The 57,671-nt window shown below is 31.2% G+C and carries 49 protein-coding genes, 3 tRNA genes and 3 rRNA genes (2 of these 55 only partly in view); 13 read left to right on the top strand and 42 right to left on the bottom strand.

Translation table 11 applies throughout. The annotated features are described in order from the left end of the window. A protein-coding gene (locus tag F1564_RS02465) for a hypothetical protein (protein ID WP_018451510.1) crosses the window boundary here: on the bottom strand, positions 1–1,151 show its 5' portion. It extends 355 nt beyond the left edge of the window; 1,151 of the gene's 1,506 nt are visible here — the first part of the coding sequence; its start codon is at positions 1,149–1,151; its stop codon lies off the left edge, out of view. Positions 1,152–1,493: 342 nt separating this feature from the next. Here F1564_RS02465 and F1564_RS02460 point away from each other — a divergent pair, with 342 nt between their 5' ends. The 3 genes from F1564_RS02460 to F1564_RS02450 are packed head-to-tail and all read left to right on the top strand — an operon-like array spanning position 1,494 to position 3,705. Continuing rightward, positions 1,494–2,183, top strand: a complete 690-nt coding sequence (locus F1564_RS02460) for a response regulator transcription factor (RefSeq protein ID WP_018451509.1) — start codon at positions 1,494–1,496, stop codon at positions 2,181–2,183. Positions 2,184–2,228: 45 nt separating this feature from the next. Then, a complete protein-coding gene (locus tag F1564_RS02455; protein WP_018451508.1) occupies positions 2,229–2,918 on the top strand; it encodes a YoaK family protein in 690 nt (229 codons plus the stop codon). A gap of 22 nt (positions 2,919–2,940) precedes the next feature. Then, positions 2,941–3,705, top strand: coding sequence for a class I SAM-dependent methyltransferase (locus F1564_RS02450; protein ID WP_018451507.1), 765 nt, complete (start codon positions 2,941–2,943; stop codon positions 3,703–3,705). A 186-nt stretch (positions 3,706–3,891) separates the two neighbouring features. On the opposite strand, the gene F1564_RS02445 is transcribed toward F1564_RS02450, so the two are convergent. From F1564_RS02445 to F1564_RS02290, 32 genes are all read right to left on the bottom strand, one after another. Beyond that, positions 3,892–4,908 carry an ATP-binding cassette domain-containing protein gene (locus tag F1564_RS02445; RefSeq protein ID WP_018451506.1) on the bottom strand — a complete coding sequence of 339 codons (1,017 nt, stop codon included), beginning with the start codon at positions 4,906–4,908 and terminating at the stop codon, positions 3,892–3,894. A gap of 34 nt (positions 4,909–4,942) precedes the next feature. After that, on the bottom strand, positions 4,943–5,635 hold the full coding sequence (locus tag F1564_RS02440) for a GTP-binding protein (RefSeq protein WP_018451505.1): 693 nt from the start codon (positions 5,633–5,635) through the stop codon (positions 4,943–4,945). Positions 5,636–5,662: 27 nt separating this feature from the next. Continuing rightward, positions 5,663–6,889: an ABC transporter substrate-binding protein gene (locus F1564_RS02435; RefSeq protein WP_018451504.1), complete on the bottom strand. Its 1,227-nt coding sequence runs from the start codon at positions 6,887–6,889 to the stop codon at positions 5,663–5,665. 217 nt (positions 6,890–7,106) lie between these two features. Next, a tRNA-Asn gene (locus tag F1564_RS02430) sits at positions 7,107–7,183 on the bottom strand. Positions 7,184–7,199: 16 nt separating this feature from the next. Then, positions 7,200–7,312, bottom strand: a 5S ribosomal RNA gene (rrf, locus tag F1564_RS02425). A 58-nt stretch (positions 7,313–7,370) separates the two neighbouring features. Then, positions 7,371–10,257 (bottom strand): 23S ribosomal RNA (locus F1564_RS02420). A 75-nt stretch (positions 10,258–10,332) separates the two neighbouring features. Continuing rightward, a tRNA-Ala gene (locus F1564_RS02415) sits at positions 10,333–10,408 on the bottom strand. Between the two features lie 11 nt (positions 10,409–10,419). Next, a tRNA-Ile gene (locus tag F1564_RS02410) sits at positions 10,420–10,496 on the bottom strand. Between the two features lie 38 nt (positions 10,497–10,534). Continuing rightward, positions 10,535–12,045: ribosomal RNA gene (locus F1564_RS02405) — 16S ribosomal RNA — on the bottom strand. Together the 16S, 23S and 5S rRNA genes with 3 tRNA genes alongside form the textbook arrangement of a ribosomal RNA operon. Positions 12,046–12,332: 287 nt before the next feature. Further along, positions 12,333–13,409 (bottom strand): multifunctional transcriptional regulator/nicotinamide-nucleotide adenylyltransferase/ribosylnicotinamide kinase NadR, encoded by a 1,077-nt coding sequence (nadR, locus tag F1564_RS02400; RefSeq protein ID WP_018450767.1) that lies wholly within the window; start codon positions 13,407–13,409, stop codon positions 12,333–12,335. Between the two features lie 558 nt (positions 13,410–13,967). Further along, positions 13,968–15,347: a DNA recombination protein RmuC gene (locus F1564_RS02395; RefSeq protein WP_018450769.1), complete on the bottom strand. Its 1,380-nt coding sequence runs from the start codon at positions 15,345–15,347 to the stop codon at positions 13,968–13,970. A 36-nt stretch (positions 15,348–15,383) separates the two neighbouring features. Beyond that, positions 15,384–16,985, bottom strand: coding sequence for a YihY/virulence factor BrkB family protein (locus F1564_RS02390; protein ID WP_018450770.1), 1,602 nt, complete (start codon positions 16,983–16,985; stop codon positions 15,384–15,386). A gap of 150 nt (positions 16,986–17,135) precedes the next feature. Beyond that, the gene (thiI, locus tag F1564_RS02385; protein ID WP_018450771.1) at positions 17,136–18,326 is read right to left on the bottom strand and encodes a tRNA uracil 4-sulfurtransferase ThiI; all 1,191 of its coding nucleotides are present in this window, start codon (positions 18,324–18,326) and stop codon (positions 17,136–17,138) included. 27 nt (positions 18,327–18,353) lie between these two features. Then, positions 18,354–19,502, bottom strand: coding sequence for a cysteine desulfurase family protein (locus F1564_RS02380; RefSeq protein ID WP_018450772.1), 1,149 nt, complete (start codon positions 19,500–19,502; stop codon positions 18,354–18,356). A 431-nt stretch (positions 19,503–19,933) separates the two neighbouring features. Next, positions 19,934–20,746, bottom strand: a complete 813-nt coding sequence (gene thiD / locus F1564_RS02375) for a bifunctional hydroxymethylpyrimidine kinase/phosphomethylpyrimidine kinase (protein WP_018450773.1) — start codon at positions 20,744–20,746, stop codon at positions 19,934–19,936. A 57-nt stretch (positions 20,747–20,803) separates the two neighbouring features. Next, positions 20,804–21,679 (bottom strand): methylenetetrahydrofolate reductase [NAD(P)H], encoded by an 876-nt coding sequence (gene metF / locus F1564_RS02370; protein ID WP_018450774.1) that lies wholly within the window; start codon positions 21,677–21,679, stop codon positions 20,804–20,806. A 424-nt stretch (positions 21,680–22,103) separates the two neighbouring features. Continuing rightward, positions 22,104–23,306 carry an argininosuccinate synthase gene (locus F1564_RS02365; RefSeq protein ID WP_018450775.1) on the bottom strand — a complete coding sequence of 401 codons (1,203 nt, stop codon included), beginning with the start codon at positions 23,304–23,306 and terminating at the stop codon, positions 22,104–22,106. Positions 23,307–23,339: 33 nt separating this feature from the next. Further along, entirely contained in the window at positions 23,340–23,939 is a 600-nt protein-coding gene (locus F1564_RS02360; protein ID WP_018450776.1) for a peptidylprolyl isomerase, read from the bottom strand. 65 nt (positions 23,940–24,004) lie between these two features. Beyond that, a complete protein-coding gene (locus tag F1564_RS02355; protein ID WP_018450777.1) occupies positions 24,005–24,406 on the bottom strand; it encodes a hypothetical protein in 402 nt (133 codons plus the stop codon). A 350-nt stretch (positions 24,407–24,756) separates the two neighbouring features. Then, on the bottom strand, positions 24,757–25,491 hold the full coding sequence (dapB, locus tag F1564_RS02350; RefSeq protein WP_018450778.1) for a 4-hydroxy-tetrahydrodipicolinate reductase: 735 nt from the start codon (positions 25,489–25,491) through the stop codon (positions 24,757–24,759). Positions 25,492–25,607: 116 nt separating this feature from the next. Next, entirely contained in the window at positions 25,608–25,991 is a 384-nt protein-coding gene (gene gloA / locus F1564_RS02345) for a lactoylglutathione lyase (protein ID WP_018450779.1), read from the bottom strand. A 42-nt stretch (positions 25,992–26,033) separates the two neighbouring features. Beyond that, complete coding sequence (locus tag F1564_RS02340) at positions 26,034–27,032, bottom strand: DUF4912 domain-containing protein (protein ID WP_018450780.1); 999 nt, start codon at positions 27,030–27,032, stop codon at positions 26,034–26,036. A gap of 164 nt (positions 27,033–27,196) precedes the next feature. Beyond that, positions 27,197–27,586, bottom strand: a complete 390-nt coding sequence (gene atpC, locus F1564_RS02335; protein ID WP_018450781.1) for an ATP synthase F1 subunit epsilon — start codon at positions 27,584–27,586, stop codon at positions 27,197–27,199. 105 nt (positions 27,587–27,691) lie between these two features. Beyond that, positions 27,692–29,089: a F0F1 ATP synthase subunit beta gene (gene atpD / locus F1564_RS02330; protein WP_018450782.1), complete on the bottom strand. Its 1,398-nt coding sequence runs from the start codon at positions 29,087–29,089 to the stop codon at positions 27,692–27,694. Between the two features lie 70 nt (positions 29,090–29,159). Next, on the bottom strand, positions 29,160–30,020 hold the full coding sequence (atpG, locus tag F1564_RS02325) for an ATP synthase F1 subunit gamma (protein WP_018450783.1): 861 nt from the start codon (positions 30,018–30,020) through the stop codon (positions 29,160–29,162). Between the two features lie 15 nt (positions 30,021–30,035). Further along, complete coding sequence (gene atpA / locus F1564_RS02320; protein WP_018450784.1) at positions 30,036–31,541, bottom strand: F0F1 ATP synthase subunit alpha; 1,506 nt, start codon at positions 31,539–31,541, stop codon at positions 30,036–30,038. An 18-nt stretch (positions 31,542–31,559) separates the two neighbouring features. Continuing rightward, the gene (atpH, locus tag F1564_RS02315) at positions 31,560–32,087 is read right to left on the bottom strand and encodes an ATP synthase F1 subunit delta (RefSeq protein WP_018450785.1); all 528 of its coding nucleotides are present in this window, start codon (positions 32,085–32,087) and stop codon (positions 31,560–31,562) included. 1 nt (position 32,088) lies between these two features. Beyond that, complete coding sequence (atpF, locus tag F1564_RS02310) at positions 32,089–32,577, bottom strand: F0F1 ATP synthase subunit B (protein WP_147004122.1); 489 nt, start codon at positions 32,575–32,577, stop codon at positions 32,089–32,091. Between the two features lie 176 nt (positions 32,578–32,753). Next, positions 32,754–32,996: an ATP synthase F0 subunit C gene (gene atpE / locus F1564_RS02305; protein WP_018450788.1), complete on the bottom strand. Its 243-nt coding sequence runs from the start codon at positions 32,994–32,996 to the stop codon at positions 32,754–32,756. Between the two features lie 123 nt (positions 32,997–33,119). Further along, complete coding sequence (gene atpB, locus F1564_RS02300; RefSeq protein ID WP_018450789.1) at positions 33,120–34,016, bottom strand: F0F1 ATP synthase subunit A; 897 nt, start codon at positions 34,014–34,016, stop codon at positions 33,120–33,122. A gap of 371 nt (positions 34,017–34,387) precedes the next feature. After that, on the bottom strand, positions 34,388–35,629 hold the full coding sequence (gltS, locus tag F1564_RS02295; protein ID WP_018450790.1) for a sodium/glutamate symporter: 1,242 nt from the start codon (positions 35,627–35,629) through the stop codon (positions 34,388–34,390). 369 nt (positions 35,630–35,998) lie between these two features. After that, entirely contained in the window at positions 35,999–37,243 is a 1,245-nt protein-coding gene (locus F1564_RS02290; protein ID WP_232053388.1) for a glycoside hydrolase family 10 protein, read from the bottom strand. A gap of 257 nt (positions 37,244–37,500) precedes the next feature. On the opposite strand from F1564_RS02290, the gene F1564_RS10250 reads away from it, so the two are divergent. From F1564_RS10250 to F1564_RS02260, 6 genes are all read left to right on the top strand, one after another. Next, positions 37,501–38,745 (top strand): YARHG domain-containing protein, encoded by a 1,245-nt coding sequence (locus F1564_RS10250; protein WP_018450792.1) that lies wholly within the window; start codon positions 37,501–37,503, stop codon positions 38,743–38,745. Positions 38,746–38,770: 25 nt separating this feature from the next. Further along, entirely contained in the window at positions 38,771–39,985 is a 1,215-nt protein-coding gene (locus F1564_RS02280) for a hypothetical protein (protein WP_149201883.1), read from the top strand. A 53-nt stretch (positions 39,986–40,038) separates the two neighbouring features. Further along, positions 40,039–41,037, top strand: coding sequence for a hypothetical protein (locus F1564_RS02275; RefSeq protein WP_018450795.1), 999 nt, complete (start codon positions 40,039–40,041; stop codon positions 41,035–41,037). A 405-nt stretch (positions 41,038–41,442) separates the two neighbouring features. After that, the gene (locus F1564_RS02270) at positions 41,443–42,159 is read left to right on the top strand and encodes a YjjG family noncanonical pyrimidine nucleotidase (RefSeq protein ID WP_018450796.1); all 717 of its coding nucleotides are present in this window, start codon (positions 41,443–41,445) and stop codon (positions 42,157–42,159) included. A 39-nt stretch (positions 42,160–42,198) separates the two neighbouring features. After that, positions 42,199–44,550, top strand: coding sequence for a patatin-like phospholipase family protein (locus F1564_RS02265; RefSeq protein ID WP_018450797.1), 2,352 nt, complete (start codon positions 42,199–42,201; stop codon positions 44,548–44,550). Positions 44,551–44,646: 96 nt separating this feature from the next. Further along, a complete protein-coding gene (locus tag F1564_RS02260) occupies positions 44,647–45,012 on the top strand; it encodes a Rid family detoxifying hydrolase (RefSeq protein ID WP_018450798.1) in 366 nt (121 codons plus the stop codon). A 110-nt stretch (positions 45,013–45,122) separates the two neighbouring features. Here F1564_RS02260 and F1564_RS02255 read toward each other — a convergent pair whose 3' ends face one another. Continuing rightward, positions 45,123–46,835 (bottom strand): proline--tRNA ligase, encoded by a 1,713-nt coding sequence (locus F1564_RS02255; RefSeq protein ID WP_018450799.1) that lies wholly within the window; start codon positions 46,833–46,835, stop codon positions 45,123–45,125. Between the two features lie 246 nt (positions 46,836–47,081). On the opposite strand from F1564_RS02255, the gene F1564_RS02250 reads away from it, so the two are divergent. The 4 genes from F1564_RS02250 (at position 47,082) to F1564_RS02235 (ending at position 49,317) form a co-directional block, all read left to right on the top strand. Next, entirely contained in the window at positions 47,082–47,516 is a 435-nt protein-coding gene (locus F1564_RS02250; RefSeq protein WP_018450800.1) for a hypothetical protein, read from the top strand. Positions 47,517–47,730: 214 nt separating this feature from the next. Beyond that, on the top strand, positions 47,731–48,504 hold the full coding sequence (locus tag F1564_RS02245) for a class I SAM-dependent methyltransferase (RefSeq protein WP_018450801.1): 774 nt from the start codon (positions 47,731–47,733) through the stop codon (positions 48,502–48,504). Between the two features lie 21 nt (positions 48,505–48,525). After that, positions 48,526–48,870, top strand: coding sequence for an AtpZ/AtpI family protein (locus F1564_RS02240; protein WP_018450802.1), 345 nt, complete (start codon positions 48,526–48,528; stop codon positions 48,868–48,870). Positions 48,871–48,912: 42 nt separating this feature from the next. Then, a complete protein-coding gene (locus tag F1564_RS02235) occupies positions 48,913–49,317 on the top strand; it encodes a hypothetical protein (protein WP_018450803.1) in 405 nt (134 codons plus the stop codon). A gap of 75 nt (positions 49,318–49,392) precedes the next feature. Here F1564_RS02235 and F1564_RS02230 read toward each other — a convergent pair whose 3' ends face one another. The 8 genes from F1564_RS02230 to F1564_RS02195 all read right to left on the bottom strand — a co-directional run. After that, the gene (locus F1564_RS02230) at positions 49,393–50,340 is read right to left on the bottom strand and encodes an acetyl-CoA carboxylase carboxyltransferase subunit alpha (protein ID WP_018450804.1); all 948 of its coding nucleotides are present in this window, start codon (positions 50,338–50,340) and stop codon (positions 49,393–49,395) included. Positions 50,341–50,373: 33 nt separating this feature from the next. Continuing rightward, on the bottom strand, positions 50,374–51,225 hold the full coding sequence (accD, locus tag F1564_RS02225) for an acetyl-CoA carboxylase, carboxyltransferase subunit beta (RefSeq protein ID WP_018450805.1): 852 nt from the start codon (positions 51,223–51,225) through the stop codon (positions 50,374–50,376). A 268-nt stretch (positions 51,226–51,493) separates the two neighbouring features. Further along, on the bottom strand, positions 51,494–52,465 hold the full coding sequence (locus tag F1564_RS02220; protein WP_018450806.1) for an RluA family pseudouridine synthase: 972 nt from the start codon (positions 52,463–52,465) through the stop codon (positions 51,494–51,496). A 21-nt stretch (positions 52,466–52,486) separates the two neighbouring features. Then, positions 52,487–53,593, bottom strand: coding sequence for a rod shape-determining protein RodA (gene rodA, locus F1564_RS02215; RefSeq protein ID WP_018450807.1), 1,107 nt, complete (start codon positions 53,591–53,593; stop codon positions 52,487–52,489). Positions 53,594–53,636: 43 nt separating this feature from the next. Beyond that, positions 53,637–54,869: a M16 family metallopeptidase gene (locus F1564_RS02210; protein ID WP_018450808.1), complete on the bottom strand. Its 1,233-nt coding sequence runs from the start codon at positions 54,867–54,869 to the stop codon at positions 53,637–53,639. Positions 54,870–55,047: 178 nt separating this feature from the next. Next, complete coding sequence (locus F1564_RS02205) at positions 55,048–56,124, bottom strand: LptF/LptG family permease (RefSeq protein ID WP_018450809.1); 1,077 nt, start codon at positions 56,122–56,124, stop codon at positions 55,048–55,050. Between the two features lie 13 nt (positions 56,125–56,137). After that, entirely contained in the window at positions 56,138–57,235 is a 1,098-nt protein-coding gene (locus F1564_RS02200; RefSeq protein WP_018450810.1) for an LptF/LptG family permease, read from the bottom strand. 64 nt (positions 57,236–57,299) lie between these two features. After that, positions 57,300–57,671 carry the 3' portion of a CvpA family protein gene (locus F1564_RS02195; protein WP_018450811.1) on the bottom strand. 210 nt of this gene lie beyond the right edge of the window, so the window shows 372 of its 582 coding nt (coding positions 211–582); the start codon falls outside the window, past its right edge; the stop codon is at positions 57,300–57,302.

Below are 57,671 nucleotides of genomic sequence, written 5' to 3'. Positions count from 1 at the left end.
TCTTTTGTGATAAATTCCAAGTCAAAATATCTATCTTTTAAAGTCAAAAGTAACATAAAAATTACAGAAATTAAAAACATCACATAATTAATCTGCTTTTTAGTTTTCAATTTTTTATCCACAATAAAAATTTCTTTTCCTTTCTTTTTCTGATAATATCGGTAACTACTATTTAGTGGTAAATAAATTCCATTTGATAATTTTATAAGTCTTCCTGAAACAATATTTCCGCTGTAAATTTTATTTTTTGAAAAAATTTTCACAACATTATTTTTTAAATCAATATATTCGCCCTTTTGAGATTTCAAATTTCCATTTTCTTCTTCAAAATTATTTTTATTTTTTTCATAATAAAGCATAAGACTGCTATTTTCCTTGATTAACAAATTTTCAACTCTATAATTTCCTTCTATTTTATTTCTCGAATCAATAATTTTCCCATTTTTATCAACCGACCATTTAAAGTGATAATTTTCGTTCAAAATTTCAATAGTTGAATTTTTTAATAAATTCGTATCATCCACATCATCGCTTTCCAAAATTAAAAAACTCTGATTTTTTTCCAAAAGTTTTTTTGTATAATTCTGAAAAGTAAGATTTGCTAAACCCAACAAAATTATTCCAACTATTATTTTGTTCCATTTTATATGCAAATAAAAAGCTCCAATATAAAATTTTTTCGTCATTTGCACAAAAAATAAACTTGCCCATCTTATGAAAACCAAACTTATCCAAACTATGACAAATGTTATCCAACTCACAAAAATTAATAAATAAATATGATAATTCAAAACCTTAATTTGCCAAGCAATATTTAAAGAAGTCAATATTAACATTGTATAAACTGCAATTTCAAAAAAGAATTGGGAAAAATCCATTATTTTAATTTGATTATTTTTTATTTTCAAATATTTTTTTCGCTTATGATAAAGATTTTTTAAATTTTTTTTAGTCTTATTTTTTTCACATTCCTTTTTCAAATCTTTTATTTGTTCTTCCAATTTTTTTAACATTTCAAACTTAAACTTTTTCAAATGAATATCATTTTGCAGATACTTATTTCCATTACGCATAAGTTTAACTTTTGTAGAAATAATATAAGAAACTATGACTTTATATAAAATTTTTAAAACTTTTATAATTTCTTTCATTCTTTTCTTCTTTTCTCCTTTTTTAGTTTTATCATCTTTCCTTTTTTATTTTTTATATTATATAAAAAAGACTGGTTCAAGTCTAGTCCAAATACTGAAATATTTTATTCAATTATTTTTTTAACTTAATTTTTAAAGAAATTGAATATTTAAACATACACTTGAACCCATTCAAAATTAAACTATTAAAGATTATCCAAACTTAAGATTTAAGTAAAATAGTCATAGTCTTTGAGTTCAGTTTTGAATCAGTTTTACTATAACATAAAAATTAATGTTTATATTTTAAGAAATTTATGATAAAATTTTATTATATTAATTTTGAAAAGAAGCGAGGAAAATATGTATAAAGTACTGATTGCAGATGATAATAAGCAAATTGTATCAATACTTTCAGAATACTGCAAAAAAAATAATTTTACTGTAAGTGCTGTTTTTGATGGAGAAGCAGCATTAAAAGAAATTGAGGAAAATAAATTTGATATAATTTTGCTGGATGTGATGATGCCAAAAAAAGATGGATTTGATGTATGCCGTGAAACGAGAAAATTTTCAAATGTTCCAATTATAATGATTACAGCACGTGGAGAAGATTATGAAAAAATAATGGGGCTTGAAATTGGGGCAGATGACTATATTGTAAAACCATTCTCGCCAGGAGAAATAATTGCCAGAATAAATGCAATTTTACGTAGAATAATGCCTAAAAATGATGAAAGTGAAAAAATCTTTACTTTTGACAATCTTGAAATTGATTTAAACAATTTTACCGTAAAAGTAAATGATGAGATAATTTCACTGACTAAAAAAGAAATTGAAATTTTATGGACTCTTTCAACAAATCAAAATAAAGTTTTTACAAGAGAAAATTTATTAGACTTAATTTGGGGATTTGACTATTTTGGAGAAAGCCGTACTGTTGATACGCATATAAAGAGGCTTCGTGCAAAGTTGGATAACTACGAGCATAAAAAATGGAATATTAAGACAATTTGGGGCGTTGGATATAAATTTGATATTTTAGAAAAATAATAATTAATTTGAAGAAGAAAAAGAAAAGAAAGGATTAGTTTTTTAATGAGTAAAAAAATAAAAAAAATTTTATTTAATGGAGAAGAATATCCTCCAGAAACATTTCGATTAGGAATGATGCTGTGCATGGTCGGAGGATTTATGGATGCATACACATTTATTACACGTGGAAAAGTGCTTGCTAATGCACAAACTGGAAATATTGTCTATCTTGCAATAAATTTAGGAAAAAGAGAATGGGCGAAATCCTTTAATTACTTTATGCCAATTTTATTTTTTGCACTTGGAATATTATTCACTGAACTTATCAAAACAAGATTTGAAAAACATAAAATTTTTAGATGGCAGCAAATTGTAATAATCTACCAAATTATAATAATGTTTTTTATTTCTTTTGTTCCAAGTGGAAACTGGAATATCATAATAAATATAATCATGTCCTTCATTGCCGCAATTCAATATCAAGGCTTCAGAAAAATTAGAGGTCTCGCAGGAGCTACTACAATGTGTACAGGAAATCTGCGAAGCGGAATGGACAATTTAGTTAAATACATCAAAACTAAAGACCGATCACATTTACAAAGTTTTTGGATATATTTAGGTTTAGACGGATTTTTCCTTATTGGATCATTACTTTGTGTAATTTTAGTAAATATTTATGGGATAATTTCTCTATTAATTTGTTGTATTTTACTAATTTTTGTATTTATAATAATGTTTAAGGAAACTATTTAGGAAAGCCATTGAAAGGATATTTATGGATAAAAAGAAATTAAAAAAAGAGTGGCTGAAAGAAGAAAAAATGGCACACATACAAGGCTGGGATTTTTCTCATATTTATGGACGTTATTCAGAAGAAGAAAATTTACCTTGGGATTTTAGAACAGTCATAAACAAGTATTTAAAAAATGACATGAAATTGCTGGATATGGAAACAGGTGGTGGAGAATTTTTACTTTCATTAAACCATCCAAAACATAATACATCCGCAACTGAAGGTTATCAGCCAAATGTTGAACTATGTAAAAAAGTATTGCTGCCACTGGGAATAGATTTTAAAAAAGCGGATGGAGATGAAAAACTCCCTTTTGAAAATGAATATTTTGACATAATTACCAATCGTCATGGGGCTTATAATGTTGCAGAATTAAAAAGAGTTTTAAAAAAAAATGGAATTTTTATTACACAGCAAGTAGGGGCAGAAAATGATAGGGAACTTGTTGAAATATTACTGCCTGAATATAAAGATTTACCATACTCTGAGCATTATCTTAATATTAAACAGCAAGAAATTTCTGAACAAGAATTTGAAATATTAGAAAGTGGAGAAACATTTCAACCAATAAAGTTTTTTGATACAGGAGCTCTTGTATGGTTTGCAAAAATTATTGAATGGGAATTTCCAAATTTTTCAGTCGAAAGCCATCTTGACAATTTGTATAAGATACAGGAAATAATTGAGGCAAATGGAGTAGTGGAAGGAAGAATTCATAGATTTTATATTGTGGGCAAAAAAATTTAAATTTTTAAAATATAAATTGAAAATAACAATAGGATTATTCAACAACTTAATATTCTTTATCTTAACAAGGGGTCAAGACCCCTTGCGAAAAAATTTATAACTAATCCCTTATTCTACTCAAACGAGAAATAATATAAATTTCCTTAATTTAGTTTCATTAATAATTTTCAAAAACAAATTTTTTAATTAAAAATCATTTCTCAAAACTTCCCCTTTTCTCAAATCACTTCTCATCTTCTGAATAACATCATCCATTTCATCCAGTTTTTTCAAAATTTTCTTTTCTTCAGGGCTTGTCGTAATAATTTTACTAATTCCACCATTCTTTATTATAATTCGTTTATCTGCTATCAATGCTAATGTTGGGTCATGTGTTGCCATTAATACAATTTTGTCAGATGAAACAAGTAATTCCAAGGCTTTTTTCCTGTCAATTCCTGCATTTTCAATTTCGTCGATTAGGACAATTGGAGATGAGCTTAAAATGGCTGTGTCGGCAATCATTAAAGCACGGGATTGTCCACCACTTAGGGCTGTGATTGCAGTAGTTAAGTCAAATTGCTCTCCAGCCAGATTGTTTGCGGCGGTAATGATTTTTTCCACAGTTTCGTCAATGTCTTCAATCATTCGGCTTTGTGCATGCAGTTCTAGAAATTCCTTTACCGATAAATCCATAACAAAATTCATATTTTGTGATAGTTGTGCGACTAATTTGTTGTTTGAGGAATAACGCCATTTTTTGTCTGGAAGTTCACCGTTTATAAGGATTTGACGCTGTGTTGGAGTGTCTTTCTGGGCAGTCCATTCGATGTCGGCAAGAAGTCTTGATTTTCCAGAGCCTGTAGGTCCTACAATGGAAATAATTTCTGATTTATGAATGTCGAGCCTTTCAAATCCCTCTTTATTTCCTGATTTATCCTGTCCAGCAAGGATTGTAAGCAGATCAATTGAATTTTCCTCTTCCATTCCCAAAAAAAGTTTCATCTGTTCAATGTAGTCAACAAGACTTTCTTCAATTTTTTCCACATCCAGTGCAAAGTCTTCGATTTTATCTTCTGCAAAAGTTACGATGAACTCGTGAAATGTCTTATCCTGAAAAGTTTCCACAGGTAAGTGGTTTTCAGTAAAAAAGTTTTCTGCAAAGGGATATTTATTGCTAAGTTCACTAATAGTCAATTTATTTATTAAATCGTTATTTTTCATATTTTTTCCTTTTTTATTATTTTTATCTATTTTTTTATTGCTGTAAATTCATTTTTCGGACATTACCCATCTGATATTTTTCACCGATTCTCTTCTCTCCTAAGCAGTAAGAGCAAAGTGCCGATGGCATTGGAAATCTAAGTTCCATTCCCTGAACGCTGTCTATTTCCAGTTCTTTCTCATAAAGAAGTGTACTTAATTCGTACGCTCCCTGACCAGTAAGCCCATTAACATGCATCGTTACAGCTTTTGGATTTACGGAGTTCACACGTGAGGCAAAAACTTCACGTTCAGCTTGTGAAACAATATCTCCTTTGGTAATAATCACAATATCAGCTGCTTTTAATAATGGTCCAATCTTTTTAGGCGTATTAATTCCTGATAAATTGTCGATTACACAGACTCCCTTGATGTCCTTGATATATGGTGAACATCTATTGCAAAGTCCTGCTGATTCAGTAATTAATATTGAAAGCCCAAGGCTGTTTCCCCATTGCACGACTTCCTCAATATTTGACACGAAGAAATGGTCTGGACATAAAGCTCCTGAAATTCCTTTTTTTACTGGAATTCCTGCCTTTGCATATAATTTATCGTCATCTGTATAAAGACAGTCAAATTTTACTACTCCCACTGACATTCCTTGTGATTTCAAGGATTCTACTGTTTTTAGGATAACGCTTGTTTTTCCTGATGATGGTGGGCCTGAAAATATTATCAAATTCATAATTTTTCTCCTTTTTTTGTTTAAAAATTATTCTGTAAAACTTTTTTGTACATCATTATTAAATTCTTCTTCACATTCACGAATAATTTTCCCAATATCATGGCTATAAATGTAGTCCCAGCCAATCCATTTAAAATTCTGATGTTCTTCTAAATGATTATCCACATTAGGATTTGTTGATGGGAATTTTCCGTTTGCAGAAAAAATTGTTCCAATTTCATTTGACATAAATAAATCCATAAATGGCTTGATTTTATCTGCCTTAGATTTTTTTGTAATCATAAATATTGGACTTAGCAAAGCTCCATCTTTTGGCCATACAGCTTCCAAATCTCCTGTTCCGTCAATCATTTGTGAAAAGAAATATGGAATAATACTGACAGCAGGGGCTTCTGGCGTTCGAGTTCTAGCTTTTACCATTTGAGCAGGGTGCAAGCTCTTTTTATATGAACGTGCCAATTTATGTATTCCTTCCATTCCGAAATCTTTGTAAAGATTTGCAAGAAGGGCATTAAACAAGTCCAAATCAGCCATTGGTAATGCAACTGAATCTTCAAATTCTTCATTTAATAAGTCTGCCCAAGTTTCTGGTACTTTTCTGTCACCTAAAGAAGTCTTGTTTATTAAAAATATTGCTGGTACAACTCCCATTATTGCGTAACGCTTTTTAGGATCTCGCAAGTCAATAGTTTCGTTACAAAAATCTTTATTCATACTTTCAAGGTGTGTTTCAAAAATACCATTTTCCATATATTGTCCCATCAAATTCTTATCAAAAAATAATTCAAATCCAGCCGAAAGAAGCACGTCCGAAACTTTATCAGGATTTCCTGTCTTAACTTTTTCTACAACCCAGTCAAGTCCTAAATTTGCTGATTTCAAAGTATACGAAATAGTATAGTCATTTTTTTCATTCTGCTCATTTACCCACTCCTTAATCCCTTCTAAAAGTGGTATTCTAATAGGACAAGGCAATACTCCCTCGATTATTAAGTCACTATTCTCATCAGCCTTACTTTCATCTAGCGAAACATCAATATCCGCATCCTTTTTCAAAAAAGTCTCCAGTTTCTCAATAAACAATTCCTGATTAATTTTTTTAGACATAAGCGCCATTCGTAACTTAATATTTTTCCCCATAATCTCAAGCATTTGCTTATTTTTAAGTTGCTCAAACCCATTTGCAATAAAAAAATCCAAAGCTTCAGGATATTTTTCTATAATCTCATAAAGTGTATCATCTAAATTAAACATACTATTCTCCTAAATTTTAAATATAAAAAATCTCTACTTTTTAATTTGATTCTAAAATAATTTTATTATAAAGAAATTATAACATAAAATAACAAAAAAAAGTGTAATATATATTACACAAATCTATAATATTTATTTAATACTAAATAATAAATAAAAAAACTCCACTTAGGAGAAATTCAGGTAAGGGAAATAAATTTAATTTTGCAAAAAAAAATGGCGTCCCCGGCTGGACTCGAACCAGCGGCCCTCTGATTAACAGTCAGATGCTCTAACCAGCTGAGCTACGGAGACACACATATTGAAAAAAGTTTGGCGACTGCCTATCTTCCCGGGACGAATCCAAGTATTTTAGGCGAAGACAGGCTTAACTGCCGGGTTCGGAATGTAACCGGGTGTATCCCTGTCGCTATGATCACCAAACTAACAAAAGTACTGCCGATTAAGACAATGAGAAATAAATAGTAAAGGCAAAAGACAGTTAAAAAAGCGTATGTAATATTAGTACCAGTCAGCTGAGCGCATTGCTGCGCTTGCACCCCTGGCCTATCGACCATGTGTTCTCCATGGATACTGCGAATACTCATCTCAAAGTTGGCTTCCCGCTTAGATGCTTTCAGCGGTTATCCGTACCAGACGTGACTACTCAGCCGTGCCACTGGCGTGACAACTGATACATCAGAGGTCTGTCCAACCCGGTCCTCTCGTACTAAGGTCAGATCTTTTCAGTATTCAAGCGCCTGCAGTGGATAGGGACCGAACTGTCTCACGACGTTCTGAACCCAGCTCGCGTGCCTCTTTAATGGGCGAACAGCCCAACCCTTGGGACCTTCTCCAGCCCCAGGATGAGACGAGCCGACATCGAGGTGCCAAACACTTCCGTCGATATGGACTCTTGGGAAGTATCAGCCTGTTATCCCCGGGGTAGCTTTTATCCGTTGAGCGACGGTCCTTCCATGCGGAACCGCCGGATCACTAACTCCTACTTTCGTACCTGCTCGACCCGTCAGTCTTGCAGTCAAGCTCCCTTATGCGTTTGCACTCCTAGGCTGATTTCCATCCAGCCTGAGGGAACCTTTGAACGCCTCCGTTACTCTTTTGGAGGCGACCGCCCCAGTCAAACTGCCCACCTAGCACTGTCTCCGTTACCAGATTAGAATTTCAGCAGCATATGGTTGGTATTCCAACAGCGACTCGGCAACAGCTGACGCCGTTGCTTCACAGTCTCCCAACTATCCTATACACACATTGCCAAAACCCAATGCCAAGCTGCAGTAAAGCTCCACGGGGTCTTTCCGTCCTACTGCAGGTAGCCGGTATCTTCACCGGCATTACAACTTCACCAGGTCTCCAGCCAAGACAGCTCCCAAATCATTTCACCATTCGTGCAGGTCGGAACTTACCCGACAAGGAATTTCGCTACCTTAGGACCGTTATAGTTACGGCCGCCGTTCACCGGGGCTTCAAATCGGAGCTCTCACTCCTCCTCTTAACCTTCCAGCACCGGGCAGGCGTCAGCCCCTATACATCACCTTACGGTTTAGCAGAGACCTGTGTTTTTGATAAACAGTCGCTTGGGCCTATTCACTGCGGCTCTTCTGGGCGTTAACCCTATCAGGTATGTCAGGCACCCCTTCTCCCGAAGTTACGGGGCTATTTTGCAGAGTTCCTTAGCTAGAGTTATCCTGTCGGCCTTAAGTTTCTCACTCTGTCCACCTGTGTCGGTTTACAGTACGGGCACTACTTCTCATCGATAGAAGTTTTTCTAGGCAGTGTAGGATCTGTGACTTATGCATATGCACTTCCCCGTCAGGTCTCACGTTTAGGCGCGCGGATTTTCCTGCGCGCCCACGCTGGGCCCTTAGAAAGGCTAAACCGTCAGCCTTCTCACATACCTTCCTGCGTCACTCCGTCTCTCAAGCGATAATAGTGGTACAGGAATATTAACCTGTTTTCCATTCGCCGTCACAATTTTGCTTATGCTTAGGTCCCGACTTCCCCAGGGCGGACAAGCCTTCCTTAAACCTTGACTTCCGGCCGGCGGGATTCTCACCCGCCTCTCGCTACTCATTCCTGCATTCTCGCTTCTGATATCTCCAGCAAGCCTTGCGGCATGCCTTCATAGACCTACAGAACGCTCTCCTACCAAGATACTGATGTATCTTCCACAGCTTCGGTTTATGTCTTAGCCCCGTTACATCTTCGGCGCGGGCACTCTCGACCAGTGAGCTGTTACGCACTCTTTCAAGGCATGGCTGCTTCTAAGCCAACCTCCTTATTGTCTGTGAATGTCCACCTCCTTTCCCACTTAGACATAATTAGGGACCTTAGCTGGTGGTCTGGGCTGTTCCCCCTCGTCCGAGGACCTTGTCATCCACGGACTCACTCCTGGCAATAATATATGGTATTCGCAGTTTGCTTGATTTCGGTAAGCAGTACGCCCCCTAGATCATACAGAGCTCTACCCCCACATATCTCAATGCCAAGGCTGCACCTAAATGCATTTCGGAGAGAACGAGCTATCTCCTAGTTCGATTGGCTTTTCACCCCTAGACCTGCCTCATCTCCCAACTTTTCAACGGCGGTGAGTTCGGCCCTCCACTGAGTCTTACCTCAGCTTCAGCCTGGACAGGCCTAGATCACTAGGTTTCGCGTCTATGGCTAACGACTTGTCGCCCTGTTAAGACTTGGTTTCCTTCGGCTCCGTTTATTAACCTTGCCACCAGCCATAACTCGCAGGATGATTAACCAAAATCCACGCAGTCACCCTTAACGGGCTCCTACCGTTTGTAAGCACACGGTTTCAAATTCTTTTTCACTCCCTTGCTCAGGGTTCTTTTCACCTTTCCCTCACGGTACTCTTCACTATCGGTCAGCAACAGTATTTAGCCTTGCGTGATTTGGTCCACGCTGATTCACGCCAGATTCCTCGTGCCTGACGCTACTCGGGTGCTTCCAGTCGCAATATGCACTTTATGTTCTACAGGACTATCACCTTCTTTGGTCCAGCTTCCCATCTGGTTCCACTTACATGCATACAGCTTAAACATTATGACAATCCGTTAAAGGAAGTCCCACAACCCCGTGCCAGCAAGGCTGTCCGCTTGGCACTGGCACGGTTTAGGCTTCTCCCGTTCGCTCGCCGCTACTCAGGGAATCGTTTTACTTTCTTTTCCTCCTGCTACTTAGATGTTTCAGTTCGCAGGCTTACCGTCTTCACGCATGCCCTCCAGGCATGCAGGTTTACCCATTCGGAAATCCGGGGATTAGAGATTATGTGCATCTGCTCCCGGCTTATCGCAGCTTATCACGTCCTTCATCGGCTGTTGCTGCCTAGGCATCCTCCGTGTGCCCTTTTTAGCTTTTTTATCCAGAATAACTTTTACTCCAGTTTATTGTAATCTTTTACCTACTATTCATTTCCCATTGTCCTAAACAATAATTGGTGGAGATAAGCGGGTTCGAACCGCTGACCTCTGCCTTGCAAGGGCAGCGCTCTCCCAACTGAGCTATATCCCCAAGACTTCTTATGGTGGGCATGGCTGGACTCGAACCAGCGACCCCTGCGTTATCAGCACAGTGCTCTAACCACCTGAGCTACACGCCCACAAGATATGTGAAGAAGCAGTGCGTGATGCTCCTTAGAAAGGAGGTGATCCATCCGCACCTTCCGGTACGGATACCTTGTTACGACTTCACCCCAATCACTGTCCACACCTTAGACGCCTTCCTCCTTTCGGTTGGACCGGCGGCTTCAGGTGCAGACAACTCTCGTGGTGTGACGGGCGGTGTGTACAAGACCCGAGAACGTATTCACCGCAGCATTGCTGATCTGCGATTACTAGCGATTCCAGCTTCATGAAGCCGAGTTGCAGGCTTCAATCCGAACTTGGACCGGCTTTAAAGATTCGCTTGGCGTTGCCGCCTGGCAGCTCTTTGTACCGGCCATTGTAGCACGTGTAGCCCAGATCATAAGGGGCATGATGACTTGACGTCATCCCCGCCTTCCTCCTGCTCTTCGCAGGCAGTCTCGCTAGAGTCCCCAACCTAATGATGGCAACTAGCGATAGGGGTTGCGCTCGTTGCGGGACTTAACCCAACATCTCACGACACGAGCTGTCGACAGCCATGCACCACCTGTCTCTGCGTTCCCGAAGGCACGGCCTGCTCTCGCAGGCCTTCGCAGGATGTCAAGATCTGGTAAGGTTCCTCGCGTTGCGTCGAATTAAACCACATGCTCCACCGCTTGTGCGGGTCCCCGTCAATTCCTTTGAGTTTCAGCCTTGCGGCCGTACTCCCCAGGCGGATTACTTATCGCATTAGCTTCGGCACGGACACTCTTCATGCCCACACCCAGTAATCATCGTTTACAGCTAGGACTACCAGGGTATCTAATCCTGTTTGCTCCCCTAGCTTTCGCACTTCAGCGTCAGTTGCCGTCCAGTGAACTATCTTCATCATCGGCATTCCTGCACATATCTACGAATTTCACCTCTACACGTGGAATTCCAGTCTCCCTCTCCAGCACTCTAGTTATGCCCGTATCGCCTGCAGACCCGGAGTTGAGCCGCGGGTTTTCACCCTAGACTTACAGGGCCGCCTAGATGCCCTTTATGCCCAATAATTCCGGATAACGCTCGCGACATACGTATTACCGCGGCTGCTGGCACGTATTTAGCCGTCGCTTCTTCTGCAGGTACCGTCACTTTCTTCTTCCCTGCTGAAAGCACTTTACAATCCGAAAACCTTCTTCGTGCACACAGAATTGCTGGATCAGGGTTGCCCCATTGTCCAATATTCCCCACTGCTGCCTCCCGTAGGAGTAAGGGCCGTATCTCAGTCCCCTTGTGGCCGTCCACCCTCTCAGGCCGGCTACCTATCATCGCCTTGGTGGGCCATTACCCCGCCAACAAGCTAATAGGACGCAAGGCTCTCCTGCAGCGTCTCCTTTCATCGCCAGGCACATGCGTGCCGGCAACTGTATCAGGTCTTGTCAGTCGTTTCCGTCTGTTATCCCTGTCTGCAGGGCAAGTTCCTTACGCGTTACTCACCCGTCCGCCTTGGCTTGTCTGCGCAAGCGCAGCTTCGCCAAAGACTTGCATGTGTTAAGCATTCTGTCAGCGTTCATCCTGAGCCAGGATCAAACTCTTCATTCAATATATCTTCATATATCTTAATTTTCACCTTTTAGTCTTGACGTGATCTCTTTCAAGATTCTTGACTTGTTTTTCTTACACTTTATTGCTTCTTCATACTATTTATATCTCTATTGTCCATGATACATTTTCGTATCGACAGGATATATCTTATCATAAAAGTAATTCTTTGTCAACTACTTTTTTCAATTTTTTTTTGATTTTGCTAATTTTTTTTAATTTCCGATATTTATTTCCCTTATATTATTCTATTTTTACTCGATATTAAAAGGATTTCAGGAAATTTTCTAAGTTTCCTGACTTTCTAAATAATTATTTATTATTTGAATACTTTTTATATAATTTTCTGTAAGACTTTTATTTGAGCTATGCGGTAATTCAATATATTTTTGATTATTTTCTTTTAATAAATTTTGTAATATTTTATCGTACTCAAAATCTTGAAATTTACCTGGATTAGTTTCATCAGCTCTTTTTTTTATATATAATAATATATCAAAATTTGTATGTCTTATAAAATCCTCCACCACGGGCTGTTTTTCTCCTGTTTCAAAAATTGAAAAAGATTGCAAAGAATAAAAATCTGTATCAATAAAACTTAATTTTTCTGCATTTTTTACAGAATCCATTATTCTTCTATTATGTTCATAGGCTATATTGCTATAATCATCATATTGAAGATTATCTACATTATTTTGCAGTTCCTCTTTTACATATTCTTTTTTATATTCTTTTACATAGGTTGTGTTGTAATAATTTGCTAATTTATGAGTTAAATTAGTCTTTCCTGAATGTTGTGAACCTATTATTGCCACTTTTAGGACAAAAAATTCTCTTACGTATTTTGGAATGAAAAACCAATTTTTATAAGGATTTTTTCTTATTTCTGTTGCACTTATATGAAAATTATTTCTATTTGTATCTATCATTTGAATTTCTAAATTTTTATCAAATGTATTTTCAAAACTTGGCAATGTTAAAAAATTATTTTTGTAATTTTCTATATCTTGAGTTTCATTTGTAAAAATTATATCTACTTTTATATTATTTTTTAAAAGAGTTTTCTGTACTCTTTCACTCCATAATTTCCAGCCATTTGGATAAAACGGAATTCCATCTTCCGCCAAATGTAAGATTTTTATATTTTTTTGATGTTTGAATGTTTTTTCTACAAATCTAAGTCGATCCTTTACAGTCGGCATTTTTTTCATCCTTGACTCTTCAAAAAGTTTTTTATCCCTGTCATCATCACTACAGACAACAACATATAGATTTTCCACAAAACCGCTTGCTTGCTGTATAAAATCAACATGTCCAATGTGGAGTGGATAAAATTTCCCGAATATTATTCCATTTTTTAACATCTTAAATTTTCTCCTTTTTCTGTTTTTTTATAGTCATTTGTAAAAGTTTAAAAATTTCAGTAAATACAGTATTTTTTAATGTTTTAATCTCTTGTTTTTCTCCACTCTCTGACAAGGGGTCTTGACCCCTTGCAATTATAAATACTGCCTTTATTCAATATTTATAGCTTTTATTTTTACAGTTGCCTACTGTTTTTTTAACTATTTTTTAAATTATAAAATTTCAATAAACACAGCATTCTTGAATTTTTAACTTTATTATTTTTTCAATATCTGACAAAAAATCTTGAATTTTTGAGATTATAAATGTCGCTGTTATTTATTTTGATCACTTTTATTTTTATAATCGCCTGCTATTTTTATTTAAAAATTTATAAATTTTAATTATTACAATTTTTTAATTTAAAATTTTTTATTATTTGATAAAACAAACATTCTACTTAATAGATATGTTCGATAACCTAAGTTTTTTATCTATACAAGGGGACAAGACCCCCTTGCTTCAAGATATTTATTTTATTAAATTCTAAGTTTGTATAGTTATCGAACAGGTTTAATTTAATTTTCAGTAATTTGACTTTGAACAGTTTTAAATAGATTATCTGATTTTTTATCAAATTTTACATTTGAAATCTCTGTAAAACGTTTGCTTATTTTATTTGAAGTTGTTGTAATGTCTTTTACATCTTTGGAAACTTTTTCAATATCCTTTTGAAGACTGTTCCAACGAGTTTGGTATCTTCCAAATTCAATATTTAATTTTTCAAGTTCATGCTGGATAACACTAGCATATTTATCACGTTCCATATTTGTGGTTATTACTTGAATTACAGTTAATACTGATATTAATGTTGTAGGTGAAGCTATTCTTACATTTTTTTTGTAGGCATGTTCTATTATGTCAGTGTGATAGGCATTTATTTCAGCAAAAATTGCTTCAGCAGGCAAAAATAGTACTGCCTGTTCGCTTGTTTCATTTTTTATTATATATTTTGAAGAAATTACATCTATATGTTTTTTTAGATCATTTACAAAATCTTTTCTTGCATTTTTCCGTTCAATTTGCGATAATTCATTATTGTACATTTTTCTATAATTTTCTAGTGGAAATTTTGAATCAACTGTAATATTCCCCAATGGTTCAGGTGTAAAAATAATTGAGTCGACTATTGTTCCATTTGAAAGTTTATATTGCTTCTGATAAAGTTTATCGTTTTTTTCTCCAAAAACTGATGCTAAAATTTGATAAAGCTGAACTTCTCCAAATATGCCCCGACTTTTTTTGTCAGTAAGAACATCTTGAAGTGAAACAACGTTGCTTGACAATGCTTCAATTTTTTTCTGTGCCTCATCAATTTTACTAAGTCGCTCCAAAACATTTCCAAAAGTTTTTGTTGTTTCTTCAAATCCCTTCGACAAACGCTCTTCCACTTTTATATTCATAAAGTCAAGTCTATTTTCCATCTTTTGATTTAATTTTTCAAAATTTTCGTTTATATTTTTTATCAACTGATTATTATTTTCGGTCATAACTCCAGTTAGCACTGTATTATTTTCACTCAACCCCATTGACAGCTTTTGAATAGCATTATTCATACTCTCAGTCAAAAGTTGACTATTTTCTGTATGATTTTTAGACAAAAGCTGATTATTCATATTTATCGTTCCATTTATATTTTGCCCAAGCTCATTAAATCTCAAAAGCAATTTTTCATTATTTTCCGCCAAAAGTATCCTAATATTACCTGTTCCTTCAAGTAAGCTATTTTTCGTACCTAAATTTATTGATTTTTCAATTTCATCAAATTTTCGATTATTTTCGCTAATCTGACTTGACATTAATTTTTCTAAATTCTCATTATTTTTTTTAATAAAAAAAATAATTATTATAGCCATTATAGCAATATTTATAATAATCGCCAATATTATCAGCATCATTTCCTATTTCTCCTTTTTTTAGTTATTTATATGCCATTAGAAAAATTTCCAAGTCCCATCTTCATATCTAACCTTTTTTCCATTATTTTCAGAATTTTCTAATTTTACTTCATCCAATTCTTCTTCGATTTTCTGCTCTTCATTTTCAAAATTTATTATTTCTTTTTTCACAGTTTCCTGCAAATTTTTTGTTTGAATATTTTCATCCTTTTGCTTTGATTCTTTTGAAATTTGAAAATCTATTTTTAATTCTTCTGGTTTTCTTGATTTCATAGGATATTCTAAATTTTCAGTATATCCTGCTTCTGAAAGTGGCGATTTCTGCTTTGAAAGCCCATTTTCACTTTCATTTTTACTTACGTTCTCGTTTTCTGGATTTTCAATTTTTTTCATTGCCAGTTTTTCTCTTATTTTTTCAAGTAATTTACGATCTTCTTCATTTAAATTATCAAAAATATTTTCATAATGTTCAATATTTTTAGTATCAAATTTTTTCATAAATTCTCTAATTGTTATAGCTTCGGGACTATAGGCAACTTGATATTGGCTATCTGAATTTTTGTCATAGAATACTTCATTTATAAATCCCATTTTTTCAAGATCAGAAAGCACTTCTTTTATAAAAAATACTTCCATTCCAAGCCTGTCAGTTAATTTCTGATATGTAAAGGCTTCTTTTTTTTCTACAAAATTCTTAATAATCAACGACAAAATCAGTATTCCCGCTTCCCTTTTTACCTTTATCGGCATCTCAATTTTTTCATTATACAAAAATTCATCTGAAGTTTGTATTGAAAAGGCTATTTGAGCCCCAAGTAAAATTGTCACCCAGACATACTGCACCCAAATTAGAAAAATTGGAATTAATGCAAGACTTCCATAAATTATGTTATATTTTGTAATTGAAGATTGCAATAGTAAAAATAGCAATTTCCATCCAAAAGTAAGTCCAGTTGTAACAATTCCTGCAAAAATTGCTGGTTTAACTTTTACATTTGTATTTGGAATAATGTAAAATAAATAACTAAATAAAATGATATAAGTCGCAGGCCCAAAAAATCCAATAAATAAATTTGTTAAAATAACATTATTTGGAAATTTTTTTACCATTTCTTCAACTGCAACTGAATTTAATGCTGATAATAAAACAAAAAATATCGGTCCTAAAAATATAATTGCAACATAGTCAACTATTCTTCTTGTAAGCGATCTTTTTTTATTTATTTTCCATATTTTATTAAATGAATTTTCAAGCATTATAAGCACTTTTACCGCAGAATAAATTAAAATTACAATCCCAACTCCAGTTAATATACTGCTTTCAGTTGATAAAAGCAGCCTTTGAGCTATATCCACAATTACTTTTAAAAAGCTATTATTTCCAGGCCATAACTCAAAAAATTTCTGAATAAATATCTTATCCATCCCAAATCCCTTTGTAATTCCCAATATAAGGGCAACTACAGGAAAAATTGCAAGAAGTGAATAATAAGTCAGAGAAATAGCAAGTATTTGAGTTTCTCCATCTCGATAATTTCTATATATTAAATAAATTATCTTTTTAATCTCAGCAATTCTTTTTTCCAATCCTACTTCTTTTTTTTCCTTCTTTACTTTTAAGTCTTTTTTTTCTTTCATAAATTTCTCCACTATTATTTTTTTTAAATAATTATTTATAAAAATCAGCAAACTTCTTATAACGCAACAACTTTTATTCTTTATTATTAAATTTTCTAATTTTTTTTATTTTTACGATTATCTAAACTGAAAATAACTCTATTGTAATTTCTATCCAAAATTAAAATATTCCCTTTTTTCAAAAATTTCATCCATAATTTCATTATAATTTTCAATTTTTGCCTCTTCAGCCAGCACATCCTCCAACTTAGGATTTGTAACTGGATGTTTTGGTGCAAAAATTACACATGAATCCTCATAAGGCTCAATAGATTTTTCATAGGTTTCTATTTCCTTTGCAATTTCTATTATTTCTGTTTTATCCATTCCAATAAGCGGTCTAAATACTGGTAGTTTTTCTACTGAGGCATTTGTACAAGTAAGTCCTCCCATTGTTTGAGAAGCAACTTGTCCAAGGCTTTCTCCCGTAATTAAAGCCTGATATTGCATAGTATTTGATATCCTTTCAGCCAGACGCATCATAACACGTCTTGTTAAAATTGTAGCCAGATCTTTTTTTGTCTGTGTATTTATTGCTTCCTGAATTTTTAGTATATTTAGTGAATAAAGTCTTGTTTTCCCAACATAAAGTGACAAAATATCTGTCAGTTCCTTCACCTTTTCAAGAGCCTGCTGACTTGTAAACGGAAAACTATGGAATGTTACAAAATTCAGACGCATTCCTCTTTTGGCCATCATAAAAGAAGCAACAGGGCTGTCTATTCCTCCAGATAAAAGCACAAGCCCTTTTCCAGTCGACCCAAGTGGAAGCCCGCCATAAGTTTTTATTCTATCTGTATAAATATAAACATTTTTTCTAATATCAACATTTATCATAACATCAGGATCCTTCATCTTAACCTTTTCAAAACGACTGTTTACAAGTACATAAGCTCCCAATTCACGTGCATAATCCATAGACTTCTTCTCAAATCCCTTGTTGCTTCTATTAACTTTTATTTTAAATGTCCTAGCCCCCTGTTCATAAGCATAATTTGAAAATTCCAACACCTTTTCCTTAATAAATTCATCATTTCTTTCAACTTTTGCTGACTGATTAAGCCCAACTATTCCAAAAACTTTTTTTAATTTATCCGTTATTTCCTCTAAGTTTTCAGGATTTATTAAAACATATAATTTTGACAAGTCATCAAATAATTGGTAATCAAATCCTTTTAACACTTTATTAATTTTATTTCGCAATTTTTTTTCAAACTGTCCTCTATTTTTCCCCTTTAGCGATAACTCCCCATAAGAAAGTCCCACCGCATTTAATAAATTTTTGTCAGTATAATTGTTCATTTTTTTCCTTCCTATATTTTATAAATTTTACTTCATTTTCCTAATTCTTTCTACACTTTCCTTCAGCCTTTTTACAACTTCATCAATTTGCTCTTCTGTATTTTCACTTGAAAAACTGAATCTTATCGCCCCATCAAGTTCCGATTGGGTAAGTCCCATAACTTCAAGTATTCTGCTATTCCCTTTTTTAGAAGAACAAGCCGAGCCTGTGGAAACATAAATTTGATACATTCCTAAAAAATGTGTCAGCACTTCGCCCTTTGTCCCTCTAAAAGAGATGTTCAGAACTTTTGGACTTGATTTTTGCAAATCAAGCAAAGAATTTAACTTAACATCGGTAATTTCTTCACATATTTTATCTGCAAGCATTTTTTTTATCTTTTGAGAATGTTCCATTTCCTTTTTATCTTCTTTTTCCAAAATTTTCACAGCCTTTGCAAATGCTAGAATCAATTCTGTCGGCATCGTTCTCATTACAATTCCATTTTCCGCATTTGAACCAAAAACTACATTAGTAATTTTAACACGTTTGTTTACATAAATTGCCCCGATTCCCTTTGGTGCATGAATTTTATGCCCACTTACCGTTATTGCATCCACAGGAATTTTATCAAATTTTATATTTGTACATCCAAATCCTTGCACAAAATCAGTATGAAAATACGTATCTCTATTTTTATCCCGAATAATCTTAGAAATCTTCTCCAAATCCTGAATTGCCCCTGTTTCACTATTTACAGCACCCACAGAAACTAGTATTGTATCTTTGCGAATCATATTCTCCAATTGCTGCAAATTTACAAATCCATCCCTGTCAACATCCAGATAATCAACTTCAAAACCAGCATTTTCATAATGTCTAAATATCTCATATACAGATGGATGCTCAATCTTTGTCGTAATTAGATGCTTTTTTACACGAGAATTTGCATTAATAATCCCTTGCAGCAAAAGATTATTTCCATCTCCACCACCTGCCGTGAAGAAAATTCTGTCAGCTTCCACCTTTAGATAATCAGCCACAATTTTTTTCGCTCTTTTTACTTTTAAAAGAATTTTATGAGAAAAATCATGAATCGCATCAGCATTTGCATAATTTTCCTCCATTGTCTGAACTAGCACATCTATAACTTCTTTATACGGCTTTGTGCTAGCAGAATTATCTAAATAAATCATTTTTCCTCCTTATCAATTTTTATCAATCATCATTTATAAAAGTCTAAAACTCCAATTAACACAAATTCTATTATTTTTCGCTAAAAGTCCTTAATTTTCATAGTCTTTACTTTTATAATTTTTTGTTTTTTTATTTCATAAAAAATTATATTATTTCCTAATTTTATTCAATATTTGATTTACTTTTACATTATACTATATTTTGAAAAAATTATCAAAAATAAAGTTCCTATACTAAATCTCGTTTAAAAATACTAACAAGAGGCCTTGACCCCTTTCAAAAGAATTTATAATCAGTTCTGAAATAGTATTACAAGAAAACATTTAAAATTTTAAGATAAATAAAAAAAGAGAAAACTAACTGTAAAATCCAATTACAATAAATTTTCTCCAAATTATTTTTATCCTTTAGTTTTTTATACTTCAAAATATTATTTTAATGCAAATGCCTTATGGTTTAATGGTCCAGTATAATCATTTAATTTAAAAGATTGCTTCAAGGCTTCGGCTATTAATTTTTTAGTTGTGGCAACTGCCTGAGATACTGTCGCTCCTTTGGCAATTTCTGCGGTTATTGAAGCCGAAAATGTACATCCTGCCCCATGATTCCATTCTGTATCTATTTTTTCAGATTCAAAAAATTCAAAATTATTCCCATCGTATAGAATATCTACAGATTTATCTCCTGCAAAAAACTTTCTTCCTTTGATTACAACATTTTTAGCACCCAAATCACATATTTTTTTAGCTGCTTTCTTTGCTTCTTCAATTGTATCTATTCTTTCCATTCCAGCTAGCTCTGCTGCTTCAAATAGATTTGGAGTAACGACAGTTGCATAAGGTAGCAAATACTTTTTCATTGCATCTACATTTTCTGGAAAAAGATTTTTAGTCGATCCGCTAGTTACTTTACAAACCATGACAGGATCAATAACAATCGGATTTTTCAAATTCTTTAAAACAGATCCCACATATTCGATAATTTCCACTGTTGGAAGCATTCCAGTTTTTAATGCATCTACTCCAATTCCATTTATAACAGTATCAATTTGCTCTTTAATAACACTCACTTCAATTGGAAAAACCTTATGTGCCCATCTATTTCTTGGATCCATGGTAACAATAACTGTAAGGGCATTCATCCCATAAACTCCTCTTTCTTGAAAAGTCTTCAAATCCGCTTGTATTCCAGCTCCTCCACTTGTATCAGATCCTGCAATTGTTAAAACTTTTTTTATAGACATAACGTTACCTCCTACTTTGCATCCTAATTGTTATGTTTGATAAATTTTTTATTAAATTTATCTTGCAAATTCAATATTTTTCATAATTTCTTTAGCAATTTCAGGTTTATTCATCGTATAAATGTGAATTCCTCTAATTCCGTAAGCCAGTAATTCTATAATTTGCTCACTTGCATACATTATTCCCGCTTTTTTCATAGATTCTGGATTATCTCCATATTTTTCCAATAACTTATCCAGTTTTTCAGGTACAGAGCATTTTGACAATTCTATAATTCTTTTTATCTGTTTCGCATTTGTAACTGGCATGATTCCTGCAATTAGTGGAACTTTTATATCCAATTTTTCAGCCTGTTCCTTAAATTTTATAAAAACATCATTGTCAAAGAACATTTGTGAAGCCAAAAAGTCAGTACCAGCTTCAACTTTATTCTTTAAGTGAAATAAGTCAACCAAATCATTATTTTCATAATGAGTTTCAGGATAAAATGCGCCCCCAATTGACAAATCATTAAATTCACTATTTTTTCTCAAGTCACTAATTAACTCTGAAGCATATTTATAATCCCCTTTATTATAAATATCTTCTGTTTCCCCTTGCGGAACATCTCCACGAAGTGCCAAAATATTTTTGATATTGCATTTTTTAGCCTCCTGCAAATAATCATTAATTTCACTTTTTTTACTTCCAACGCAAGTCAAATGAGCCAACACTTCCGTCTTCAAATTATTTTTAATATGTGAAGCCATTTCAATAGTCCCACCTTTAGTCTTTCCACCTGCACCATAAGTAACACTAATAAAATCAGGCTTATATTGTACCAATTCATCTGTTACATCCTTTAATTTTTCCACAGAAAAATTCTTATTTGGCGGAAAAATTTCAAAGGAAATTAAATGCTTCTTTTTCTCAAATAAATCTTTTATTCTCATAAATCTTCCCAATTTAAATTATTTTTATTATTTTTAAAAGTTTACAAAATTCTATTAATACACTCTTTTTCAATTTTATGTTTTCTATTTTTATTCAATTTCACAACAAAAATTTTTAATAAAAAAATTATACTTTTGAAAAATAAAATTTTATAATAAAGTTGCTATTTAAATAAAAAGTAACATTTGTATTATCAATTCTTTTATATTGTACTACAAAAAATTCATTTTGTAAAATTTTTAACTATACTTTTTTATTTTTATTTGTAATAAATTTTAGTTATAGCAAAACCCTAAAAGTTATAGTTTTAAAATAATTTTTCTATAATAAAATTGAAAAAATAAATTGATTTTCTTGGAAAAATAAAAAGTACAAAAAAAGAATTCCTAAAATTTTCTAATTCTAGAAATTCTTAAAAAAAATTTATTTATGTTTTTTATAAGATCTAATTCTATTTGGAAGTGAGAATAATTTAATGAATCCTTCTGCATCCTTATGACTATACAATTCACTCGCACCAAATGAAGAAATCTCTTCATCATACAATGCAAAATCAGTAAATCTTCCAGCAATTTTTATGCTTCCCTTATACAATTTTAATTTTATTGTACCAGTCACATTTTTAGAAGTTTCATCTACAAATGCATCAAGCCCTTCCCTAAGTGGTGTAAACCATTGTCCTGAATATGCGATACTCGCATATTTTTGTGATACTAATTTTTTAAATTCAAAAGTATCTTTATCAAGAATCAAAGTTTCTAATTCCTTTAATGCTTCCATTAGCAATGTTCCACCTGGAGTTTCGTAAATCCCTCTTGATTTCATTCCAACTAGTCTGTTTTCTACAATGTCAATTACTCCAACACCATTTTCTCCAGCAACTTTATTTAATTTTCTCAATAATTCCACAGGCTCTAGAGCTTCGCCATCTACTTTTACAGGCCAGCCTTGTTCAAATGTAATATCCACATAAGTTGGCTTATCTGGGGCTTTTTCAGGAGGAGTTATCATCATATATACAACATCTTCCTTATGCTCATTTTCAAGATTTTCAATATCTCCACCTTCATGTGAGATATGCCATAAATTTTGATCTCTTGAATAAATTTTTTCCTTTGTTACACTTATTTTTATACCTTTTTTTTGTGCATAGTCAATGGCATCTTCTCTTGAAGAAATATCCCAAATTCTCCAAGGTGCAATTATTTTTAATGTCGGATCTAATGAAAATACACCAGTTTCAAATCTAACTTGGTCATTCCCCTTTCCAGTACATCCATGACAAATATATGCCGCCCCTTCCTTATGAGCTACATCTACCAATGCCTTGGAAATCAAAGGTCTTGCAACTGAAGTTCCCAAAAGATATTTGTTTTCATAAACTGCTCCCGCTCTTAATGCACGAAATGCATAATCTCTTACAAACTCTTCCTTTTTATCTTCTACATAAACTTTTGAAGCACCTGATTCAATGGCTTTTACCTTTACTGCCTCCATATCATCATCTTGTCCTACATCAACACAACATGCGATTACATCTAAGTCATAATGCTCTTTTAGCCAAGGTATGATAATTGACGTGTCAAGTCCACCTGAATATGCTAAAACTACTTTTTCTTTTGCCATATTTTTGTCCTTTCTAGTTTAAAATTTATTCAATTAAAATTTGTTTGGAAAATTTTGTTTCAATGTTTTATTCCAACTGTCAACTCTATTCTTTTGCGTTTTAAGAAATGCATCAACATCTCCTTCAACTACAACTTTTTTCATTATATCCCCATTAGTTAATTTTTTTACAACTTTTAAATCATTATCTGACACAATTTCTCCAAAAATTGTATGATGACCATTTAACCATTCTGTCGGAACAGTTGTAATAAAAAATTGACTTCCGTTTGTTCCAGGCCCTGCATTTGCCATAGCTAGTTTTCCTGCTTTTGAAAAATTCAGTCCATTGTCAACTTCATCTTCAAACTGATATCCAGGTCCTCCAGCACCAGTTCCTGTAGGATCTCCACCTTGAGCCATAAAGTTATCAATTACCCTATGAAATTTTAATCCATCATAATATCCCTTTTTAGCCAAATTCACAAAATTTGCCACCGTTACAGGCGATTTTTCAGGCAATAAATTAATATTTATATCACCTTTTTCAGTCATAATTTTCACTTTCATCTTATATTCCTTACTGTATGATATCACACCTGTCATCATTACCATTAGAAACGACAACATTAATAATGATATTTTTCTAATCATACATTCCTCTCCTTTTCTTAATTTTATTTTAGAAGCGTATTTATACGTTCTCAAAACTTTTTTTACTATTTTCCGTCAAATACTGTTGGATATGCCTTATCATTGTTAAAAGCCCAAGAACCAGTATAATAATAACTATTATCACTTGAATTGTAAACTAAATCTTTACCTGCCTTCAGATGCATATATTTATATTTTTTCAAGTATTTTTTAGCTTTTTCAATATCCTGAACTAGCACTCCAACTTTTACATTTTCATAAGTTTCCCCATCAAATACACACTTTTCAAAGTTTACATCTACTCTAGAATCTTTAGCATTTATTTTTTTAAATTCGCCATATTCCTTTGGAATATTACAATAAGAATCCTTTTGAAGTTTTGCTGTTTTTTCGTGAACTTTCTTAGTTTCTCCAGCCGCAAACATTGTCATAGAAATTGCAAATAATGCAAAAATACTTTTTTTCATAATAAATTTCCTCCTAATTTATATATCTGAATCTTTTTAATCTGAACTTTCTGCTCTTTATATACAGAATTCTTGGGTAATAGATGTCTTTAATAGCCAACTAAATTTACCAAGCTATCCCCATAGTTCCTGTGGTTACTCTTAGCTCTCTTGTCGCATTTATATATCTCTTATAAATTCGGCTTTAAAACAACTTTACTATAGTATAGCACATTTTCTCTAATTTTTCCATTTTTTCTTATATTTAGATTATCAAAAACTATAAATTTTATTATACACTTAGGTTGCTTTAAATTAATCAAAATAAAACATTCAAAATTTTTTTGCTTTATTTTAAAGCAACTTTTTCTCTACAATCCCAGTACATCCTTCATGGTATAAAGCCCTGCCTTTTTTCCAAAAAGAAATTCTGCAGCTCTAACTGCACCATCTGAAAACATTTTTCTTGACAATGCTTCATGCTTTATCTCAATTATTTCATCATTTTTAGCATAAATCACAGTATGTTCTCCCACAATGTTTCCACCACGAATAGCATGAACTCCTATTTCCTTTTCGGCACGTTTACTATGCCCTTCTCTTCCATAAACTGTTCTGTAATCTTTTCCATTGCTATCCAAGCTTTCTTTCACAATTTCCAGCAAAGTGTTTGCCGTACCGCTTGGAGCGTCGATTTTTCTATTATGATGCTTTTCAACTATTTCAATATCAAAATCTTTTAATAATTTTGTTGCAAAAGCTACAATTTCATTGACAATATTTACCCCAACCGAAGTATTTGTTGCCTTAATTATTGGTATTTGTTTTGATGCTTCCTCAATTTCCTTTATTTGAGCTTCAGAATGTCCAGTTGTAGCGATTAATACTGGAACTTTTTTATTAATTCCCGCTTCCAGCACATCTTCCAAAAGGCTAAAATGTGAAAAATCTATAATTGCATCAAAATCCACATCATTTTCCTTCAAATTTTTAAAATCTCCATTTCCAAGCGGATCAATCAATCCAACAAATTCATTTCCAGAATTTATTACAGATTCTTTCACATATTGTGCCATAACTCCAGCACCATAAACTACTATTTTCATTTAACAACCTCCTTATAATTTCAAGTTCAATTTTTTAACACTATTATAAAAGACCGAAAACCTCGGTCTTTTTATATTGTTTTATCATGGTTACTATTTACTATTACTTAATATTTTTATTTTGCACGAATTACTTCCATACGGTAACCATCTGGATCTGTTACAAAATAATAATGCCCTGGTTTTCCAGGCAATCCCTTAATATCAGTTGTTTCATATCCAAGTGCCTTATGTTTTTCATTATCTCCTTCCAAATCATCCGAAGCAATTGCAAGATGTGAAAAACCATCACCAATCGTATATGGTCCATGGCCATAATTGTAAGTTAATTCAATTTCAAAATGTTCATCTGGAAGAGCCAAGTAAACAATAGTAAATTTATGTTCTGGATAATCCATACGGCGATTTTCTTTAAATCCAAATGCCTTTTCATAAAATTCAATAGACGCTTCCAAATTTTCTACACGTAAACAAGCATGCAACATATTTAAAATAGCCATTTTATCCCCTTCCTTTTTATTTTAATTTATTTTAAAAATATTTTAGCTGCTTCTTGAACCGCTCATATCAAGTTTAAGATGAGGTAATTTACCTTTTATCACTTTTCTTTCAATCAATGATTCTGAAGCTCCTACTTTTGTTAGTCTTTCCACAACTTCAATTATAAATTCATCATTTTCATCCAAGTCAAGATCAGCAGGCACTCCTAAAAGTTCCCTTCCTTCTGGTGTTGAAACTGGTGTATTTATGTATTTTATAAGCTGATTTGTATTTTCGTCAAATTTTACAGTTCCCCATAGTAAATCAATATTGTCTGAAACTTTGTCATTTGGTGCAATAGCTTCTGCTGAGTGAGCTACTTCTGAGAAGTTTCCATACTGATCTTCATATCCAATAGATGCTTCATAATTTTGATTTGCATCAATTTCAGTAATATAATGTGAACCAATTCTTTCATGTCTTATAATCTTTCTGTATTCATATCCGTCTTTAAACAGTTTTATAACTACATTATCAATAACTCCGTTATCTACGGCTAATCTTTCAAATGTATCATCACGAATTTCCCAATAAACGTATAATGTTGTAGGGTTTTTTGGCATTAGGATAAGTTCATCTGTAAAATATGCTGCTGGTAATGGAGCCTTGTCAAAGTAAATATCTTCATGATTAGATTTACCATCAAATTCCACACCTTTTGCAAATTTTGAACGGTTAATTTCAGTTTCTACATATCTACGTCTTATTTGATCTGGCGAAATTTTTTCATAGTTAAAATCTATAGCTTTAATAAGTTTTCTATATTTTCTCCCTAAAATTCCAAATAATTTTTTATTGGCAAAATTTCTATAAAATGTTCTGCTTCTTTTCATAAAAAAGTATTTTATCAAAATTTTTTCAATAATTTCTTTCTCAATAACTTCCATTGAGACAAATCTTTCCAGTTTTTTCAATTCTTTGTTATTTTTATTTCCAATTAATTTTTCATTAGCATAATTTCTATAAAATGTTCTTGTTCTATTTTTTTTCAATTGCTCCATTCCCATACCACCTTTACATTAATTTATTATAAATTATAGTAACCTTTTTTAAAATTTATATTAATACAATTTTGTAGAAGTTCGAGTTTTTATTTAAATTAATTTTAAAATTAATTAACTATATCTTACATATATTATATCACATTTTTTTAGAAAATTAAAATTTATTTTTTGCTCAAATTACTCTGAATACGCTTTTTCGTTCCTAAAATATCCCGATCTTCCTTTATTTTTTGATTTTTTGCCTTTTCAATAGCAACTTCCCTTGCCATTCTCTCAGCTTCTGCCTTAGTTGCTTCAACTATATTTACTCCCAGAATAACAACTTTATCCTGTCTAACTTCTAAAAATCCGCCCTCCAGATAATATGTCACATCTTCCTTGTCCTTTTCACGCACAAGCATTTCTCCTGCACCAATAGCTGTTATATAATTAATATGCTTTGCAAGTATTCCGATATCTCCACTTTCTGTACGTAATTTCACAAATTCAACAGGCTTTTCAAAAACAAGTCTTTCTGGAGTTACTGCTTCCAAAATAAATTCTGTTGCCATAAAGCCTCCTTCCATTTAAAAGTGATTTTTACAAATTTAAAAAAATTTATGGGAAAACAGGGAACGGTAAATCCCTGCTTTCTTTAATATAATTTTTAAAATTAATTATTCACTCATTAATTCTCTTGCTTTTGCAACTGCATCGTCAATTGTTCCAACATACAGGAATGCTTGTTCAGGCAAATCGTCGTGAAGCCCATCCAAAATTTCCTTAAATCCACGTATTGTTTCTCTTAATGGAACATATTTTCCTTTCATTCCTGTAAACTGTTCTGCAACAGAGAACGGCTGTGAAAAGAATCTTTGAATTTTTCTGGCACGGTTTACTGTCAATTTATCATTTTCATCTAGTTCATCCATTCCTAGAATTGCTATAATATCTTGTAATTCCTTGTATCTTTGCAATACTTTCTGAGTTTCCCTTGCAATTTTATAATGTTCATTTCCAACAATCTCTGGTTCTAGTATTCTCGAAGTTGAATCAAGCGGATCTACTGCTGGATAAATTCCAAGCGATGCAATTTGTCTCGACAATACTGTAGTCGCATCCAAATGAGCAAATGTCGTTGCTGGAGCTGGATCAGTCAAATCATCTGCTGGCACATATACAGCCTGAACTGATGTAATTGAACCTGTACTTGTTGATGTTATTCTTTCCTGCAATGCCCCCATTTCAGTTGCCAAGTTTGGCTGATATCCTACGGCTGACGGCATTCTTCCAAGCAAGGCTGATACTTCTGAACCTGCTTGAGTAAATCTGAATATATTGTCAATAAATAAAAGTACATTTTGTCCTTCTTTATCTCTAAAGTATTCTGCCATTGTAAGTGCTGTAAGTCCAACTCTTAATCTTGCTCCAGGCGGCTCGTTCATTTGTCCATACACTAACGCTGTCTTGTCGATAACCCCACTTTCAGTCATTTCATTATACAAATCACGTCCTTCACGTGTACGCTCTCCAACTCCTGCAAATACAGAAAGTCCTCCATGCCCTTTCGCAATATTATTAATTAATTCCTGAATTAATACCGTCTTTCCAACTCCTGCCCCTCCGAACAGTCCAATTTTTCCACCTTTTAGGTATGGAGCTAACAAGTCAACTACTTTTATTCCTGTTTCCAATATTTCCGAATCAGTACCTTGTTGTTCAAATGACGGAGCATCCCTATGGATAGATTCCCTTAAAACATCTGTATCAAGTTTTTCTCCATCATCAACTGTTTCTCCCAGTACATTGAAAATTCTTCCAAGTGTAGATCTTCCAACGGGAACTTGAATTGGTTTACCAGTATCTATAACTTCCAGCCCACGTCTTAATCCTTCGGTTCCAGACATTGCAACTGCTCTTACAACATTATTTCCATTATGTGAGTGAACTTCAGCTACTAATCTTTCGCCATTTTCATTATATACTTCAAGTGCATTGTAAATATCCGGTAACTGCTTTTCAAATTTTACATCAATAACCGGTCCAATTACTTGAACTAATTTACCTTTATTCATAGGTTAAGTCTAACCTCCTTCTTAAAATTCTGCGCTTTTATTTTGGTTAATATTTCTATTAATTATAAAATTACTGCACACCTAATGAACCACTTATTATTTCTGTCAGTTCCTGTGTTATTTGTCCTTGTCTTTCACGATTATACTGCACTTCCAAGTTCTTTATCATTTCAGAAGCATTATCATTAGCCTGTTTCATCGCCGACATTCTAGCCGAATGTTCACTTGCCGAATTTTCAAGCAACGATTGATACAATTTTATATTTAGTACTTGCGGTACAAATGAATTCAATACTTCTTCCTCTGATGGCTCAAATATATATTCCTTCGTTGGCAATCCTTCCTTTTTCTCAATCGGAAGCAATTTTTCCACTTGAATATTATACTCAATTGCTGATACAAACTTTGAATAAATCATATAAACTTCATCATAAAAATCATTCAAATAAAACTGCACAACATCTTCACTAATATTTTTTCCAGTTTCAAACATTGTTTCGGGAATCATTTGCGTATATTCACTATCTACATTAATATCCCGATTTTTACAATATTCTTTAGCTTTTCTTCCAATTGTTACAACTGAAACTTCTTTGCCTTCCTTTTGGAACTCCTTTTTCATACTTTCAAGCCTTCTAAAAGTATTTGAGTTAAAACTTCCGCAAAGTCCTCTATCCGATGTCATCACAATAATTCCAATTTTTTTAACTTCGGACTTTCCATCAAAAATTACAAATTTATTTCCTGTAAGGCTTGCAACTAGATTATCAAAGGCTTCATTTACAGCACGTGCATAGTTTCTTGATTTTAAAGTAAGAACTTGAAATCTTTTGAATTTAGTAGAAGATACAATGTTCATCGCATTTGTAATTTGACTGGTATTTTTTACACTGTCAATACGTTCTTTTATTTCCTTCATATTTGCTGCCATATATTTTCACCTGCTTTACCAGACATATTCTTTTTTATAATTAATTATAAATTCGTCAAGTTTATTCTTCAAGTTATCATCCAGTGATTTTTTCTCTAAAATTTCACTTAAAATATTTGAATCATTTCTAATTGCTTCTATTAAATCCTTCTCAAATGTTCTCAATTTTTCATTTGGAACATTGTCAAAATATCCATTTGTTACACAATAAAATGAAATTACCTGTTCTTCGACTCTATATGGACTGTATTGCGGCTGTTTCAGAACTTCCATAATTTTAGATCCACGGTTAAGCTGATCCCTTGTAGCCTTATCCAAATCTGATCCAAATTGTGTAAATGCCAGCAATTCATTATATTGTGCAAGTTCCAGCTTCACTTTTGAAGCAACTTGTTTCATAGCCTTAATTTGTGCTGCTCCTCCAACCCGTGACACAGAAACTCCTGCATTTATGGCTGGTCTGAATCCTGAATTAAACAAATCTGTTTCCAAAAATATTTGTCCGTCTGTTATTGAAATAACATTTGTTGGAATATATGCCGAAATATCTCCAGCACGTGTTTCTACGATTGGAAGTGCTGTAATTGAACCTCCACCTAGTTTATCGCTTAATTTTGCCGCTCTTTCAAGCAGTCTTGAGTGAAGATAGAAAACATCTCCCGGGTACGCTTCCCTTCCTGGCGGACGTTTCAACAATAATGACATTTCACGATAAGATACAGCATGTTTTGACAAGTCATCATAAACTATCAGTACATCTTTTCCTTCATCCATAAAATATTCACCCATAGCAACCCCTGAATATGGCGCTAAATATTGAAGCGGTGCTGATTCTGAAGCAGTTGCCGCAACAATAATTGTATATTCCAATGCCCCAGCTTCTTCCAATTTTTTATAAATTTGTGCAACCGTCGATCTCTTTTGTCCAATTGCTACATAAATACACAAAACATCATTATTTTTTTGATTTATAATCGCATCAATTGCAATTGCTGTTTTACCAGTCTGTCTATCTCCAATTATTAATTCCCTTTGCCCTTTTCCAATCGGGAACATTCCATCTATTGCTTTTATCCCAGTCTGCATAGGCTGTGTAACTGGCTTTCTTGCGATAATTCCTGAAGCCTGTCTTTCAATTGGCATATATTTGTCAGCTGTTATTGCACCTTTTCCATCAATAGGATTTCCAAGTGCATCAACTACTCTTCCAAGCATTTCATTTCCAGCTGGAACTTCAGCTACTTTTCCCAATCCTTTTACTATGCTTCCTTCCTTTATTCCTTGTGTTTTTCCAAAAATTACTGCTCCAATGTTACTTTCTTCCAAGTTTAGTGCCATTCCGATAGTTCCATTTTCAAACTCTAAAAGTTCTCCTGCCATAGCGTCACTTAATCCGTAAATTCTGGCAATTCCATCTCCCACTTCCAAAACCGTTCCAGTATTGGAAATATCCAGTGAACTTTTGTAATTTTCGATTTCGCTTCGGATTATTTTACTTATTTCCTCTGGCTTGATTCTCAAAGAAAAGCACCTCCATTTCTAAAAATTTTTCTTTATTTCATCAATTTGATTTTTTATTGAACCGTCTATAACCTCATTACCGATTCTTAAAATTCCTCCACCGATAATTCCCTTGTCAACTTTAAGGTTAATAACGACTTTTTTACCATATTTTTTTTCAAGTTTCTGTACTAACAGATCCCTTTGTTTTTCCGATAGCTCCTTTGCAAATATAGCAGTTATTGGAAGTTTATTATTTTCCTCATAATAAAGTTTCAAAAAATATTCCTTTATATCGCCAATCAACGATAACCGCTGTTTTCTTACAATGTATTTTACTATTCCAAGTGCTTCGCTAGATACATGATTAAAGGATTTTTCCAAAAATTTTTCCTTTTCTGGAAATTTTTTAAGAGGATCTTCCAAAATCTTCCTGAACTCCTCTTCCTCTGCGTAATTTTCCTTAAGAATATTCAATACTTCCCTAACTTCATTTATACTTTCAGAAGATTTTGCTATATTGTAAATTGCCGATGCATATCTTTTTGCAATCTCATCATTAGCCATTTTAATCTCCTATCTCATTAATAAACTTGTTTATAGTTTTATCCTGCTTTTCGTCAATGTTTTCCTTGATAATTTTTTCAGCAAGTTCAACCGCCATTTCTCCAACTTCCTTTTGAAGTTCAAATTTAGCATTTTGACGCATTTTTTCAATATCAGCTTCCGCCTTCATCATCATTCTTTCACGATTACTCATAGCCAGCGATATAATTTGATCTTTTCTGTCATCAGCCTGTCTTTCAGCTTTTATCAAAATATCATTAGCACGTCTTTTAGATTCCTTTTTCAATTTTTCAATTGATTTTTTTTGATCTTCCAGTTTTTCTTTTTCATTTTCAACAATTTCCATTTCAGATAAAGCCAGTTTTTTTCTATCTTCTAGAACTTTACCGATTTTTTTTGAAAAAGTTCGTGAAAAAAAATAGACTAATACTATAAAGTTTATTATTTCAATAGCCATCGTAAAGTCGATGTTTATTAATTTTCCTCCCATATTTACTCCTTAACTTTGAGAAATTAACCTGATTTTACATATTAATCCTATTTTCTTTTTTTATAACTCTTCACTTTTTAGAATTTTTTTATTCACTTGAATCTTTCATTCCTTTAAATTTAACTTTGATCTAAATTCTAAAAATACTCAAATACTATTTTTTTATTTTTAAAATCTTACCCTTTTAAGAAAATTAATAGGAATGCTATTACTAATGCATAAATTGCTGATGATTCTGTAATCGCAAGTCCTGTAATTAATGTTTGCATAATGTCTTGCTTAGCTTCAGGCTGTCTTGAAACTGCTTCTACTGCATAACCAGTTGCAATCCCTTGTCCTAATCCTGCTCCAACACCTCCTATTGCTGCAATTCCTGCTCCTAATAAAGCTGCTGCCTTAATTAATTCTACTCCTGCCATTTTTAATCCTCCTAATTTTTTTATTTTTTGTTTATTAAAGTTAACTTTGCCCTACAATGCTCTTATCTATACAAAATATCAGCTTTGAACATATAAAAGAATTTCAGGACTGTAATTTTTATTTTATTCCTCTTCACCCAGCGCTTCACTTATATAAACTGATGAAAGTATCGTAAACACGAATGCTTGAACAATACCAATGAACAAATCCAAATAAAGCTGTATAATCATCGGCCATCCGACTGAAAAGGAGAAACTTCCCTTCAGCATATCATGTGTCAATGATTGAAGCAAACCTCTACCAACAAGACTATACAAAAGTCCTACAATTACAAGTCCTGCAAGCATATTTCCAAATAACCGCATTGAAGTATTTAAAACTTTTGAAAAAATATCCACAATATTTAATGGAAACATAAACCACATTGGTTCAAATAGTGATTTTATATATCCTCTTAGTCCCCTTTGCTTTATAGATACCGCCAGGAAAAGTATAATTACCACAAGTGATAATCCAATCGTAGTATTTGGATCTGCTGTAGGCGTTCTAAAAAACGGTTTTACCATTTTAACTCCATCTTCATTAACTACCATCATAATATATGGAAACAAAAATGTGCTTAAATTTGAAAACATTATAAATGCAAATAATGCTGAAAAAAACGGCACATAATTTTTTTTATGCTTTCCAAATGTAGTTAAAAAAGTGTTTTCAATAAAGTGATAGTATTCTTCCATCACAATTTGCATTTTACTTGGATTTTCAACACTTGTTTTTTTTGTTCCAGCTCTTACAATAAACATAATTACAAGCATAAGTACCCACGTATTAACTACTGTCTGACTAAGCGAGAACTTAAATCCACCTAGAACAAAATTAAAATAATGCGGAGCTTCTACAACTGAACTTGGCGACTCAAATTTTACTGGTAAGAATGTCGAAATAATTGACAAAATCAGATTTACGACAACCATCATAAGAAATAGGAAGCCTAAAAATTTAAAAATTTTATTTTTCATTAATTTCCCTCCTTTCTCTCAACTTTGAGCAAAGATTAAAAAAACTTTGTTGCATAACATTATTATACTCCAATTAAATTCATTTTGCAAATTTTATTATTATTCAAATTAAACCTTTTATTTACAGTATATTTTACATATTTCTTCAAGACAACAACAAATTATTTAAATCACTTTTATTTTTTATCCTCACAGAATATATTCAGAACTTCTTAAACTCGAACTAACAAAATTAAGTAAAACTATAGATTAAAAAAAGTAAATGCTCTAAAAAAAGGGGATCTAGCCCCTTATCAAAAAAATTTAAATCTCTGAACACATTTATTTATCTATAAAATTACATAGTTACCGAATAATTCCAGTTATATTTTTTACTTAAAAAATTGTGTAAATAAAGTAATAATACTAATATTAACAAAGTCGATAAATAGTGAACCAACTATCGGAATCACAAAAAATGCCATTTTTGAGTAGACATATTTTTCTGTAACGGCTTTCATATTTGAAATTCCATTTGGAGTTGCACCTAATCCAAATCCACAATGCCCTGAAACCATTACAGCCGCATCATAATCTGACCCCATCGCCTTAAATGTTATCCAATTCAAATAGAAATAAATTAATATAACCTGTGCAACTAATAGAACAAGCACTGGAAGTGCCAAATCAATAAGCTCCCATAATCTCAAAGTCATCAATGCCATTGCTAGAAACAAGCTAAGCGCCACATCTTCAAGAATGCTTATTTCCTTAATTGGAGCATTTAAAGCCTTTACATTGTCAGATATATTTCTAATGATAGCTGCGATAATCATTGGTCCGATATAAATAGGAAAGTGTGCTTGAAAGCCTGTAAAATTCATAAGATAATCAATGAACATTGATAAATATGAACCAATCCCCATTGCAATTAAAATATAGAAAAATGCCATTGAGAAACGCTCTCCATCAAGATAAGGCTTTTGCCTTTTTAAAACTTCCTCATCAATATCTTCGTCACCGTGTTTTACTCTATCTTTTCTAAAATGTTCAGGCAATAATTTATGTTTGTTAATAAGTCTGCTAGCAATAGGCCCTCCCATCGCAGATCCCACAATAAGTCCAAAAGTTGCCGCTGCAATTGCAATCGCATTCGCCCCTTTGTACATTGAACCAAGAGCTTCAATTGTAGGTGCAACAGCCGCTGAAGTACCATGTCCACCGGTCATTGGAGTAGACCCCGTCATCAATGCAAGTAGTGGTGGAATCCCCACAAATTTTGAAAGTGTAACAGCAACAACATTTTGCATAACACATAATCCCGCTGCAACAAATAAAAAGATGACAACCTTTTTACCACCTTTTTTCAATACTTTAAGACTGGCGTTAAATCCTACACTTGTAAAAAACATTACCATAAAAAACTTTTGAAGTGTATCATCAAATTTAATTTGAGCCACATTCGTTTGCCTAAAAATAAAAACAATTATTGAAAATAAAAATCCACCAATAACTGGAGCTGGAATGCAATATTTTTCAAAAAATTGAATTTTTTTTCTAAGTTTCATTCCTATTAAGAGCAGAATAACTGCCAATCCAATTGTCTGGATCATATCCATATTAATTTTTACCATAAAACATTATCACCTCGATCTAATTTTTTTTTTCGTAATAAGTTATTATACTATAAAACCTAAGAAAGTGCAAACTTTAAAAAAATATTGAATGTTTATTTTCTGCTGGATTATTTTTATATGCCGATAAAACTGTCTAAGCGTAAGAAACTTTCTGGTTAGTGTATAAAAACATCGCAGACTAGCTAAAGTGCAAAAAATATGGTGAAATCTTTATCCCCTGCGATAAAAAATAAATAAAATATGTTTTCTGTTTAATAGAATCTAACATAAAATAAAAACCAGTATCATTCAAGTCTTGAAAACACTTCTGATACTGATTTTTACTAATTTCTTAAATTTCAATTTTAAATTAGTTTTTTCTAAAAATTACTGATTTTCAATATTGGCATAAGGCCCTTGAGCTAGGCTGTTTGTAGCATTTTTGGGGTTTGTCAGCAGAGACTTGTAACTAAAGAATATACTTCCTTTTACTTCTGGATAAGTTCTGTTGAAATTTACTTGATTTATTAATTCCTTTGCATTTTTCCAGTCGTTTACTTTGTAGGCTGCTTGTCCGATATATAAATCTGTATTTGTCTGTCCAGCATATTTGCTCCACCATTTTACAAGCGTATTATATTCAGCAGCTTTGAATCCCTGATTCCAGTAAATTTGAGGTGCAACGTAATCTATCCATCCTTTATTCATCCAAAGTAAAATATCCGCATACAAGTCATCGTAATTTTGTACACCTGCAGTTGTAGCAGAACCTCTTGATGGATCAGTAGAAGCATTTCTCCATACTCCAAATGGACTTATTCCAAATTCCACATTTTCTTTTTCATTTTTTATAGCTTTATGCAATTTTTCAATTAGTCTATTTACATTATCTCTTCTCCAGTCTCCAACTGTTGCAAAATTTTTACCATATTTTTGATATTGTGCTGAATCAGGATATTCTTGCCCTTTAACTTTGTATGGATAAAAATAGTCGTCCATGTGAATACCATCAACATCATAATTTTTTACAACTTCAACAATACTGTCTACAACGTAATCATCAACTTCAGGAATCCCTGGATTTAAATAAAGCTGTCCTCCATAAGAAACTGTCCATTCAGGTTTTTTACGTCCAATATTATCCTTTGATAATTTATCTCTTGATCCAGATGTCGAAAGTCTATATGGATTAAACCAGGCGTGAAACTCGATTCCTCTCTTATGTGCTTCTTCCACCATAAATTTTAATGGATCATAACCAGGATTTACTCCTTGAGTTCCAGTCAAATATTCAGACCAAGGTGAATATTTTGATGGATAAAAGGCATCTGCTGTTGGTTTTACCTGCACAAATACCGCATTCATATTCCATTTCTTTACATTATCAAGAATTGTTAAAAATTCTCTTTTTTGCTGATCTATACTAAGTCCTTTTTTAGATGGCCAGTCGATATTGCTTACACTTGCTACCCATACACCTCTTAACTCCCTATTTCTTGTTACTTTTTGATTATTAACTTTTGCCGCATTGTTACGATTCCCCACTATAATATTAGAGGCGTTCAACGAGGCTGCCGTTAAAACTGTAATTGCCAATAATGATACTTTTCTTAAAATTGCTTTCACCCGCATCTCCTTTCTGAATGTTAAATCTTCACTATCATTTTAGTATATTTTTCTCAAATTTTCAATATATATTCTCATTTATTTTCTTACTTTAATTTTTTCTTTTTTAGTATTGACTTTTATTAAAAAGTTGGATATTATTATATAGAAAAATTAAGTTAAAACAAAATATTACATAATCTAAATAAAAAATATTCAACAGACAAATTAAAATATCAAAAATTAATTTAACAAAAATCAATAAAAAAGAAGGAGGGAAGTGTATGTTAAAAACTAAAAAAAAGGAGCTTTTAAAAATATTAATCCTCATTTTTGTTTTTATATTCGCTGTATCTTGCAATAATATATTCAATTTTGGGAACAAAAACAAAACGAATAGTAAAAGTAAAGAAAAACAAGAAAATGAAGAAAAAAAACAAAAAGAGCAAATTAATGAAGAATACACAGGTATTACAGTTCCTTTAGATGCAGTTAATTTTTCAATTGAAAATGAACTGTTATACTATAATAAACAACTTTTTACAGGAAGAGTAACATTTACAACAAATGAAGGTTATAGTGGATATTTTACATTTAGTAACGGAGTGATGGAAGGAGTATATGAACTAAAAAGAAATGGTAATGTAGAAATTGGAAAAACAGCTGGAAATAAAGCTATATATGTAAAAACAAAATCAAATTCTGGTTATGAAAATGAAATTATATATGATGAAAATAATGGCTTGATAAAAGAAGTAAACTATGTAGATGGAGAGTATGAAGATAATTTTGATTTTTCAAATAAATTTTCAGGTAAAATAAAAAAATTTGGAAAAATATATAATTTTTCAGAGAGTACCAAAAAAATCAAAGATGGTCTAAACGATGAAACTGAGACTGAAAGTAAAAATAATAATAAGAATGAGATAATCGTTGATAAAAAAGATGAAATATTTATTTATAATTATTCTTTAAGAGAAGATGACGATTATATAATTATAACTGAAAGACAATATAAAGGAGATAAAAAAAATTATAGATATTTAGTATTTATGGGCGAAAAAGAAGAAATTTTCCCAAGATTCGGTAAAGATATGTTAAAAGTATTCAAGAGCATTTTTACAGATATACAAGGTGCTTCAAATGCTCAAATAAATACAAGTACAAATGCAAATAATGAAATAACTCAAGAAACTGCGACAAACTATCAGAGTACATCTACATCTGCGCCTTCTCAGAATAATAACACAAGTAATAATCAAAGTTCTGATGAAGATCTAGCAACATTGGATCGTGTCTATGACGAAGTCATTAATAAAGGAAATGAGAGTTATTTAAATAATTTTTCAAGCAGTCAGCTTTCTATTATTAGAAATACAATATATGCCAAAAGAGGATATATTTTTAAAAAAGAAAAATACAAAAACTATTTTTCAAGAAAAAGCTGGTATAAAGGAACTTCATATAGCGAAAATATAATAACACCTAATGAAAAAAAATTAGCTGAATTAATATTATCAAAAGAATAAAATAAAAAATTAAAAGGAGTAAAAAATGGAAAAAAATAATTTTGAAACAGGAAATCAGAATAATCAAAATCGGAATAATGGAAATTTTAATCCTATGAATCCAAATAGCCAAAATCGAAATAATGGAAACTTTAATCCTATGAACCAAAATAACCAAAATCGAAATAATGGAAACTTTAATCCTATGAACCAAAATAACCAAAATCGAAATAATGGAAACTTTAATCCTACGAACCAGAATAGCCAAAATCGAAATAATGGAAACTTTAATCCTATGAACCAAAATAACCAAAATCGAAATAATGGAAACTTTAATCCTACGAACCAGAATAGCCAAAATCAAAATTACAATAACATGAATCAAAACCAAAACAGCTATAACCATAATAGTTCCAATTACAATAATATGAATCCGAATCAAAATAATCAAAACTATAATCCAAATATGAATCAAAACAATAATTTTAATAATCAAAAACCTTTTTTGGATTCAATACTTGAAAAAGATAATCCACAAAATAAATTATTCTTAAAATTAATGTTTTGGATAAGTACGGTTGTATTTGGTTTGGTTGCTTGGATAACAATAAAAGGAATAATGATTTATATGCAATTTTTAAATTTACAAAAAGAAGGATTTTCACTTCTTAATTCTTCAGGAGATATGGGTATGCAAAAATTAGTGGCATTTGGAGGTAAATTAGCAGCTACTTCTTTGGAAATTTTCTCTATTCGTAATATTTTGAAATATATATTTATAGTTTTGATTGTAATACTAATATTAATCTTCTTAAAACTTCGTAAAATAAATAATTTATCTAAATTTGTAAATATAAATTATTTATCAGTAATAATATTTTGCATTGCTGGTATTGCTGAAATTAAATATACAGATTTTATTGATAAATTTGCAGGTTCATTATTAAGTTTAGAAGAAGGGGATTCAAGTGCTTTATCAAATATTCTTAATAATGCTCCAGACATATTTATGATAAAAATTTGTTTTATAGTTCTTCTTGTATTTTCATTAATTGCAGTTGTTACAAATTTCTTCTTAATATTTAGAAATAAAAAATTTGAAATGCAAGATATACAAAGAGAATTTAGAACAATGAAAAATAAAGTTATGAAAAATAATAATAATAATTATAACCAAAACAACAACAATAATAACAACTATAATAATGAAAACTGGAACAATAACACAAATAATGATTATAATAATCAAAATTATAGATAAATAAAAAGCATTAAATAATCGTTTTACAAAGTTTTGTAAAAATAGGAGTAAGTATGAATGAAAAAAATCAGAATTATAATAATCAAGGCTATGATATGAACTATAGTAACGGAAACTCTAATGGATACAATAATTATGATGAACATAATGATGATATGAATTATGGCAATAATGGAGATAATAATTACAATGAACCATACTATAATGATCAAAATTATTATAATAATTTTAACAATCAAAATTTTGATGGAAATTATGAAAATCAAAATTATAATTATAACAATAAAAAAAATAATAATACAACTATTTTTATCATTATAGGGATAGTAGTAGCAATAATTGGATATTATGTAGCAACAAACTACATATTTATTGATAAATTTGACATAAGTAATTACTATACAGTAAATGTGGATGGAATTTCTGGAGAAGCTAAAGCGGAAATTTTACCAAAAGAAGCAACTGGAGATGAATCAAAAAAAAGTTCCAATTTAAAATTAAAAAATTTTTTAGATAAAGCTAATATAAAATTTGAACTTTCTAAAAGTGAAGGTATTCAAAATGGAGATGTCATACAAGTTAATGCAATTTATGACACAAGATTAGCAAAGTTTAATAAAATCAAAGTTATAAATGATAAATTTGAAATAAAAGTTAGCGATCTTCCTAATCCTGTAAAAAATATTTCAGAAATTAAAAATTTATCGCAAATAAAAAAATTATATGAAAACTATTTTATATCAGAATTGGGACGAAGGACAGATTATTACTCAACATTATATGAAATTTTGGGAATGTATTCAGGAAAAGATTCAAATGGACAAGTTATATTAAGGATATACAGCAAAATAAAGTCTAGAAATATGTATTATGACGGAAAAGCTGTTGAGTATGATTATTTGGAACTTTCAAATCTTATGCAGAACAGTAATAATGAAATAACTTCAGCAACTAGAACTACTATTACATCAGATTCAAACCTGAATGGAGAAATGAATTCACAAGAAATGGATTCAAGATTAAGATTAGAAGGATTTTCAAAAATAAATTAAAATAGAAAAAAATTCAAAAAATTATTTTGAATTTAAATATAAAAAGGGCATTAGTTAGATTTTTGCCCTTTTTTGTAATTTTTATTAATATTTAAAATTAAGTTTCTCATCAAATTGTGATATAATTATAGCATCGCTTCTAAATAAATTTTAAATTATAATTAATACTAAACCCCATCAAAAATAGGAATTATAACAAATTTATTATTTAAATGTAAAATAGCATAATAATATTTTATAAATAATTAAAATAGGCAATTGTAAAAATAATAAGGCAAAAACTCGATAAATACAGTATTTTATTTAAAATATTAGAGTTTTATTTCAGAAATACTCAATAAAAATATTAAAAATTTTAGACTTCTACAAATGACTATGGAATAAAAATGAAAGGAGAAAATAAAAATGAAATATGAACTTGTATTAATAGATTTAGATGACACGCTTTTTGATTACTCAAAGACAGAAGATTCGGCATTTAGAAAGACATTTAAAAAAATGGGATTTTTTCAAGTGAATCAGATTGAAAAAGAAAAAATGGAAGAAAATTATGAGAAAATAAGGAAGAAGTATAAAGAGGTAAACTTACAGTTATGGAAGGATTTGGAAAAGGGGAAAATGGATAAGGACAAACTGAAAGTTTTGAGGTTTGAAAAAATAATTGAGGAATTTGGCTTGGAGTATGATTCAGTTGAGATAAGTGAATTGTATTTGAAAAAGTTGGGAGAAAGTGTTTTTCCATTTACGGTGACTGAAAAACTGTGTGAATATCTGCATTCAAAATATAAAGTTGGAATTATTACAAATGGGATAAAGGAAGTTCAATATTCACGAATAAAAAATTCATCAATTGGAAAATATATTGATAAACTTGTTATTTCTGAAGAAGTTGGAGTTAATAAGCCTGATAAAAAAATATTTGAATATGCAATGGAATATTTGGGAATATCGGATAAAAAACTTGCCATAATGGTTGGTGACTCTTTGATGGCTGACATAAAAGGCGGACAAAATGCTGGGATTGATACTTGCTGGGTAAATTTGAAAAATATTATTAATGATACAGGAATAATTCCAAAATATGAAGTGAAAAAATTAGAAGAATTATTTGAAATTTTATAAATGAATAAAACATGGATAAAGAATGGAGGAGATTAGACAGTGACTGGAAAGAAAAAGTTAATTTGTTTTTTTGTTATTTTTCTATTGGTAAATGCTTTTGGATTGGCTGAAAATGAAAAAATTCAAACTGAAAAAAACTGGAAATCTGAAAATTATGTTGTTTTAGAAAATGAAAATAATACAAACTTGAAAAGTGATAATGATAATAATGAAAAAAAATTCGGGTTAAAAAAAGATGTAGATTTGAAAAATAATGAAAACTTTGAAAATAAAAATATTAAGAAAAATCTTGAAAATGAAGAAAGTATAATTAATCAGAAAGATAGAAGAATTGGGCTAGTACTTAGCGGAGGAACGGCAAAAGGGCTTGCTCATATTGGGATATTAAAAATTTTAGATGAAGAAAAGGTGCCAATAGAATATGTAACTGGAACTAGTATGGGAAGTATTATTGGAGGAATGTACAGTGTGGGATATACTCCAGAGGAAATTGAAGAAATAGCAGTCAGTATGGACTGGATGAGTCTTTTTAATGATAAAATCGAGAGAAAAGATAAAGGAGCTGTAAGGAACTCGATTGAAGATAAAAATAGTACAGTAATTCCGATAAAAAACTTTATGCCAAAATTACCAAGTGGAGTTGTTGGAGGAAAAACTGCTAGTCAGAAGTTAAACGAAATCTTTTATGGTGCATTGAGAGTTGAAGACTTTAAAAAATTTCCAAGAAAATTTGCAGCAGTTGCGACCGACTTGGAATCTGGGGAAGGTGTAATGATTGATAAAGGCTCTATTGCAACAGCAATAAGGGAAAGTTTGTCGATTCCATCAGTTTTTGCTCCAATACGAGATGGAAAAAGGCTTTACATTGATGGTGGAGTAGTGCGAAATTTACCTGTTCAAGATGCAAAGGTACTTGGAGCAGATTATACAATTGGAGTAAATGTGGGAGATGGATTCACAAAAAGGGATGAATCAAAAATGAATCTAATTGATGTAATTACAGATACTACAACAATTGCAGGGAGACAGGAAGTTGAGCGGCAAATTCGGATGCTTGATTTATATATGAAACCTGATTTGGAAAAATATGAAGCTTATGATTTTTCAAAGATAAAAGAACTTATTGCAGCTGGTGAGGCTGTGGCAAGAGCAAATATAAATGAAATTAGAAAATTGTCAAATCCTGAACTTTATGAAAAATTAGAGGAAAAACGAAGGGAATTTAGACAGACTTGGAAGGATGAGTATAATATTACTGGTGTTGTAATAGAAGGTAACAAAAAATATACAAGAGCATATTTTGACAAATTTTTTCCAAAAAGACTTGGAACTTTAACTAGACTGGATATGGAAAAAATAGTTAATAATATTTATCAGAATGGTGATTTTACAACTGTTTATTATGAAGTGAAGAATAACGATCTAATAATAAATGTTCAGGAAAAGCCAAGTGATTATTTGACACTTTCTGGAAATATAAATAATGAGGATTTAGCTACTGTAAACGTAGGTTTCCAAGGGAGTAAACTTTTGAATAATACAAATGTTAGATATTCAGTAAGTGGAACAGTTGCAAATGAATATGGAGCAAAAGGTAAGGCAACTGCAGAGCTTGGAAAAAATTCAAAAACAGTAATTTATGGAGAATTTGAATATAAGCGTGATATTATAAAAAATCAAAAATATAAAAATGGATATTTTAGTTTTGAAAATAGAAAATTTAAAATTGGAACAGGAATAGGTGTAGAAATATATAAGAATCTATTATTCTCAATCGGTGGAGGTTATCAAATATCAGATGTGGAAAAACATGAAAATGATACCGAAAATGTGAGAAAATCATTTCCATATTATGAAGCAAAATTAAGCTATGATACAAGAGATAGTCTTAACTTTGCAACAAAAGGAATCTATCTTTTCTCAAATTATACACTGGCAGATTCAAAACATGCTAAATTTAATTCGCTATATACAGGTGGAGAAATTAATATTCCAATCGGCGAAAAAGTAACAATTACTCCCGGAATAGCCTATTTGACATCTTATGGAAAAGACATTCCAGAAACATATAAACCCAAAATGGGAGGAATAAGAACTGCTGATAATTCATTGGAATTTACAGGAATGCCAGCTGATAAAATTCGTGGCGGAAGTATTTTTGTAGGAAGGTTAAAAGCACAATACAATTTATCAAACCTTGTATATTTGGATACAACCTATTCAAGAGCAAATATTTCTGGAAAAAGTTACAGTTTTGGCAATGATGTAAAGGAAAGTTATAAATTTGGAATCGGAGTAAAAGCCTTGACAATTCCACTTTATTTTGGATTTGCAAAAGTTCCGGGAGAAAGCTGGAGGTATTTATTAAACTTTGGATATTCACCAGAATAAAATAATTTAATGTCAAAAAAATTGATAAATCTCTTTTTAATATTGAAAAAATATGATAAAATGAAATTGTAAAATTTAAAAATTTAGGAGGAAGAAATGAAAAAAATACCTGAAGCAGTTGGTCCTTATTCAGCATTTAGAAAAGCTGGAGATTTTTTGTATATTTCAGGACAAATTGCGATTAATCCGGAAAATCAGCAGATTGAAGCTGTTACAGTGGAAGATCAGGCAAGACAAGTGCTTGAAAATCTAAAAGCAATTTTAGAAAATAATGGATTGTCAACAGGAAATGTTATAAAAACAACTGTATTATTAGACAATATTAATGATTTTGTGGCAGTAAATAATATTTATGCAGAATATTTTACTGAACCATATCCAGCAAGATCAGCTTTTGCTGTAGATAAATTACCAAAGGGCGTACTAGTGGAAATTGAAGCAATAGCTTATTTTGGGAAATAATTTCTATTTAATAAAAAAATTGATGACTTCAGAAAGATCAATCTAAAGTCATCTTTTTTATTATTTTTAAATTTTAAATCAAATTCCACTCAAATGAGGATTTACTTGAATTATTTGAGCAAAAACTCCTTCACAAATCCAACAACTTCCTCAACTTTAACTTCAAAACTTTCCCCATTCGCTCTATCCTTAACTTCTACAATTCCAGAAGAAGCACCTTTTCCAGCTACGATTTTAAGTGGAAATCCAATCAAGTCAGCATCTTTAAACTTAAATCCTGCTCTCTCATTTCTGTCGTCTAAAACTACATCAATATTTTCTTTTTTCAACGCTTCATAAATTTTTTCAGCAACATTTACTTGAGTTTCATCTTTCACATTAGCAATAATCACATCTGCAATATACGGTGCAATTGATTTTGGCCAAATAATTCCAAAGTCATCGTGTTTTTGCTCAATTACAGCCGACATCAATCTTGAAACTCCAATTCCATAACATCCCATCTGAATTACTTGCTGTTTCCCATTTTCATCTAAAACTTTTGCATTAAGTGCTTTTGAATATTTATCTCCCAATTTGAAAATGTGTCCAACTTCCATTCCACGAGCAATTTTTAGCACACCTTTTCCATCTGGCGAAATATCTCCCGCTCTAGCCGTTCTAATATCAGCAACTATATCATAATGTAAATCTTCCAAATTAACATTAATAAAGTGATAATCCTTTTTATTTGCTCCCAACGCAAAATTTCTCACATATTTTACTGTTTCATCAATAACAACTGTAAGTCCTTCTTTTTTCTCATAAGATCCTGCAAATCCAGGAACAATCCCAAATTTTTCACATTCTTCTTCAGTCATCATTTCCAATTCCATCGAAGCATTCGCTGCATTTTTCAATTTAATTTCATTTACATCTAAATCTCCACGAATAAGTGCCAACACATAATTTACCTTATCTTCCAACACTTCCTTCAACATAACCGCTTTAACAGTTTTTTCCTCTGGAATATTCAAAAATTCTGACAATTCCTTAATTGTTTTAGTATTAGGCGTTTCAACCAATTCTTTCGGCAATTTTTCCTCCGTACTTTCCTTCAATTCAATGATACTCGTAGCTTTTTCAATATTTGCAGCATAATCTGATGAGTCACTGTATAAAATATCGTCTTCTCCATTTTCAGCAAGTACCATAAATTCATTTGAAGCATCTCCTCCAATCGAACCAGAATCCGCATCGACTGCTCTAAATTTTAGTTCCATTCTATCCAAAATTCTAGAATAGGCATTTTTCATATTCAAAAATTCTTCATCTAACGATTCCTGTGTCAAGTGGAAACTGTAGGCATCTTTCATTAAGAATTCTCTTCCTCTCATAAGACCAAATCTTGGACGCATCTCATCTCTAAATTTTGTCTGAATTTGATACAAGCTAAACGGCAATTCTTTATACGAAGTAATCGTGTTTCTCACGATATCGGCAACAACTTCTTCATGTGTAGGTCCCAATGCAAATTCTCTCTCATTTCTGTCCTTCATTCTCATAAGTTCCGAACCGTAAGCAAACCATCTCCCAGACTCTTCCCACAATGAAGCCGGTTGCAACACTGGCATTAAAATTTCCTGCGACCCAGCTCTGTCCATTTCCTCTCTAACAATATTCTCAATTTTTTTCAAAACCTTGTATCCCAATGGCAAATAGCTATAAACTCCTCTTGTCAGCTGTCTAATCATAGAAGCTCTTAACATCAATTGGTGACTTATTACTTCCGCCTCTTTTGGTGCTTCCTTATATGTTTTTAAAAATGCTTTTGATAATCTCATATTTTCTCCTTCTATATTCATTTTTTTTATTTAAATAAAGTATTTATAATGTTTATATTGTATATTTTTTTTTGACTTTTAGCAATAGTTTTTTGAAAAATAAATTTTTTGAACTTGAATATTTGGAATTTTAGGAAAGATATAGTATAATTATCTTAGAAAATACAATAAAATTAAAACCAAAAAATATTGTATTAATGTGATTTATAAATTTTTACAAATAATTAAAAAAAGGAGTGATTCAAAATGAAAAAACTTGTTTTATTGGGATTATTAGCATTTTCAGCCTTAGGAATAGCAGAACCTTACAGAGATGAAAGAGGGGTACTTTTTATGTCTGAAGAAGAATGGGTAAAGTTTTATAATAAAGAAGGACAAGATGTGCCTGTATGTCTTCCAATCGGATCTATGATCATGGAAGAAAGCTATATAAAAGATGGTAAAAAAATGCCACATACTTTAACTGAAGTCCAAAATGCAATCAAACAATTTAACGAAATGCTAGGTGAAACAGGGCTTCGTGATATTAATGGCGGAAAAGACAAAATTCATGAATTTTACTATGCGGCAGTATGTAAACAACCTACACAAAAGCAATATGATTTAGTCGGATCTCCAACATTTAAAAAAGAAATGGACAGAATTTTTGAAACTCATAAATTTGAAGAGGATAATAATTAAAAATAAAATTTGAAATTTATTTGAATAAAGAATATAATTATTAATTCATTTTGTTTATTTGCTAACAAGAAATTTGAAAATATCATCTAATGTAATCCCTATTACACTGATTAATAAAAATATTAAAAAAATATAAACTTGTAAAACTATAATATTTAAAGTATAATGTAAGAAAAATACAAAAAAACTATATAAAATAGAATGGAGCGGATCTATGCACAAGCAATTTGCGGAAATTTATGATATTTTTATGAAATATGTAGATTACGATGGATGGTATAATTTTTTAAAGAGATTCATAAAAACAAAAGGAACTGTTCTAGATTTAGGATGTGGAACTGGAGAATTTGTCTTACGATTTCTTAAAGATGGATTTTCTGTTGTTGGAGTGGACTTATCTGAAAAAATGCTGGAAGTTGCAGAGAAAAAATTAAATGATTTAAAAATAATCGGAGAAAAATTTTCAAAAGACAGGTATAGACTTATCAAGGAAAATATTATAAATTTTGAAAATACAGTAGATTTTGAAAATAATAAAAATAGCAATTTATGCCAAGTTGATTATATTGTTTGTAATTTTGATACAGTAAATTATTTGAAAAATGAAAAGGAATTTTTGAAATTTATCGAAAAATGTAATAAAAATTTAAAAAAAGATGGATATTTAATTTTTGACGCTGTAACTGAAGATATTTTTACAGAAATATTTGAGAACGACATCTTCCTAGATGAAGAACCAGAATACACAAGCATCTGGCGACACGAACAATTATCCAAAAGAAAGCATCTGATAGAAATAGATTTATTCATCCGTGAAAATGAAAATGACAATCTATTCAGAAAATACAATGAAATTCAGAATAAATTTATCTTTGACCCAGAATGGATTATAAAAACCGTCCAAAATAAAGGCTTTGAAATATTCGATACTGCTTCAAACCCTGAATTTGGAGAAAGTCGAATATTTTTTATCTTGAAAAAATTATAAAATATAAAAAGAGGGTAACTTATGAAAAAAGAAAATGAAGAAAATAATTTAATTAAAGAAGAAATGATAAAAGAAGAAGAAAAAAGAAAACAAAGACTTTTTGAAATAGAAAAAAAACTCGGCAGACATAACAAAGACAAAGAAATAAAAAATAAAAGAAACAATAAAATAATGAAATACTTTGCTCTTGCAACAAATATGGTCTATATTCTTTCCATGCCAATCTTAATTATGCTAGGTTTTTATATGCTTCTAAAAAAATATCTATTTAAAACAGATCAACCAATTATTTTAGTTATCTTTCTTATTTTAGGAGCTGTTTCTGGCTACTGGTCGCTTATAAAGCAAATAAATAATATAAAATAATTTTTAAGTTAAAAAACAACAAGGAAGAAAGGAAATATAGAAATGCTGGAAAAAATGCCCCCAAATATAAAAAGTGCATACATTATCTCAATTTTTACTATGATATTTTTCCCTCTTTTAGGAATATTTTTTAACTGTGTTGAACTTTATTTTGGATATTTAGTCGGAGCAATAATTTCAACAATAAATATAAATTTACTTATAAACGGCGTGGAAAAAATTCTATTTTTTCAAGATAAGCCTAAATTACGGGGAAATTTAGAATATTTAAAGCGGATGGCGATATTCTGCCTTGGAATGTTTATTGTTGGAAAAATCAGCCAAAAATATTTTCCAAATCACGTTTTAACAAATATTTTAGGAACTGGAATTGGTGTTCTGAACTTTAAATTTTCATATCTTTTGTATCATTTTGGAAAAAAGTTTTTCTCAAAAAATAAAGAATAAAATAATTTTTTATTTTAAAACAAGGGGCCTTGACCCCTTGCTAAAATAAATCTATAGGAAAAATATTATTAAAAGCTATTCCTCAAAAAAATCTCCAATTTTTCTATATTTTTCATATCTCTTCTTCAATAGTTCTCGTAACGAATATTTATCAATTCTCTTAAATTCCTCTACAACTGCAGCCTTCAAGTTTTGAGCCATTTCTTCAAGGTTTCTATGCGCTCCTCCCAGCGGCTCTTTTATGATTTCATCTATAATTCCCAAACTTTTTAAACTAATCGCATCCATTTTTAAACTTCTCGCAGCTTCTGGTGCTTTTGTGGAATCATTAAATAAAATTGAAGCACATCCTTCAGGTGAAATAACCGAATATACACTATTTTCAAGCATCAAAATAGAATCAGCCACTCCAATTCCCAATGCTCCACCGCTTCCACCTTCACCAATTACGACCGACACAATCGGCACACGTAATCCAAACATTTCTGCCAGATTTTTAGCAATAGCTTCACCTTGTCCCTTTTCTTCAGCTTCTATTCCAGGATAAGCTCCAGCTGTGTCAATTAATGTCAAAATCGGCAATTTAAAACGTTCTGCCATTCTCATTAATCTTAATGCCTTTCTATATCCTTCAGGACTTGCCATACCAAAATTTCTGTAAAGATTTGTATCAATATCTCTTCCCTTTTGATGTCCGATTACCATTATTTTATATCCATCAATTGTTGCAAGTCCACCGATAATTGCGTGGTCATCTTTTGACAATCTGTCACCGTGAAGTTCCACAAAATCCTGTGTCAATTCATTTATATAATCTAAAGTATAAGGTCTTTGCGAATTTCTTGAGATTTGGATTCTATTCCAGGCATCCATTTCATTTTCCTCAAAATCCTTATATTTATCTTCCAATTTTTTTTCAAGTTCTGTGATCTGAGCAGAAAAATCAATGTTTTTTTTAGCTGAAAATGTCTTTAATTCCGATATTGCTTCTTCCAATTCCTTAATTTCATCTTTTATACTCATCTTTTTATCCTTTCATTTGAAAAATTTTTAAATTTACACCAATTTTTCCAATACTCTATAAATCGTTGTTTTCAAGTCTTTTCTTTCTGAAATTATATCAACCATTCCGTGTTCTAATAAAAACTCTGCCCTTTGGAATCCCTTCGGTAATTTTTGGTTTACAGTTTGTTCAATTACTCTAGGCCCTGCAAAAGCGATAAAAGCATTTGGCTCTGTTATAATCACATCTCCAAGCATCGCAAAGGAAGCTGTAACTCCACCAGTAGTTGGATCAACAGGTACAGAAATAAATGGAATTCCTGCATCATTTAATTTTTTTACTGCTCCTGAAGTTTTTGCCATTTGCATAAGTGATAAAATTCCCTCCTGCATTCTAGCACCACCAGAACTTGAAACTATTACAACAGGTATTTTCTTTTTAAGTCCACGTTCCATTGCTCTTGTAATTCTCTCACCAACAACAGAACCCATACTTCCACCCATAAAGCTGAATTCCATTGCAGCAATACTAACTTCCAGTCCATTAATTTTTCCAGTTCCACTTATGACTCCATCTAACATACGGCTTTTTTCACGTGAAACTTCCAGCTTTTCCTCATATCCTGGAAAATTTAACACATTTTTAGAATTAAGTGTCATATCTTCTTCCATAAAAGTTCCTTCATCAATCAAAAGCTCAATTCTTTCAAATGCTGTAAGTCTAAAATAATTCCCGCATTTCGGACATACATTCAGATTATTTTTCAAATCCTCATTGTAAATAATCTCATTACATTGACTACACTTTTTCCATTTATTGTCATCCACGATATCAACTGTCAATTTTGACTTAGAAGTAAGTGTAACATACTTATTTTTTGATTTTCTGCTTGAAAACAAACCCATTTTTTTCACCTCTCAAAAATTTTATTTTTTACAGTAAAGTTATTTCAAAATTAAACTTAAAAATTATAACTATTTTACTCAAATTCTTATATTACTTACCAAATATGAAATTTTTTAAAAAATAAAAATTTCTAATTATTTAAATAAGAAATAACATTATTTATTTTGATATTAATATAATTTGAATATAAATTTAAATAACAGGTGTTATAATACTATTATATAATACATCATTTTCATTAGAATAAAATTTGAAAAATAGATATTTCTAAAAAAATAACCTATCTAGAATCGAAAATTTATATTCATCAAATGAAAGAGAATAGCAACAAAGAAAAAATCTATTACTTCCATCCCTAATTCCATACTTCCTGTCTCCAACTATAAAAAGCCCTTTATCAGCCAGCTGAGCCCTGATTTGATGTTTTCTTCCAGTAACTAGTTCAATATCCAAAAGTGAAATATACTTATTTTTCTTCAGTAAATCCAATATTTCCCTTTGATTTTTCAATTTTTCAATATTTATATATTTAAAATACGTAACACTTTTTTTAGATTCCTTTGAAATAGGATTTTTAGAAACAATAACTTTATTTTCAACTGTTGTCAAATAATTCTCAATTTTAAAATTACTCTTATTTTTTTCAGAATCACTTTTCAAAAATTCATTTTCATTTTTAAATTCTCTATTATGGACAATCGCAAAATATTTTTTATGAACTTTATTTTCCCTAATTTTTTCAGAAATATATCTCAAAAACTTCAACGTTTTACATCCAATAACAAGTCCTGATGTCTCAAAATCAAGTCTATTTGCAAAATTGATATTTTCGCTTTTATAAATTTTTTTAAAAACTTCACTAAGTCCATATTTATGCCCTGTTCCCTTATGCATTGGAATTTTTTCTGCCTTATTTACAATAAAAAAATCTTCATTTTCAAAAATAACCATTTTTTTATATTTTTCAAGCTCATTTTGAGAAATTTGCAGTTTTTTTATTTTATTTTCTGCTTTCTCACTTTTTTTAATATTTCCTATTGATAAATTTTTTATTATAACTTTATCATTTAATAACAACCGATAATTTTCCTTCGACTTTTTCCCATTAATTTTTACATCTCCAGATCTTATTGCACTAAAAATCCTGCTAAGCGGCTCATTTTTGAAACTTTTCCTCAAGTATCTATCCAGTCGCATTCCTTCCATCTCAGAATTTACAATAATTTCATTCTTTTCCAAAAATTTCTCCTATTTCTTAAATTATTTATTATTATGAATTTTTATACTTTCCACTATTCCTATTATGATAAATGAAGCCAAAAATGAACTTCCACCATAACTCATAAACAATAGCGGTTTCCCCGTAACTGGAACAAGTCCAATTGTCATTCCTACATTTACGATTACGTGCATAAATATTACACCTGCCATACCATACAGTATAAGCCGGCCAAAGTCATCTTGTATAATCCTGGAAATCCTTATTATTTCATAGATTAGTCCAAGATACAAAAGTAAAACTAACGTAGAGCCAACAAATCCCAATTCTTCAGATAATACTGAAAAAATAAAATCTGTCTGTGCTTCAGGAAGAAATTCCAATCTGCTTTGACTTCCTTGTAATACTCCTTTTCCTAATACTCCTCCTGCTCCAACTGAAATTTTTGACTGAATTACGTGCCATCCGCTTCCTTTTTTATCTTTTTCAGGATGTAAGAATGTTTCCACACGATCCCTTTGATAATCACTTAAAACAAACCTGTAAACTGGATAAACTGATAACATGACCACTATTCCTATTATCCAAATTGGTTTCATATTTGCATCATATAGAAATATCATAAATAAGAAAGCAGAAATTGCTATTAGTGTTGTTCCTAGATCGGGCTGTATTAAAATAAGCAATATAAGAGGTATCGCAGGAAGAATTGAACCGATAATATCCTTTAAATTGTTAATTCCATTTTTATATTTATCCACAATCCAATACGCAATCACTAAAATAATTGCTACTTTTACAAATTCTGATGGCTGCAGCTGAAATGGCCCCAATGCAATCCAACGTTGTGCCCCAAGCGTTTTTTTCCCAGCAAAACGAACAAGCAGCAGTAGCATTACTCCAACTCCATAGATATGCCAAATATATAGTTTTATATTTTTGTAGTCAAATGATGCTATAATAAACATCAATATCGTTCCTATAGCAATCCATAAGATATTCTTAACAACCATTCCATTTTGCCTTGTTGCACTATACACAAATACTGTACTAATTGTTACAAGGGCATAAACTATTAATAAAATCATTTTATCCATACGAAAAATATTATTTTTCAGATTTTCAATTATTCTTTGACTTTGAAACATTCTCTTCTCCTAACCCTATTTTTTAATTTATAGCTATCATAAACTATTCTTTACTTGAATTTTCAATATTTCCGAGAACTGTAATATTTTCTGTTAAATATCCAGTTTTTGCGAAATTATTCACATCTATAAGTTTCACTGCATTTATTTCATTCTTTATTTTTTCAGCATCTAAAATTTCATTTTTTCTAATATAATAATTTCCTAAAATTATCATTCTCGAACGTGGATTTTCCATTGCAAATGCAATTCTGCTCATATATTTATTTTTCGCCTTTTGAAGTTCATCTTCTGTTACTCCATTTTCACGCATTTTTCTAAATTCTGAAAGTGTTATTTCTATTGCCTTTTCATAATTTTCCAGATTTGTTCCAATGTATGTTGATGTCAAACCTCCTGAAAGATAATATTGATTGTATGTGTAGACAGAATATGCAAGTCCATTTTTTTCACGAATTTCCTGAAAAAGTCTGGAACTCATTGAACCCCCGATAATACTCGACAAAATATCAGTATATATCTTATTTTTGCTATTATGGTCTACACTTTGATGTGTAATACAAATATTAACTTGATTTATATCCTTTGAAACAACTTTTTTTCCAGAATTAAATGAAAAATCTATTCTTTCACGTCTATTAACCTTTTTATCATTCAGTTTTCCAAAATATTCATCCACTTTCTGAATAATTTCATCCTTATCAAAATTTCCAGAAACAACAATTAAAATATTATCCTTTGTATATCTTTCCCTATAATATTTTTTAATTTCTTCCGCTTTAAATCCTTTCACACTTGCTTCTGTTCCAATAATAGGCTTTCCATACTGCCCATTTATACTATCTGCATAATTCATCTCAAATACAAGATCATCTGGCGAATCCTTATACATCTTAATTTCTTCGACAATTACATCCTTTTCCTTTTCCAGCTCTTTTTCATTAATTGTAGAATTTGTAACAATATCAAACAGAATATCAACAGATTTTCCTAAAAACTGCGTTAAAGCATTTATATAAAAAACTGTTTCCTCCTTTGTAGTATGTGCATTTACATTTGCTCCAAGATAGTCAATCTCATCTGAAATTTCAAAATAATTTCTAGTTGGAGTTCCTTTAAAGACCATATGCTCTAGAACATGTGAAATTCCTTCTTCCGTATCACTTTCATCTCGTGATCCTGTTTTCACAAATACGCCAACTGAGCAAGTAGAAATACTCTTTAACTTATCAAAAATAATTTCTATTCCTGTATTTGTCTTTACTTTTTCTATCATATTAATCCTTCCTAATCTCTATTCCAAAAATGAAAACAACATTTTAACTATTTTATATCAAGTCTGTTCGACAACCTAAATTTTTTTATTTTCACAAGAGGTCAAGACCACTTGCTTCAGAACATTTTTGCATTAAACTCTAAATACATACAGTTTCCAAACAAGTTTACTATTTATCCTAATATTCTGAATCTCTAAATAACTTTATTCCAACTATTAAAAATATAAGCAATGGAATAAAACATGCCGCATAAATCGGAACTGCTCCAGAAACTGCCATTGAACGTAAAATTGTACTAACCCCATAATAGGCATAACCAATTATTACAGATAATCCAATATTTAAAGCTGCTCCACCTCTTACATATCTACTTCCCAGCGAAAGCCCGATCAAACACATCACAAACGATGATAATGCAAAAGATATTCTATAATAAAACTCTATTCTTAAATTTAAGGAATCAGCTCCAACTCTTGTAAAATAAACTGTCTTTTCACGTAATTCAGGCATCGTTAAATTTTTAGCCTTTACTGGACTTGCCAAAACATCTTCCATACTTGCAACAAACTTAAATCTCTTTGTATCAGCAGGCTTTGTTAAATTAGTTCTCCTATCATATTCCTTTAAATCCTTAAAAGTCCATACATTTGTCTTTGGGTTGATTTTTGCGAACGGCGAAGTATATATTTTACCAATCTTACTAAATCCTTTTTCAAATTTTAAAATTTCAATATATTGCATTGTTCCAGTATTTTTATTTACATTTTCACTATACAGAACCGTCCTTTTATCAATTTTTACAAAAATAAACTTTTTTTGTGCCTTTACTGGCTCTTTATTGTCAATTTTAAGGGATTTTAAGTTTTCCTTTTTAGCATTAGACCTTCCCAACATATCATAGTTTATCCAGAATACTCCCACACTTACGAGAAATGAAAAAATCATAGGAAATAACGCTATTCTTGCAAAACTTATTCCGCTTGTTTTCATTGCCGCAATTTCCAGCTGTTTTGCCATTTTACTTATACATAAAAGGCTTCCGAGCAATACTCCAAGAGGAGCAGTATTTGTTATAATTTCAGGTGTCCCGTATCTTAAATACTTTATAGCGTCATGTCCTTTAAGTTTTCCATCCATAAGCCATCCTGTCAAATTGATACTCTCTGCTAACAGAAAAATCAAAAAAAACATCATCATACCCAAAATAAAACTTTTTACATAATTTGAAATTATATATTTATCTAATTTGTTCATACTCCTCCTCTCGTTAGTTTCTCCTATATTTTTTTATTGAATAATATATACACAATATAAATAAAACAAAATTAGGAACCCACATTGCAATATTTGCAGGCACATTATTTTTTAGTACCATAATTTTTGCATAGCTTGCCATTCCTATATAACTAAATATAACAATTAAACTTATTCCAAAGCTTATTCCTCTTCCACTTCTTCTATGTCCTACTGAAAGAAGTACCCCAAGCCAGCATAAAAACGTACTTGCAAGCGGTCCAATAAGTCTTTGGTAAATTTCTACTTGTGCTTTTAAAGCTGCTTCTTTTTCTTCTGGTTTATTTATATTTTGTTTATAAAACTTATTTAGTTCTTTTATATTCATTTCTTTACGGCTTTTTTTGATTTCCTTTTTGCCCTCTCTGAAAAAAGTGGAAATAGGTATTTCCTGTTCCATATATTCAGCTGAAATTTGACTATTTCCATCCTTGGCAAAGGCATAACCTTTTACTTTATTTAAATTTATAATTCCTGGATCAAACTTTGCATTTTCAGCTAAAAAAACTATTGGATAATGATTATCGCCACGTTTATTTATGATTAAAAAGTTTTTAGCTGTCGCTTCTTCATTGTTTACTTCGTCGATATAAAAACCAAAACCCTTTTCCTCATTTATTAGAAATACTTTTTCTTCCGTTAATGAGCTAGGCTTTGAAGCAAGTACTTGTTTTGTCTGAGCATTTATATTTTCCAATGCACGAGGATTTACATAAATTTCAAGCCCTAATCCAATTAATGTCAATGCTACACCAAAAATAAATGCTGGTCTAAGTATTCTAAAAAGACCTATTCCAGAACCTTCCATTGCAACAATTTCATTTGTTTCTGAAAGACCACCATAAACAAGCATTACTCCTAAAAATGCTCCCATAGGTATTGTTTGTACAAGAACTCCTGGTATAGCATAAAATAAATAATCTATTATAGATATAAATGGCAAATCACTTGCAAACAGACGTTCCATAACTTCCATTACAACATTTAACATCATAATAAATGTAAATATGCTAATTCCAAACAATGACGGCAAAATGAGTGAACTGTAAATATACCTGTCAATTATTTTCATTTTTATCAATTTTCCTTTTTTATTTTTCTTTTATTCCATTTTTTCGTAAACTTTTTTATTTATTTTAATTAATATCTTTTGATTTTTCAAATTCATCTGGTTTTGGATTTTCATAATCATTCAAAACATCATTTATTACCTCCTTTTCCCTTTGACTTATCACGTATCTTTCCACATCATTTTTTATAAATCTAGGAAAAGTATCTGTAACCCTTAACGCATATTCTGTCATAATCTTTACACAAAAACTTTTATCTCTTATGATTTTTATTTTTTTACTTTTTATAGATCCTATAACTACTACAATATAGACAATAATCGCAACAAAAAATAATTTCATTATCCCAAATATCATTCCAGAAGATTTATCAAATCTTTTTATTTTTATACTTTTCAAAAATTCTCTATTAATTATCAAAATGGCAGAATAGATAAT

Source organism: Leptotrichia shahii, from assembly GCF_008327825.1.
GTDB lineage: Bacteria > Fusobacteriota > Fusobacteriia > Fusobacteriales > Leptotrichiaceae > Leptotrichia > Leptotrichia shahii.
This window is presented reverse-complemented; position numbering and strand designations above follow the sequence as displayed.

What these genes read in the sequence shown, in the direction of transcription:
- dapB (WP_018450778.1), bottom strand. Translation starts at nt 25,491, where the DNA reads ATGAAAATAGTAGTTTATGGTGCTGGAGTTATGGCACAATATGTGAAA.
- F1564_RS02355 (WP_018450777.1), bottom strand. Translation starts at nt 24,406, where the DNA reads ATGAAAAAAAGTATTTTTGCATTATTTGCAATTTCTATGACAATGTTT.
- F1564_RS02445 (WP_018451506.1), bottom strand. Translation starts at nt 4,908, where the DNA reads ATGAAAAATAACGATTTAATAAATAAATTGACTATTAGTGAACTTAGC.
- F1564_RS02390 (WP_018450770.1), bottom strand. Translation starts at nt 16,985, where the DNA reads ATGAAAGAAAAAAAAGACTTAAAAGTAAAGAAGGAAAAAAAAGAAGTA.
- F1564_RS02230 (WP_018450804.1), bottom strand. Translation starts at nt 50,340, where the DNA reads ATGAGTATAAAAGATGAAATTAAGGAATTGGAAGAAGCAATATCGGAA.
- F1564_RS02250 (WP_018450800.1), top strand. Translation starts at nt 47,082, where the DNA reads ATGAAAAAACTTGTTTTATTGGGATTATTAGCATTTTCAGCCTTAGGA.
- F1564_RS02280 (WP_149201883.1), top strand. Translation starts at nt 38,771, where the DNA reads ATGGAAAAAAATAATTTTGAAACAGGAAATCAGAATAATCAAAATCGG.
- F1564_RS02240 (WP_018450802.1), top strand. Translation starts at nt 48,526, where the DNA reads ATGAAAAAAGAAAATGAAGAAAATAATTTAATTAAAGAAGAAATGATA.
- F1564_RS10250 (WP_018450792.1), top strand. Translation starts at nt 37,501, where the DNA reads ATGTTAAAAACTAAAAAAAAGGAGCTTTTAAAAATATTAATCCTCATT.
- F1564_RS02395 (WP_018450769.1), bottom strand. Translation starts at nt 15,347, where the DNA reads ATGATGCTGATAATATTGGCGATTATTATAAATATTGCTATAATGGCT.
- F1564_RS02450 (WP_018451507.1), top strand. Translation starts at nt 2,941, where the DNA reads ATGGATAAAAAGAAATTAAAAAAAGAGTGGCTGAAAGAAGAAAAAATG.
- atpD (WP_018450782.1), bottom strand. Translation starts at nt 29,089, where the DNA reads ATGAATAAAGGTAAATTAGTTCAAGTAATTGGACCGGTTATTGATGTA.
- atpG (WP_018450783.1), bottom strand. Translation starts at nt 30,020, where the DNA reads ATGGCAGCAAATATGAAGGAAATAAAAGAACGTATTGACAGTGTAAAA.
- F1564_RS02200 (WP_018450810.1), bottom strand. Translation starts at nt 57,235, where the DNA reads ATGAAAATAATTGACAGGTATATTTACAGTTCACTCATTTTGCCGTCA.
- F1564_RS02210 (WP_018450808.1), bottom strand. Translation starts at nt 54,869, where the DNA reads ATGATAGAAAAAGTAAAGACAAATACAGGAATAGAAATTATTTTTGAT.
- nadR (WP_018450767.1), bottom strand. Translation starts at nt 13,409, where the DNA reads ATGTTAAAAAATGGAATAATATTCGGGAAATTTTATCCACTCCACATT.
- F1564_RS02365 (WP_018450775.1), bottom strand. Translation starts at nt 23,306, where the DNA reads ATGGCAAAAGAAAAAGTAGTTTTAGCATATTCAGGTGGACTTGACACG.
- atpF (WP_147004122.1), bottom strand. Translation starts at nt 32,577, where the DNA reads ATGGGAGGAAAATTAATAAACATCGACTTTACGATGGCTATTGAAATA.
- F1564_RS02380 (WP_018450772.1), bottom strand. Translation starts at nt 19,502, where the DNA reads ATGATTTATTTAGATAATTCTGCTAGCACAAAGCCGTATAAAGAAGTT.
- F1564_RS02270 (WP_018450796.1), top strand. Translation starts at nt 41,443, where the DNA reads ATGAAATATGAACTTGTATTAATAGATTTAGATGACACGCTTTTTGAT.
- atpB (WP_018450789.1), bottom strand. Translation starts at nt 34,016, where the DNA reads ATGAAAAATAAAATTTTTAAATTTTTAGGCTTCCTATTTCTTATGATG.
- F1564_RS02440 (WP_018451505.1), bottom strand. Translation starts at nt 5,635, where the DNA reads ATGAATTTGATAATATTTTCAGGCCCACCATCATCAGGAAAAACAAGC.
- F1564_RS02255 (WP_018450799.1), bottom strand. Translation starts at nt 46,835, where the DNA reads ATGAGATTATCAAAAGCATTTTTAAAAACATATAAGGAAGCACCAAAA.
- F1564_RS02360 (WP_018450776.1), bottom strand. Translation starts at nt 23,939, where the DNA reads ATGATTAGAAAAATATCATTATTAATGTTGTCGTTTCTAATGGTAATG.
- thiI (WP_018450771.1), bottom strand. Translation starts at nt 18,326, where the DNA reads ATGAACAATTATACTGACAAAAATTTATTAAATGCGGTGGGACTTTCT.
- F1564_RS02455 (WP_018451508.1), top strand. Translation starts at nt 2,229, where the DNA reads ATGAGTAAAAAAATAAAAAAAATTTTATTTAATGGAGAAGAATATCCT.
- rodA (WP_018450807.1), bottom strand. Translation starts at nt 53,593, where the DNA reads ATGTTTCAAAGTCAAAGAATAATTGAAAATCTGAAAAATAATATTTTT.
- gltS (WP_018450790.1), bottom strand. Translation starts at nt 35,629, where the DNA reads ATGGTAAAAATTAATATGGATATGATCCAGACAATTGGATTGGCAGTT.
- accD (WP_018450805.1), bottom strand. Translation starts at nt 51,225, where the DNA reads ATGGGTTTGTTTTCAAGCAGAAAATCAAAAAATAAGTATGTTACACTT.
- atpE (WP_018450788.1), bottom strand. Translation starts at nt 32,996, where the DNA reads ATGGCAGGAGTAGAATTAATTAAGGCAGCAGCTTTATTAGGAGCAGGA.
- F1564_RS02460 (WP_018451509.1), top strand. Translation starts at nt 1,494, where the DNA reads ATGTATAAAGTACTGATTGCAGATGATAATAAGCAAATTGTATCAATA.
- F1564_RS02435 (WP_018451504.1), bottom strand. Translation starts at nt 6,889, where the DNA reads ATGTTTAATTTAGATGATACACTTTATGAGATTATAGAAAAATATCCT.
- thiD (WP_018450773.1), bottom strand. Translation starts at nt 20,746, where the DNA reads ATGTCTATAAAAAAAGTTTTAACAATTGCAGGATCTGATACAAGTGGA.
- gloA (WP_018450779.1), bottom strand. Translation starts at nt 25,991, where the DNA reads ATGGCTATTTTAAATATGTTGCATGCTTGTTTACGTGTAGAAAATTTG.
- F1564_RS02290 (WP_232053388.1), bottom strand. Translation starts at nt 37,243, where the DNA reads ATGCGGGTGAAAGCAATTTTAAGAAAAGTATCATTATTGGCAATTACA.
- F1564_RS02260 (WP_018450798.1), top strand. Translation starts at nt 44,647, where the DNA reads ATGAAAAAAATACCTGAAGCAGTTGGTCCTTATTCAGCATTTAGAAAA.
- F1564_RS02275 (WP_018450795.1), top strand. Translation starts at nt 40,039, where the DNA reads ATGAATGAAAAAAATCAGAATTATAATAATCAAGGCTATGATATGAAC.
- F1564_RS02235 (WP_018450803.1), top strand. Translation starts at nt 48,913, where the DNA reads ATGCTGGAAAAAATGCCCCCAAATATAAAAAGTGCATACATTATCTCA.
- F1564_RS02245 (WP_018450801.1), top strand. Translation starts at nt 47,731, where the DNA reads ATGCACAAGCAATTTGCGGAAATTTATGATATTTTTATGAAATATGTA.
- F1564_RS02340 (WP_018450780.1), bottom strand. Translation starts at nt 27,032, where the DNA reads ATGGAGCAATTGAAAAAAAATAGAACAAGAACATTTTATAGAAATTAT.
- atpH (WP_018450785.1), bottom strand. Translation starts at nt 32,087, where the DNA reads ATGGCTAATGATGAGATTGCAAAAAGATATGCATCGGCAATTTACAAT.
- metF (WP_018450774.1), bottom strand. Translation starts at nt 21,679, where the DNA reads ATGAGAATAAAAGATTTATTTGAGAAAAAGAAGCATTTAATTTCCTTT.
- F1564_RS02205 (WP_018450809.1), bottom strand. Translation starts at nt 56,124, where the DNA reads ATGAACAAATTAGATAAATATATAATTTCAAATTATGTAAAAAGTTTT.
- atpC (WP_018450781.1), bottom strand. Translation starts at nt 27,586, where the DNA reads ATGGCAACAGAATTTATTTTGGAAGCAGTAACTCCAGAAAGACTTGTT.